The organism is Mastigocoleus testarum BC008 (genome assembly GCF_001456025.1).
GTDB classification, from domain to species: domain Bacteria; phylum Cyanobacteriota; class Cyanobacteriia; order Cyanobacteriales; family Nostocaceae; genus Mastigocoleus; species Mastigocoleus testarum.
This window is the reverse complement of sequence record NZ_LMTZ01000159.1, coordinates 1-57,055: the sequence shown is the minus strand read 5'-3', so window position 1 is coordinate 57,055 and position 57,055 is coordinate 1. Positions and strand designations below refer to the sequence as shown.

Genomic DNA, 57,055 nt, shown 5'->3' with positions numbered 1-57,055 from the left:
AATTAGATCGAGAACAGAGTATTGATAGATGCACCCTGATAATCCATTCCCCTTGCTGGCTCAAACTAGCGTGGGGATTTTTTTTTGCTTGAAACTTACCCAATAATTGTTTTTACTAAAATTGACCGGATTTTATTAATTAGATCGAGAACAAAGTATTGATAGATGCACCCTGATAATCCATTCCCCTTGCTGGCTCAAACTGGCTCGGGGATTTTTTTTATGAATATCCTTCCAATAACGGTTTCTACTCAAATTACCCGGATTTTGTTAATTAGATTAAGAACAAAGTATTGGTAGATGCACCCTGATAATCCACTCCCCTTGCTAACTCAAAATGGCACGGGGATTTTTTTTACTGACATTGGGTATCTCTGAATTTTACTCAAATTACCCGGATTTTATCAACTAAATCGAGAATAAATTAGTGGTAGATGCACCCTGATAATCCATTCCCTAGTTGGCTGCCACCTGCTAGGGTTTTCTATTACTTTTTTATCGCTTTTAAGCCTTAATTTGAAAAAAAACTGATGAGAACTTGGGCTTAACAAGCATCATAATAAATGCATAACAAGGAATTAGGTATAACCTAATACTCTATTAATGTAATAGACTAAATCTCCATAATAATTTCCGAGACACACAATTTTTTAGTGCTGTAAATTAGACTAGCATTAAACTAACAATATTTTAAACCATTGCCAACTTTTTTTTTTAATTATTCGGTGATTTTAAAAAATATGAAAAGTATGAAAAAATACGTTAATGGATTGATATTTTATGTCTTGCAATTAAAAAAAATCTATTATTAAAGCCTTCGAGACTGTTGTTCCTCAAGAGGGGGTTATTAAAGTGTATTAATTTCCACTCTTTAAGGGTTCAAAAAGACTAAAATATTATGCTTTATTTCAGAAAATCTTTATGATTTGAAAGCCAATTAATCTTAAAGATATAGGTTAAGTCTTCAAGAACTCTATCAATATATACTTGATGGAGTAAATAGAGATACCTGGCGATGAAATATAATTGATTACATTTTGTCTTTCAATCAAATTCTCTTTGCAGGTACAACATTATCCTAATGTGAAAAGGATACTCCCTTGTGAAATTGCATTGAAATAGCAAATCAAAATTCTAAGATTATGATTGGTTTATTAATTGCAATTAATTATCAAATAATTAAAATAGTTTTAATGGCATGCTATCAAAATATTTTTCCATCTATTAATTGATAATTTTTCTAATTAACCGGAAAATAAAAGAATAAATAAATTCTCAAATCAATTATTATTCCCATACGAACTGTATTGCTATCAATATTTTTTTACTCTTTTTGAAAGCTGGTTAATTATATCTATAAATATAACAAAATAAAGAATGTCAACATTGTTTTCATAGGGGATAATATCTAATATTTTATTTTTTACATTTATCAAATACGACTCAAGAAAAATAAAATATTAAGAGGATGATATGTGATAATATTTTACTCGCATGGGCGAAATAATTATGGGCGAAATAATTTATTTATTAAAGGTAAAACAATGGCTTTATCTGTGATTAAATTTTCTAGTGAAGACTGCGGTATTTGTCACAAGATGTCATTTTTTGACAAAAAAGTAGCTTCTGAACTAAATTTGGAATTCATCGACGTCAAGATGCAAGATACAGCTACATACAGGAAATATCGTCATATTTTGTTGGGCTTGTATCCTGATAAGTCACAAATGGGTTGGCCTACATATGTAATTTGTGATCATCTAGAAAATGAGTTAAAGATTTTTGGAGAAGTTAAAGGAGGTCATGCTAAAGGAGAATTTAGAAGTCGCTTACAAGCCCTTCTTAACGGTATAGAAGCGACTCAAAACTAATAAGATTAAATAAGATTAAAAGAATTCACCTCCAGCACAGGACCAATTGCAGCATTAGTCATAATATCTTCACGAATCTTGCCATTAACTTCTGCTTTTTGTCCCGACTGGAGTAATTTTTTGTCTGCGCCCCTCATGATTTGGTAGGTTGTACCTTCTTCAGTAACTAAAGCCCAAGCACCCATACCAATATCTCGACGCTCTATGGTGCCCTTCACAGTAATACTCATACTTTTTCTCAACTAGTGCCTTTCAAAATTGTCATGAAAAATTTGATAGAGTCCTCAAATAAAACTCTTTGAATTATGAGGTTCTTCTAATCCCCTCAATTTAAATCCCCTCCTAAACTCCCCTCAGGATAATTGTTGGGGGAATTTTTTTCGGAGAGGAAATTGTTTATACCCTTTGAACAACTATGTATCTTATGGGAAAAAATCTAGAAATACCATAGGAGGAGAGGGTATTTTAAGACTAATAACGCTTATATTGTGGCTTGTTCTCGATTATTGGCAGCTAAACGTGCCAGACCAAAGCAAAGTACAGCATTAACAATTAAAAATCCACGAGCGGCTATACCATTTCCAAATCCCCACACAGCCGGATCGAATATGGAGCTAACCGCCAAGCAAGAAGCTATCCCTAAAGATGTACCAATGGCAAACCACTTCCAACGAGTATTTCCTAGAAGTAACGCCATTAAAACTATAGGAACCAGTATGCTTGCAAAAAATGGATTTAAGGGATCGGTCCCTTGAAAAGTATTACCCAATTCAGGGATCGAACTACCCAGAAGCCGGAATGGCCATTGGGGAAGATCGAAAACATAAATTCCTTTCAGGAAGAATAGACCGGAACTACCGGCAATTAAACCACTAGATAAAGTCCAACTCCAAGCGAAGGGAAAGTAAACTCGTAAAAACCAAGCGAGTAGATAAGAACCTATAACCATCAAAATTTTGGGTAACAAAGCTACCACGCCGCCATCAATCCAGAAACGGGGGTTGATATAACCGTTATCCCGCAACCAACGGAAGAAATCTTGGAAACTGATTTGTCCTTGAGCCGCTAACTTAACTGCTGCTTCTGCATTCAATTTTCCGGCTCCATAGTAATTTAAGCCATCATCTTGAACTTTACGAGCAGATTGTTCCAGCACGCTCAAAACTTCACTTGGATCGTTAATACCTTTAGCTTTAATTAATGCAGCAACAGCAGATACGTGGGGTGCAGCCATGCTGGTGCCTTGTAAGCCCATGAATGTGTTCGTACCCTTATTATCGGGATCGATGGTTTCTTGGAGAATTTTTCCTGCATCGCTACCGCCAGGGGCAGAAATTTCCACTCCAGCACCGTAGTTAGAGTAGGGAGCTTTTTCACCATCTGGACCAAATGCCGAAACACCGATCGCGTGGGGATAACGGGCTGGATATTCTGCACCATTATCACTAGAATTACCAGCAGCAGCAACAATAACTACACCTTTCTTGTGGGCATATTCAATTGCTTCTTTCATTAATTGATTTTCGCCACCGCCACCTAAGCTCATATTAATTACGTCTGCACCATTATCGGCGGCAAACTTAATCGCTTCGGCAATATCAGCAACGGTTCCAGCTCCAGATTCATCCAACACCTTCAAGGGCATTATCTGAGCTTCATAGGCAATTCCGGAGACACCATAGCTGTTATGAGTTGCTTGAGCGATAGTACCGGCAACATGGGTACCGTGTCCGTTATCATCTCTAGCGTTCGTTGTATCGTTAACAAAATTGTATCCTTGAACAAATTTTGTTTCGTTCAAATCTCGTACTTGAGTTACACCAGTATCGATAACAGCAACTGTGACCCCATCACCTTTAGTTTCTTGCCAAGCCCCTTCCACATTGATATTGTGAAAATTCCATTGCTTGTCGTACATTGGGTCATTGGGGAAACCAAAAACAGTTTTCCTTTCAGCTGCTCCTTCAGATTGAAGAACTTCTCCTAGACGAGCTGTTTCGCCAAGGGGAGGAATTTCATATATATAATTTGGCTCAATAAATTCTGTAGCTTTAGCAAATTCCGATTTACGTAGTTGCTTGAGTAGTTGGGGGGTACCCTCAACAATATAAACATTATCCTTCTTGGAGAATTTGTTATCTAACTTTGGAGTAACATCGAATTGTTGCGCGATCGCATTTAAATTCTGCTTCAATGTCTCCTGAGAGATATCTTCACGAAAATCCAGCAGGATAGAATTATATTCGCCTTGGGTTGCTAATCCTTGAAAATTTAAAAAATTGAACAAAGCAAATCCCAGTCCAACCAAAAACAAGCAAAATAAGATAAACTTTCTCATTTTAAACCCATAATTGTTTTGCTAGTTTACTGACTACCTTAACTCATACCTAAACCTATACTCACTCCTAGTGCTTTGATTTTATAAAATGGTTACATAAGTCACCTAAAGAAATGATATTTTGAGCAATTCTTTTCAAGTAAATTGCGATCGAGGCAATACCAAACAATAATTCAAACAAAAACGAACAAATTCTTTTGATTGACAAATAGATTCGGATATTAAATATGGAACGCGGACTTTTATGGTTTCCTCTACTGATAGCTTTCTTCTGGTTAGCTTGGGAAGGTTGGAAGGAATTTCAGAAAATAGAAACCTATCGCAGTTGGGCTGAACAGTTTGAACAGGCAAAATACGATATATATTCAGTCTTAGGTCAAAAAGATAACAAAATTACTTGGGGCAAACCCACAACTAAAGGTCCAATACAATTAGAAACATTTTCTTTAGATAATGTAGAGAAGTTAAATATCTTGATAGATGAAAAATTAGTAGATATTGGGAGCCTACCAAGTAAAGGGAAAAAAATCGAATTAGAATTTGAGTTTAATAAAACAGAAAAATCAGTGCGGATTCCATTTACAGAAATACCTTTAGCAGCAGAATGGGGTAAGTTTTTACAGGAAAAATTGCAATCGGAGCCTAGTGATTAGTCATTACTAACACCTTGTTATTCCTTTGTTCCTGTTTCTATTTCTCAATTTCTACTTCTCAATTTCTACTTCTCCTCAATTTCTAAGTTGTTCAAATTATGAGTGTTGTAAAATCATCTTCTGTACCCACTGCTTTGACTATTGCTGGCTCTGATAGTGGTGGTGGTGCAGGGATTCAAGCCGACTTGCGCACTTTTGCTTTTCATTGCGTCCATGGAACAAGCGCAATTACCTGCGTTACTGCTCAAAATACTTTGGGAGTGCAACGGGTAGATGCAATGTCAACCGAAGGCGTAATTGCTCAAATACAGTCAGTTGCAGAAGATATTGGCGTAGGAGCAGCAAAAACTGGTATGTTACTAAATCGAGAAATTATTGCTGCTGTTTCCCAACAAGTAAAAGAATTACAAATTCATAATTTAGTTGTCGACCCAGTGATGGTATCGCGGGCTGGGGTGCAATTAATTGATAATGATGCTGTTAATACTTTGCGTGATACTTTAATCCCCCAAGCTAAGATTGTGACTCCAAATCGCTACGAGGCACAAATCTTAAGTGGATCGGAGGTTAATTCTGTGGATGATATGTGTTTAGTAGCTCAAATTATTTGTGAAAAAATAGGAGCAAAAGCTGTACTGGTCAAAGGTGGTGGAATGAAAGCTGAGGCTCGGGGAGTTGATGTTTTCTTTGACGGACAAAATTCAGAAATATTACAAACTATTATGGTAGATACCGATAACACCCATGGCACTGGTTGTACCCTTTCAGCAGCGATCGCTGCTAATCTTGCATCTGGCAAAGATCTACTAAGTGCAGTCAAACAAGGAAAAGAGTATGTAACTGCAGCCCTGAAATACGCCCTAAACATTGGTGCAGGTCAAGGACCTGTGGGGCATTTCTTTCCTTTGCTGAAATAAAGGTACACTATATTTACAACAAAAAAGTATTTACAACAAAAAAGCTGCACCTGGGTAAAATTTTCCTGTTTAATTCTGACTCTGTATTTTTTTATATTTATTTACAGAGTTATTGAGCAAGCAAATCATAAATATAAAAAGCTACTAAGAGTTACCTGAATTTATACTGATTTTAAATTATACTTAAAAATAATATGAATTCATTGAGAATTGTAAACCGAAAACTTTGCTTGCGAAGAAGTTTTCTATTATTCTAGGGCATAGTGCCTACTTTTTCGGAATTTTAAGGCGAATTCAGCTGTTATTTTCTACTTTTTGTCAAATTTAACTCTTTTTTTATCATAGTTTGCACATGAGAAGTATCTCCAATCCCGTTCCGGGAAATATCCCAACAGCAAACGCCCATCATCATTCACCTTCTGTACCCTTGTCTGTGTACCGTGAATTAGCAGTTGAATTACAGGCTGCGCAGGCAAAAATAGATAATTTAAACGATCAAAATCGAGAATTAACTCGGGAGAATCAAGAACTTCGGCAAGAAGTTAGCAAAGCTATCAGCACAGTTTTACGATTACAAAATTTTATTGATTCTCAACAACAAAGCCGAGAATATCAAAAACCTCACATAGAATATAATTCACCTTCCTACGAACGAGTTGAACAACCTTCCCACAAAAAAGTTGAACAGCGAAGTGAAAATCCTCGACGAGTGGCGAGAACTTCTCATAAAAAGAAAGTTGCTCGTCCTCGTCCCCCCGTTGTCCCACCACAAATCAAAATTCCTGATTCAAGATCCGAACAAGTATTAATAGAAGAACAAGAGGTACGTCACTATCGTCAACGTCAAACCCAATCTTCAGAGGTGAATGGCTGGTTTTTGGCTTTAGCTATTATCTTGATCGTCTTTACAGCCTTTGGTGCGGGCTATTTTATTGTCAGACCCCTATTAAAACGTTAATGAAATTTAATATTTAGTGAAAATGCATCTAAATCACCAAAACATATATGGTTATTTGCTGTAGTTTTGGGTTATAGGAGATACATGTTACAACAATAAGTTGATTGGGATAAATAATTGGTGTAAACCTTCGCAATCGTAATATTTATTGAATTAACCTCAAATTGGTAGAATTAGCATCTACTGCAAATTAATGCTGCAAATAGTACGTATCAATTTTGATGTGAAATATTAACTTGATGTGAAGCATCAATATTAAACTACTTGCTCAGCATCATTAAAATTAGCGCAAGCTAAATCAATGTTAATTCAATAAAAAATAAATAAAACTGTGGAAGTAAGGAGATAAACAATGAAAAAAGTAGAAGCTATCATTCGCCCATTCAAACTTGATGAGGTCAAAATTGCCTTAGTGAATGCAGGTGTAGTCGGGATGACAGTTTCTGAAGTGCGGGGTTTCGGACGACAAAAAGGGCAAACCGAACGCTATCGCGGTTCTGAGTACACTGTGGAGTTTTTACAAAAATTAAAAATCGAACTCGTAATTGAAGATGATTTGGTAGATCTTGTTGTAGATAAAATTATTTCCGCAGCTCGTACCGGTGAAATTGGCGACGGTAAGATTTTCATTTCCCCAGTAGAACAAGTCGTACGAATTCGTACCGGGGAAAAGAATACTGAAGCTGTTTAAAGAAGAGAACAGGGAACAGGGAACAGTTAACTGATGACTGATAACTGATTCATCAAAGCAGTAAAAGCCTTACCTCGATGACTAATTGAGCGCTTCAACTCTGGTGTCATCTCAGCGTATGTTAATTGATGTTCGGGAACGAAAAATACTGGATCGTAACCAAATCCACCACAACCGCGAGGTTCATGGAGAATTTCACCCGGACACAAACCTTCAGTTTCTAGGGCGATAGTACCATCAGGACGGGCTATTGCAATCGCGCAAACAAATTGGGCTTGTCGATTATCTTGGTTTGCTAGTTCCTTTAATAGCCGAGTGATGCGATCGGTATCTGTTTTGCCATAGCGAGCAGAATATATACCTGGTGCACCATCTAGAGCGTCGACTTGTAAACCAGAGTCATCGGCGATCGCCCATTTTTTTGTTGTGATCGCTACTTGGGATGCTTTTAAACAAGCATTAGCAGCAAATGTATCGCCTGTCTCTTCTATTTCAATTTCTGGTGGTTTTAGGGCTAATTCCCATTTGGAATCGGCAAGATAAGCTTGCATTTCCTTTAATTTACCCGGGTTACCGGTAGCTACAACAAGTTTCATCGGTTGGTGATTGGGGATTGGGGATTAGGGATTGGGAAATAATTATAAACAAATAATTTGTTTTAATAAAATTCTTGTAGAGACACGACATATCGCGTCTCTATATATACCGGAATTACAGGAAATATAGCGCTATGCACAAGTAAAAAGCTTACAAGTCATAGCTTTCATAATTTACCAATTTTATAACCTTATTGTGTAGCGCTATATTTAGGCTTCGAGTTGAACTACTAAACTACTCCGCCCAACTTTTTGCCCAAGCTAATGTTTTATGAACTGTTTCTAGGTCTGCAGCTTCACAGTAAAGTCGTAAAACTGGTTCTGTTCCACTAAAACGAATCATTAACCAGCTATTATCTTCAAGCCGGAATTTATAGCCATCGATGGTTTTGCAATCAACTACTTTCTTATCCAAGATTTCCGTTAAGGGTTGGCTCTCTAATTGCTTGAGCAAACGTGATCGCACTTCCATATTTGCAAGTGGTAAATCGATGCGATCATATGCGGAGAAAAATCCAACTTGTTGTTGTAGGTAGCGGTAATAGTCGCTCAAATCTTTACCTGACTCAACCACTGCTTCCAAAACATACAACGATGAAAGCAAAGCATCTCTTTCAGGAATATGGCTTCCATAACCAATACCACCAGACTCTTCACCACCAAGTAATACAGCAGAATCTAACATCCGGTCGGCAATGTATTTGTAACCCACAGGTGTTTCATAAATCGATAATTTATGAAGTTCTGCAACTTTCGGGATTAAATCCGAACCACTGACAGTTTTGACGATTTCGCCACCAAAATTACGTCTAACCGTTAAATGATCGATTAATATCGGGATCAAGATTTGGGAACTAAGAAAATTCCCTTCACCATCCACAGCAGCAATGCGATCACTATCCCCATCAAAAACTAATCCTACAGTCAAACTTGTGGGATTGGCTGCTCGGTGGGAGCCCATTACCTTAAACAAGTGGGAAAGATATTTCGGTAAAGGTTCCGGTGCACCACCTTCAAACAATGGATCGCGATTGCTGTTAATTTCTTTTACTCCATCACCTAACAGCATACCCAGACCACCAGCAGCAGAACCGTGCATGACATCGCCAAATACGGTCAGTTTACCTTCTCTGATGGCACCGCGAATTTTTTCAATATTGACTTTCGTTTGTAATCCCTGACAATAACTTTCCCAAGGATTAAATGTTTCTTCAGTCCCTGCTGTGTTAGCAGGTTTTACTCCTTCAGGTAATAATGCTTCTATTTTCTTGGTAACTTCTGGAGGTACGGAACCACCAAAAGCACTTTTGACCTTCAACCCCAAATATTCTCCAGGATTATGAGAAGCTGTAATTACTAATGCTCCCAAAGCATTTTGTTGTTTCGCCGCCCAGCTAAAAGCAGGTGTAGGTGCAAAGGTTTCGCTAAATACAACATCAAAACCTGCAGCCTTAACAACATCAGCTACTTTACGAGCAAAATTTTCTGCCATAAATCGTCTGTCATAACCGACAATAATTTTTCGGTTACCGACATTTTTACCATATGTATCAAATAAAACTTTAGCAGCGATAGGCGCGACCCAAGCTACACGCTCAAAAGTGAACTCATCACCAATCACTCCTCGCCATCCGTCCGTACCAAACTTGATTGATTTAACTGCAACTGGCATTGAGTAATCCTACTATCTGTATATGCAATTTCTCTTGGGATGGATTTTAACACCTTTATTAGTCAACAGTTAACAGTCAAAAGTTATCGCTATATAGATAATCAATTAACCATCAATAGGGAATAATTACGCAGATCAGATTGAACTAAAAATAAAGATTTTCTTTGAAGGTTACAAATCAAAACAAATTTTCTAATTATCAATTACCAATTAACTGTTCTCACCGTTCAATATGAACTATTGCTAAAAACATCCGTATTTTCTCTCAAACAGTCAATAAAAATGCTATAATAAATGCAGTGATAATACGTAAAACATAAAAATCCAGCGCGATTTAGACTCGATTTTGTCAATATTGGTTTTGTCAATATTGGTAAACAGATAAAGAAAAAAGTACAACTGTCAAACATCTATGCCAGTTGTTCGGAGAAAAAATTACCTCGAATAACACAATTGGCACTGTGACTAAGCCCCACATCAGATGTTTGACAGCGGTACAAAACTTCACACCCTAGGATTTTGCCTTTAAAAGTCTTCCACAAATTGGCTTATGCGGCTAATTACAGGGTCATCCTCTTGAGGAGGAGTTTTAGGAGTAGGAGGAGCAGGTTTGACTGCTTCAGCTACCACCTTTGATTCGTTTGGACTTGGAATGGTACCGCCTTGATGAACTGATACTGCTAACTGTGCGATTTGTTGGCTGAGTTGCATCATGTGGCGTTCCATCATCTCCAATCGATTAGATTCTTTGGCAAAGAAACGTTCCTCAAGATCTGCCATTTGACGTCTCAATTCAGCAATCTGCTGTTCTATGCTCCCAACGGGAGCATTTTCTACAACTTTAGAACCAGGCTTGACAGAATCTGGGACGCATAAAGCTTGCCACAAAGCTTCTTTACAAAGGTCGCTGAATGTCTTATCTGGATCTTCTTCCAGATACCTTTCTACAAGGTCTAACAAACTCTCATCAGCAACACCAGGGTTGAAAGTAACTGATTTAACTACTTTTTTTGACCATTGGAACATTAGCGTTAAGCCCTAGAAGAGCGGGAGGAAGAGAATTGAGCCTCTCCATAAATGAATTGTCCTAAAGCATTTGCTTGTCTGGAGGGCGCAGCTAAGTGAGCATTAATTTGTGCTTCTTTGAGCAGACGCTGTACGTCTTCCCAAAAGAACTCGCCGCCACCACCAGTTAAAATTACATCTGTAACACGTTCTGGCAGCCATGCTAACACACGGCTACAAATTTCACGAGAAAACATTTCTCTCAAATTCGGTAGGAAATCATCCAGGTTTGTAGGTTTGCTAGCACCTCTAGGACGATATAAACGTTCGCCTTTAGGCTTATTTACGGCTGAGATTAAAGATAAGGACTGACTGTCAGCTCCTTCTATTTCTTTGGCAACTAGTTCGTAAAATTTATTCATTCCGAAGTCTTCGCTCTTGGAAGCACCTCTTGCAAAGCGGAAATTATCTATCATTAAACAGTCGGTTGTTTGATGCCCGATATCTACAATTGCGACAGAAACTTTAGTAAAGTCAGGAGTAGCTGCTCCTTTCTTGGGTTGGGCTTCACACCACAAAAGGCTACCGTAGCCCTCCGGCATAATCCAAACCTTATTGACATTTAACTTGACTTCTTCCCCACGAAAGTTCATCACATGAGGTCCGCTAACTTGGGATATCAACTGTGATTTTTCTTTTTCAAACTGCTCTTGGGAATGATAAGGAATACTTAAAACAATTGAGATGTCGTCTTTAAGTTTAAAATAACCAGCACATGCTAATACTTTGATCAACGCATCTTCAACTTTGGATTGACCTACTCCTAAATTCGCTCCAAAGTCAGCTGCTAGTTGACCGACGGCGTATCCATCTCCTTGATACTCCAACCATAAATCCATTAGCGGATCGGTCGCACGGGCTTCGAATACTCCACCTCGGACCTGCTCCATAGTCATTCGTTTGACGTTAGCCGAAACGAATATAACATTACCAGGATCCCGGCTTATACAACTTTTGGTAGAAGTTCTTCCCAAATCTACACTCAGGATACCTTTTGCCAATACGGTGCCATTTGGTTTGGGTGTTGTTGTGGTTGTGTTTATGGGGGTGGAAGCCGATACTCTATTCATAGGTATGGCTGCGGCGTTCATTGGGGTAGCTGCTGAAGGTTGGTCTGTCATGAAAATTCCTAGTTTCTACTAAAGCTCTAACAAGTTATCATGCTCATCTTACAAAATGCGGGCATCTGAAATAATTGGCAGCGTTAAATATTGCTACAAATTAAGACAAAATTACGGAGTTTATGAACATCATCAAACCCGCTAGATGCCTGAATTACTGTTATGTTGCCACCAAACGACTAATTCCATACTTGATAATGGTATTTTTTTAGACAAATTTATGAATGTCTATTTTTATTTGGCAGCGGTATTGGCTATGTTTCTGTTCTTTTGGTAGATTTAATCACCCTGGAGATGATACAAGTGTTCTTAGTCCCAAGTCCTAAATTCTAAAAAAATTTGACCTTGGAGCTTAAAATTTATCAATAAGTTACCAGCTTATTGTTAAACAATTGATGAGTATATTAGCAAATCTACTCATCAATTGTCATAATTTCTTGTATCAAATATTAATAAAAATACGTATTATTCCTAATACTAAAGAAAATCAGACCGTAGATCGTACAATCTAATCAATAGTATTCTTTTATCGTTAATTGTCATATTTGTCAGCCCTAGTTAGTAACAATTATTTGCTTAAACAAACAAAAGGAGGAATTGACAAAGCCTCCTCCCTTTGATATGTAGTCGAGAAATAGTTTGAAACTTTTATACTGTAGGTGTCAAAGACTGTGCGGTCGTCTCAGACTGCCAATCTAATGGGTTCAAAACTTTATCTTCTAATGCCATTTGTTCGATTAAGCTTGCTAGCCGCAGGGCTTTAAGTGCTTGTTTACCACCAACTGATGGTTGATTACCACCACGTACGCAGTTAACAAAATGTTCTAATTCAGCTCGTAACGGTTCAATGTTGCTGGTGTAGACTTTTTCGATCACACCATCTTGCTTGTATAACATTTGCCGAGAATCATTTGTCCTATTACCGCTAATATGCCGATGAATCAGAATTTCGTTTTGCAGGAAATCAGCTTCGGTAAATGAGTTCTTGCAATGGGCAACAATGCGTCTAATCTTACGGTGAGTTATTTTACTGGCGGTTAATGTTGCTACAATACCATTGGCAAATCCCAAGGTGGCAGTAACATAATCGAGAAAACGATTCTCAGGAGAACGATTACCGCTAGCTGTAAGTTTGACAACTTGGGAACCAGCTACTTCTAATAAAAGATCGATGTCATGGATCATTAAATCCAGAACCACAGAGACATCGTTTGCTCGATGAGAATAAGGACTCATCCGGTGAGCTTCAAGGGCTAATATTCTTTCTGTTTTGAGTACTTTGCTTAATTCTTGAAATGCAGGGTTAAAACGTTCAATATGACCTACTTGTAATATGCATTGTGATTCCGCAGCAGCATTAACCAATGACTCTGCTTCAGAAATGCTAGCAGCAATTGGTTTTTCTAACAAAACATGAACTCCTGATAAAAGGCAGTTCATGCCTACAGCGTAGTGTAAACGTGTCGGAACAGCAATACAAACTGCATCAACTAAAGGTAAGAGTTCTGTGTAATCCTCAAAAAAACGTACCTTATATTTACTAGCCGTTTCCAATCCTCGCTCAACATCAATGTCTGCTACACCTACGAGTTCAACATCTTTCATTAAACTCATAACACGAGCATGATTTTGTCCCATGTTACCCACCCCGATCGTGCCGATACGGATCGGTCGTGGCTGTTGGCGCTGTGTATGGGAATTCTGTTCTGACACACAGTTGCTCTCTTGCACTATTGTTAATCTCCTCAACCACCAAATTTAGAGACGCTACAGTCTTTGGCGTTCAGATTTAAACACCAGTTTTGACCCGTCTAAAACCATCCAGATGGTAACATGGAGGTTCTATTTATGAAGAATTTCAAAGTTTACTGTGAGTTCCCGGCACTTGAGATTGTTTTGTTTGTTTGATGAATATGAGGTAATTCTTGTATGGGATAGAACAAAATAACGTACTTGCTCTACTCAAATTTTTCACTCAAATTTTTATGCAATCAGTAAAACAAGTCCTTTGAACATCTAAAATTAATGGGGTTTAGGGATCGATTACCAACTGAAATTGAGACAAGTAAATAAAAAGTAAATAAAAATTATTGTTATGGTTTTTTTATGGTGTATTGCTGAAACCATAACGATCCCAAAAGTAGCAACTAAAATTCTATTACACAAATAAAAACATAAATAAAAATATAAATAATAAACAATAATTTCCGTTGAACATGAAATTAATTCTGTAAACTACTTAACTTAATTTTGTTGATTTTTAGGATCGTTTTTTCATCAAGACTCCCTGACATAACACTTGGCATAAAATTTTGAATGAATTTAAATGACTTAAATTAGCTACTGCAAAAATATTCTGATATCTAACTGCTTCGCTGCAAGTTTTTTGGAAAAGCATAACGTTTGTTTTGGTTAGTTCTTGATGGAAAATTTAAATGAAAGCTGTAATTTTGTTATCTGGCGGATTAGATTCGTCTACGGTTTTATATCAAGCACACTCTGATGGTTATGAATGCTATGCAATTTCATTTGATTATCAGCAACGCCATCGTCGGGAGCTAAAATCGGCGCGGTTGGTTGCGCAATCAGCAGGTGTGGTACAACATCAAGTTGTTAATTTCGACCTGAGACAATGGGGTGGTTCGGCGCTGACAGATAATTCATTAGAATTACCCCGCGATCGCGACATTATCCAAATGTCCCAGAATATTCCAATTACCTACGTTCCCGCTCGCAATACAATTTTTCTCAGTTTTGCTTTGGCGTACGCAGAAACTATTGACGCCAAGCGGGTTTATATTGGCGTTAATGCCTTGGATTATTCTGGATATCCTGATTGTCGCCCTGATTATATTCAAGGGATGCAAGAGGTGTTTCGCTTGGGAACAAAGCAAGGAAGGGAAGGACAACCAATTAAGATTGTCACACCCCTGATTGATTTGAAAAAAACTGAAATTATCCAGTTAGGTAATAAATTAGGAGTACCTTGGGAGCTTACTTGGTCTTGCTATGCGGGGGAAGAGATATCCTGTGGTGTTTGCGATTCTTGTCTCCTAAGACTTAAAGCTTTTACCGAATTAGGGCTTAGAGACCCGATACCTTACAGGGGTAATGGGAGGTAATTGGTAATGGGTAATGGGTAATGGGTCACTACAATTGGTAAATCCCAATCCCCAATCCCCAGTCCCCAATCCCCAATCCCCAGTTCTAAGCATCAGATGTTTGTTTCTGGACAACTTTCGCTCCGTTTAAACGGCGTAATTGGATTTGATGGAGGCGCGGTCCCACAACCGAAACAACGGTAAATTCCAAATTGTAGTAGGTAAATACTTCTCCAAAAGAAGGAATTTTTTGCAAATTGTACAGAATGAAGCCACCCAAGGTTTGATATTCCTTGGTCAGAGGTAAATTGATATCCAAAACTTCGTTCAAGTCTTCCAAGTTGATTTGAGCTTGAACTAAAAATGTTTGTTCATCTAAAATCTGGATCAGCAATTTGTCGTTCTCTTCTGCATCTTCTGTATCGCCAATAATCTGAGCGATCACATCTTCGATTGTTACTAGTCCTACAGTTCCACCAAATTCGTCCACCACCATTACCATTGTTGGCTTATCTTGCTGCATCATTGGTAACAGTTCGTTCAAAGGAGTTCGCTCTGGAACAAATCTCACCTGACGCATCCAAGACTGAATTGGCGCATTCAAGTCAATATTTTCCGAAGCTAGAGCTTTGGTTAAGTCTTTAAAGTAAATAATGCCCCGAATATCATCCAAAGATTCGCCAATAACTGGATAGCACGAATAATCTGTAGCAGCCATTTCTTTGAGACAGGTTTGAATCGTAGCATTTTTGGGTATGGTAGTGATTCTGTTGCGGGGAACCATAATCGCTTCAGCTGTCACTTCCCCAAATTCAAATACTTTTTTGAGTAATTCCCGTTCCTTTGCTTCTAACCCTGTCGATTCCCGTTCGGTGGAGATAATTAACTGTAATTCTTCTGGGGTTACAGGAGTTCTCCAACTCAAACCGGTGTATTCTACGCCAAATAAGCGTAGCAACCAACGAGTGGAATGGTTCAAAATCCAAATAAAAGGACTAAAAAACCGAACAATAGCTCTAACTAATGGACCTAAAAATCGTGCTAATTTTTCTGAATAAAGTATTGCTACTGACTTAGGACATAATTCTCCCAAGACAATTTGTAAATAAGCAATTAAAAAAAATGCAATGGGTATTGATACTGAATGAGCCACTACAGGACTCATAATCTGCGGTAAAGGTAAAGATTGAAGCCACGTATTAATCAAAATCGCAATAGTACCTTCCCCAATCCATCCTAGGGCAAGACTAGATAAGGTAATACCCAACTGGGTCGTAGATAGTAATCTGTCAATGCTACGTTGTAATACTTCAACAGCGATTGCTTGAATGTCACCAGCTTTAACTAACTGATGAATGCGCGATCGCCTTACTGTTACGATGGAAAACTCTGCTGTTACAAAAAAAGCGTTGATAATAATCAGTAGGATTACTGATAATAATCTCAGCCCGATATCCGTCCAATAAAATGTAGGAGAAGCACTCACTGCACTCGAACTCGCATAAAAATGACACCCCGGTGGGGAAAATAGTGTTTGGATCTGGAATGAAGGTCTATTTGATTGATTATTGCGAGAAAAGTGTTAGTTTTCCTACTCATTCACATACCCCCTTAATTCCCTATCCCCAATTTAGATTGCTTTAGTTATTTTTCTACCGGAATATTAGAAACTTCCAAACGCAATTTTTGTGCTGGATAATCTGTAAGAGCAAGGGAAATCTTTTTCACATTGTCTAACAAGGGGGTAGGAATATTAATGCTTCCATCATGAGCTGGTCCGTTGGCTGTTAACTCCGAAGGTAGACCTTGGGTGCTCGCACTCAATGTTCTGCCTCTGTCATCAGTTACATCTAAAAAACTATACAAAAATCGTACTGAATCATCCCCTTTATTTTGCATTCTGACTTTCAAGATTAAGTCGCCTCCAGAATAGCGACTCGACAGTACGGATAATGTAACGTCTTCACTTTCTGCTGCGATTGGAAAGCCCTTCTGGGGCTTTTCTGGGGTTGCTTGCTCTGTCTTTTGCGTCTCTGCTTCTTTGTTGCTTTCGATATCTTCCTCATCTAATAATTTTCTAGCTTTAGTGGTTTTAGCTTTGCCTTGAACTCGCGCTTTAACAATTTTTAATATTTCTTCTTCCTTTAAAAAGTTTACCCCACCGTCTTGGGGATATCCGGTTTTTGGACTCGGAAATTTGCTGCTTGGACGCCCGTCAGGCGCTGATACACCCTTAAGTGCAGAACTTCCGATAGTGAATCCCCAAAAAGCACTTACAGAACCTGCTCCCAACATCATGGATAACAAAATTAATGTTAGAAGTACAGTCGAATTTATTCTCATTTTTGACAAGCTACTTTAAAATACTCTATCTGCTGATTAAATTTTGAAGTTGTTACTTCAAACAAATGCGAAAAATGTTTATTTTTACGGAATTTTACGGGAAGTCGGAGGGCTATAGGCTTTCCCTGGTGCTTATTTGACTAGTTTTTTATTATTCTCTAGCCAAAAAAAGATTAAAGTCGAGTACTAATAGTTTGCACTATTTCCTCAAAGATTTATGTAAAATAGACCAGACTTAAGCCAAATAAATTGATCGTATTTGATTTATTGAATTTCTTCGTTCTCCGGGCTTCCCTTGCTAGGTAAGAAATTTCTTCCAGTTTTAGAAGTTTTTGTCAAGCATTAATTTTCTGAAACATCAACTTTGTGCAACATCAAATTGAGAAATAATCTGCTATCCTAATTTTAGGATTCCCAAAATTGTAAATATACGCTATAATTATTTTCTGAAACCAGGGTTGGCCGAGCGGATGAGGCAGCGAACTCATAATTCGCCTTAGGCAGGTTCAACTCCTGCACCCTGGATTAATAAGTTTTACGTCTCAATATCTTTTTTCAAGCTCCAGCCTAAGTTCCAAATTTTTAGCTTGAGTCAAATCTTTAGCTTGAGTGTGGTATTTCAAATTCAAGTTTAAGTTTGAAATCGAAACTGAAAGTTAGTAATACCTCTATAGGTGGTGAATTTCAGGTTGTGAATTTCAGGTTGTGAATTTAGGGGAGAGTCATTCTTAGGAATTATGCTGGCAATTTCAAGTTTTTACCAAGCTTAATATTTGTCTTAATTTATTCAGATATCAAAAATACTTAATACTCAATTCCTATTTATCAAGCAATTGTTTGCATTCAATAGCAAATGCTGTTATCAAGTTCAGCACTTTTAAATAATTCATTATTGTTCCTAAGTGCTGAAAATTCACGTACTGAAATTTTAAATATTATTTACAAGTAAGCAGCTTTTTTGCACAACTCGAAACAAGGATTTGATTTACAAAAGTTAACTGAACTTGATATTACAGAAAAACGAATTTTCAGCAACAGCAAAATATTTTAAGGAGATGGTATTTCCTCAAAGCGGAATTCAGTACCTGTTTCTAACTCACTGCGCCTAAACTTCGGAGATGACAATAAAGAAGAATTATATGGATTTGGTAGGTCGGGGGTGCGGATATAGGGATCGCTACCAATTTGCTGTTGGAGCATATCTTGATAAACTTCGTTGACTAGTTCGGCGTCACGGGCGATTTCACTCTCTGGGAAGGAATTGCGGAATAGAGAACCTGGTCCTAACAAAAAGTCAACTTGGCGTTTGAGAGAATTGTCTTGATAAAAATTAGGGTCATTTTCGAAAAAGGCCCTTTCAATGATGTCGTTGGGTGTTTCGTAGTTACTTGTTTGTGTTTGAGCTACTACTGGACTGGATAAAACTATAGATGTAGCTAGAAGTGCGATAGGCGTAGCTGCTTGCTTGTAAACCGTACTTCTAAAAGCTTTAATTTTTAAATTCCCGTTCAAATTCAAGTTCAAATTCAAGTTCAAATTCATATTTAAATTCAAATTCACAATTTTAGTCCTTTACGTTTGGGTTTACTTTTGGGTTTGTTGTGTATTTGAGTGAGTATTAACTTATCCTTAATTAGAGAACTTAGATTAGTTCAATCTTTGGTTTAGCATAATTTTTTATACATCTGTAATGACAAATAAGCCCCAATCCCTAGCACAATCGGACTCACAGCGATATAATACTGAGTTAAATATTTTACGTGGAGAATTGCTGGATTTATTTTCCCGATTAGCATATCAAGAAGGAGACTTTGTTCTTTCTTCTGGGTTGCGTAGTTCTTACTACGTGAATAAAACTCAAGTGACCTTGCACCCTCAAGGTGCTTTACTCATCGGTCAAATCATTTTCTCTATGTTACCTACCGATACTGAAGGGGTAGCAGGATTGACGTTGGGAGCAGATCCAATAGTAACAGCAGTCAGCATCATATCAGCGCAAGAAAAACGACCCATACCAGCACTTATTATTCGCAAAGAAGCCAAGGGACATGGAACCAAAGCTTATATTGAAGGACCAAGCTTACCAGCAGGGGCAAAAATAGTAGTATTGGAGGATGTGGTCACCACCGGACAATCAGCAATGAAGGCTGTTACCAGACTTAGAGATGCAGGTTATACCGTAGAGCAAGTCATCTCGTTGGTAGACAGGTTACAAGGTGGTGCGGAGCTTTATCAGTCAGCAGGATTAAAATTTGCAGCAATATTTTCAATTACTGAAATTCAACAGCGCTTTCGGGAGTTGGGGGTATAGGGGATTGGTGATATGCCGTAGGCATCTGCTTTGCAATCGGGTATAGGGATTAGAGATTTGGAACTAGCTTTTGATGTGAATTATATAAATTCAGCCTTGTAATATCGAGAATTTTAAGAACCGTTAGAAATCACTTCTTATTTGATTCCACCAAATTAAGTGATTCCAGTTTTAATTCACATAAGTTGTAACTAGTAATTCAGATATCATTCAAGTCTTCCCAGTCGCCAGAGGCTAGAGGCTATAAATACGTTACCTTCGGCCACCGACGCCGTGAGACGCGCCAGAGGCGTTAGTACGCATCCTGCGGATGTTAGCGTTGCTAGCGTAGCGTACCGTAGGTATTGCGTGACGTAGTCATACAGCTTGCTGCATCCAAACACCGCAGGTGACCCTCAGGCTCTGACTATAGCTGCGCTACCTACGGATCCGGAGCCGTCACCCAACGCTGCAGGCAGTACGACGACGCAGTGCTATCCCCACCCAGTCGCAAATACCCAGTCCCCAATCCCCTTTAACCAGTCGTAACTTCTTTATCTTTTGCTAAAAATTTCTCCAACTCTGTCAAAGCATCAGCATCCACTTTAGTTTGCATGGGACAGAATTTTGGTCCGCACATCGAACAGAATTCTGCTGTCTTGTAAATATCTGCTGGTAGAGTTTCGTCGTGATATTCTTTAGCTCTTTCGGGATCGAGGGCTAATTCAAATTGACGATTCCAATCAAAGTTATAACGAGCGCGAGAAAGTTCGTCGTCTCTGTCTCTTGCTCCCGGACGTCTTCTGCCGATATCTGCTGCATGAGCAGCAATTTTATAAGCAATTAAACCATTACGAACATCTTCAGCATTGGGTAAACCAAGGTGTTCTTTAGGTGTGACATAACACAACATTGCGGTACCATACCATCCTGCCATTGCAGCTCCTATGGCAGAAGTAATATGGTCATATCCAGGAGCAATATCAGTTACCAAAGGACCAAGAACATAGAATGGTGCTTCACTGCACTCTTCCATTTGTTTTTTGACATTAAATTCAATTTGATCCATTGGTACGTGACCGGGACCTTCTACCATGACCTGAACATCATGTTCCCAAGCTTTGCGAGTTAACTGTCCAAGGGTTTTAAGTTCAGCTAATTGAGCTTCGTCGGAAGCATCATGGGTACAACCAGGACGTAGAGAATCACCCAAACTAAAGGAAACATCATATTTCTTAAAGATTTCAATGATATCTCGGTAATGGGTATATAGTGGATTTTGTTTGTGGTGATGTAACATCCACCTGGCAATAATACCGCCACCGCGAGATACGATACCTGTAATTCGGGTCTTAACCAAAGGCAGATGTTCAATCAAAATACCTGCATGTATGGTCATGTAGTCTACGCCTTGCTGGGCATGTTTCTCAATGATATGGAGAAAATCATTTGCGGTGAGATTTTCAATCCGACCGTGAACACTTTCCAATGCTTGATAAATTGGTACAGTCCCAATTGGAACGGGTGAGGCTTGAATAATCGCAGTCCGAATTCGATCTAAGTCACCTCCACCGGTCGATAAATCCATGACTGTATCTGCACCGTACTTAACTGCTAAGTTAAGTTTTTCCACCTCTTCAGACAAATTAGAGGAGTTGGGAGAAGCACCAATGTTAGCATTGACTTTGCACTTGGAAGCAATACCAATACACATTGGTTCTAGGTTGGTATGATTGATGTTGGCAGGGATAATTAACCGTCCCCGTGCAACTTCCTCTCGAATTAACTCAACGGGAAGATTTTCGCGCTGAGCGACGTAGTACATCTCTTCGGTGATGGTACCCTGACGAGCGTAATGCATTTGCGTTACATTACCTTGACCGCGCCGCTTTGCAACCCATTCTGTCCGCATATTAAATTTCCTGTAGTAACAGCTTCCCTCCGCCGGTATTACCCGGACTCAGGTGTTAAGGGTTTAATCTCAGCCTCTTATACAGGCACCCCTAGCATGGTTATAAATTGTACCACTTTCAATCGGTATAAGTTAATCGTTATTTAAGAATAATTATTGAAAATAATGGGCATAAGTTAATAGTTATTCAAAAATAATTATTGAAAATTAACGTATTAGGGATTGGGATTGGTCAATTGGTCACTTGTCATTTATTACTAATACTTGGTGAATTGAACAAAAAAATGACAGCAGGAAAACAACACAAAAGAAATCAGAATCGGACTATCTTGTTTTATAAGCCCTATGGGGTCCTCAGTCAGTTTACGAAAGACAATCCGGATCGGAGGACGCTTAAGGATTATATCCAAATCCCCGATGTCTATCCTGTAGGACGTTTGGACTGGGATAGTGAAGGTTTGATGTTGTTGACGAATAATGGTCGCCTACAACATCTTATTTCCCATCCTCGGTTTGGACACCAACGTACTTACTGGGCGCAAGTTGAAAGAATTCCTGATGAACAGGCTTTAGAAAAATTACGAACTGGAGTCTCAATCAAAAACTATTTCACTAAACCTGCACTAGTTAAATTGCTACCACAAGCACCCGATCTACCCGAACGCAATCCACCGATTAGATTTCGCCTCAATGTCCCCACTGCTTGGTTAGAAATGACTCTGATAGAAGGTAAAAACCGTCAAGTACGCCGCATGACTGCATCTGTTGGTTTTCCTACCTTAAGACTGGTAAGAGTCAGTATTGCTCATTTATCTTTAGAAGATCTTCAGCCCGGTCAATGGCGTTATCTTAGCTCTGCAGAATCCAAGAAGGTTTTGTCAGTTAACCGTTCTTTATCCTACAAATAAATAACCACAAAAATCGTTAAGTTAAGCTACATCTATATAACTTTTATTAAAATTCTAGATTGGCAAATTTCAAAATATTTGAGTTTCAGAATTCCAGCTATTCATGAAATTTAGCTATTCATGAAATCCAGCTATTCATAAAAATTAGAGTCACAAGCTATAAAAATAAAGACACGTAATGTAGTGTAAGACACCTTTTCAGGCCAGTCGTATTTTACCAAAAGTTGGATTGAAATCTGCACAATACCGATTTTAAAATCTTTTTAAATTTGAGATTATTTTTAAAGTTGAGATGAATTGTTGGGTGCAATAATGGACTCTAGGCAGCTACCTACCAGGCATTCTATTTGCCATCAAAAAATACCAATGAATGAACCTCCTTGCTGGAAATTTTTACCTGAAGGAAATAATTATGTGGATAATTCTTTGTTTGAAGTTTTGTTTCCAGTAAGGAATGATTCCTTATGTGAATCTTGTCTCTACAAGAATTCTCCTCCTGTATATCTGTGCGTAGACCTAAGTGGCAAAATTTTATCTATTAACCTAATAGGTGCTTTATCCCTGGGCTATCGACCTGAGGATTTACTTAGAAAATCTGTATCTCAGTTGTTCGCTACTTCTGAAAAACCGTTATTATCCGAAGCTTTTACCAGATTATCACATCAAACTATAGGGAATAAGAATCACTATTGGTATTTTCAGCTGGAATGTCCGGGCTGGGATCGTGCTTGGGTGAAAATTAATGCTAGAACCTCAGCAAGTAAAGACCACAAGCCCGTAATTCTGATGGTATTTGAAAAAATTACCGCCTGCAAGCACACAAAATATGCAATGAAAGAGAGCGAGCAAGATTTTGTGTTCCTTGGGGCTGGCGTGGATGATATTCCAGCGATGTTGTGGATGAGTAGCTCCGATGGGTGCTATTCATTGTTCAACAAGCAGTTACTCACATTCATTGGTTATGATACGTGGACTTGCGAACGGCAAAGTCCAGAAAAAATCATGTATCATCGAAAACCATCCGATCTAGATTGGTTGAAACTTATTCATCCAGATGATAAAAATTTGTACTTAGATCGTTTTGAAAAAGCATTCGGCACTAAAGAACAGTTCCAAATCGAATATCGTTGTAAAAGAGCTGATGGCGAATATCGTTGGCTTCTAGATCGGGGTTCGCCTAGATTTGAAAAAAATGGTAATTTCTTAGGTTATATTGGTTCCTGTGTTGATATAACTGAAAGTAATCTCGCAAAAACAGCATTAGAAAAAAGCAAACAAGCTTTACAAATAGAATTAGAAGACAAAATAGCACTGAACCACCTAAGGAATGAATTTCTCGGTAAAATATCCCATGAATTGCGCGCGCCATTGAGTAATATGAAAATGGCTATTCAGATGCTAGGGATAGTCTTAGAACAGAGGGGTAAATCCCTCCCAACACAATCAGAAGCCAGATACGAGTTCCCACCTAAGGCAGATATTTATTTACAAATATTAAATAATGAGTGCGAACGAGAAATTAGCTTGATCGACAACTTCTTAGACTTACAACGCTTAGACAGCAATCCTCGGGGATGGGTTCTTGAAAGTATTTCCGTCCCACAATGGCTACCACAGGTGGTGAGAGTATTTCAATCCCGAAGATGTAATTCCTGCAAGCACGACCTGCAATTAGATATTGCAAGCGATATTCCTTTAATAACTTGCGATCCATTTAGCTTGGAACGTATCATCATCGAATTATTGACTAACGCTTGCAAATTTAGCCCTTCCGGTGAAAAAATTATTATGAGCGTCCAAGCTAAATCTCAAAATATTCAGTTCCAGATCACAAATACTGGAGTAGAAATTCCGGAAGCTGAATTAGCTCGTATTTTTGATAATTTTTACCAAATTCCCAGTAATGACCCTTGTAAACAAGGTGGAACCGGCTTAGGCTTAGCATTAGTGAAAAAAATTACTGAGTCTTTAGGAGGAAATATTACAGTCAAAAGTGATTCAAATTATACTTGTTTTACAGTTCAATTACCTGCTGAATAGATCGAATCCACGCCATGCAACTAAACTAGGGTAAAACTCTGGAATAAAACTCTGGAAAACTTATATATACTCTGTAAAGCCTACGGATATCTTATCCAGGATCTTATTTCTAAGTTTAACTAATTTCTAAGTTTAACCAATCGCTAAGTTTAACTGCTTTCTAAGTTCATCCAAATGTGATCAAGGATATCTGTTCAAATGATGTCATACACAGATATCTTTACTTTGGATTATTTACATCAATAAAGTTGTCCTAATAAACTAAGTTTATCTAGGAGCTAGTCTTTAAAGTTCATTTACCCATGCTTTGTTTATATTGTTTATGAAGTCAATCAAATTGTTAAGATATATGTTGATGTGTGCCTACTATTTCAATTTGATGACAACTTAATTTGTAGTAATTCACTTGCCGATAATTTAAAACTAAGCGTTAATATACATAATACTTAATAATGTTATATAAATTGTCTACTAAGAATGCAATTTTTTACCAATAAATATACTTAAAGTATGTGAAAAAATGGTAATTGCAATTGTAGTTGATAGGAGCACCTTGGAACGGGAATGAAGGAACTTCCGAAATGCTGATTTGCCCTCAGTGTAAATTTGAGAATCCGAATAGCAATAAATTTTGTCAAAACTGCGGTACTTCCCTGACCCAAAAGATCTGTCCCGAATGTGGCACTGGCGTAGCGATTAATGCCAAGCAGTGTCAGAACTGTGGTGCTGAATGTGGAATGGTATGGTTAGCAACCATTGTCAAAACACCAACGGAGCAAATTACGGTTAGTACCAGAGAATCTAGTGGGGATAGTTTAAAAGAAACTGAGACAACAAATAGTAATGAACTAATTAGTTCCGAACAAGTTGTTTCTTGGCCACTGGAAGTAGGTTATCATTTAGACTCACAACAACGCTACCAATTATTAGAAAATCTACCCATTTGGGAAGAGATTGAAGCAAAAAGTGAGATTTGTGTCAAAGTATTGGACTCCCAACCATATCAGATATCACCGCTAACGGCAGTTTTGGAGAATATTTCTACAAAGACCAATAATGCAGTATTAGAATCAGAAAGAATACCACATATTGCTAAAACTTATATCGCTTTATATCCTCAAGTGCATTACGGAATACCCCTAATTCATGATGCATGGCAACAAGGAGATATGCAAGTAATTTTGCTTGAAGATAGGTCTAATTGGAAACAACTGTTAGATTTATGGAGTGCAGATACGACTACATCATTCCAAATTTTACATTTTTGTCACCAAATGACCGTACTTTGGCAAATTCTCGAACCGTTTAATTGTTGCCGAAGTCTTTTGCAATTATCTAATCTTAAGTTGGATGAAGACCAAGCGGTAGCGTTACAAAAGTTATACTTTGAGCCTGTCAGCCAGTATATAAATAATGTTGGAGTTTCATCTTCTGTTACAGAAAGAACAAACACCACGCCCGTACAAAACTCACCATTGAAGGTTCAAGCTTTAGGAAGGGTTTGGCAAGCTTTGTTTCGTCAATCTCAACGAACTCAGGTTGGTGCTTTCGTTGAGTTATTAGGGGATTTAGAATTTGGTAAAATCCAAACCCTGAAGCAATTACAATTACGCCTAGAGGATATAGGAACTCAATTACAATGCTCTAACAACATTGCTTCACCAACACTTTTGCAAGTAAATGATGATATGGAAGAAGGGGAAAAAATGAATGAAGATTCACCGACAGTAACACTACCTCTCCATCTTATTAGTTTGGAAGATGCAGGAGTAACCGATGTGGGGTCCCAACGCGACCACAATGAGGATTACTTTGGGATTGAAACTAAAATTAGTAAGTTGGAACTACCCAGAAGTGGAAATGTCGGAGCGCGTGGCTTGTATATTCTTTGTGACGGAATGGGCGGACATGCGGGGGGAGAAGTTGCTAGTAAATTAGCAGTTGATACTCTACGAGAATATTTTCAAACACACTGGACAGATAGCTTACCAAGTGAAGAAACTATTTTGGAAGCAGTTAGCTCGGCAAATAAAGCAATTTATGATGTCAACCAACAAGAAGCTCGTTCTGGTATCGGACGGATGGGGACAACCCTGGTAATGCTTTTAATACAGGATACTGACGTAGCAGTTGTTCATGTCGGTGATAGCCGTCTTTACCGTTTAACTCGTAAACGCGGATTTGAACAAATTACTGTAGATCATGAGGTCGGTCAGCGAGAAATTATTAGAGGCGTGGATCCTTCCATTGCTTACTCTCGTCCTGATGCGTATCAACTGACACAAGCATTAGGACCGCGGGACGATAGTTTTATTTCTCCAGAAGTACAATTTTTTGAGATCGAAGAAGACAGCTTATTTCTTCTAGTGTCAGATGGTCTGTCAGATAACAATTTATTAGAGAATCACTGGCAAGAAAGTTTGCAACCTTTGCTTAAAAGTGATGCCAGTTTACACTTTGGACTTAGAGAGTTAATAGAACTAGCTAACAAATACAACGGCCATGACAATATTACAGCAGTACTTATTCGTTCAAAAGTTGGAACAAATGTTCGTTGTTAACCAATATTAAAAGATTAAAAATTAGTTCTACTATGTTCACTCAAGAACTGAACTCAAGTACTAAATTAAGAAACTAAGTCAAACGTATTCAAGCCGTGTATTTGATACGTATTACTAAGGTATAATAATTTTTTTCTTGTAGTGTTTGATGGCCTTTCTATTAGAAAGAGTATTTATTTGCAAATGTTAGCAAAGACTCATTAAACTGTTTAATTTTGCAGATATTTGCTCAGCTTTCTAAATTCTATTCAATCTTTAGCTTCTATTCAATCTTCAAATTCTAAATTAAAGGTGTGATCGCGCTGACTTTGTTAGAACTGCAACAAAAAACGCCAATTCGGGAATGGCATTTTGAAGGCGAGTCAATCATTCGCATTGGTCGCGCTGTGGACAATCACATTGTTTTAACTGATAATCTTGTTTCTCGACATCATTTAGAAATCCGTCAAACCCAAAATCCTGATGGAAGTATTTGTTGGCAAATTATTAGTCAAGGTATTAACGGTACTTTTCTCAATGGGGTTCTAGTAACTCGTAACAAACTGCAAAATATCGAAAATAACTCAGAACTACAACTAGCCCAGGGAGGTCCCTTATTAAAATTCGAAATCGATCCAGTTAATCCCGACAAGCCATTTATTAGTTCATCTCCAGCATCTAATAAATCTATTAATACTTGTACCCATGAAGGGAATAAAGCTAGTAATTTATTTTGTATTCACTGCGGACAGCCGTTAAATATACGACATAGAATTTGCCATTATCAAGTGTTGCGTACCTTGGGACAGGGCGGGATGGGAACTACTTACCTTGCTTGGAACGAACGAGGTCAATTTGCCAATCAATCCCAACTATTGGTATTAAAAGAGATGAATACTGATATGGCAAAAATTTCTAAGGCACAAGAATTATTCGAACGCGAGGCGAATACCCTTCGCAGTCTCAATCATTCTGGCATCCCCAAATATTATGATTTTTTTGTGGAGGCAGGCAAAAAGTATTTGGCAATGGAACTCGTCCACGGTAAGGACTTAGAAAAATTAATCTATACAAACGGTCCTGTATTGCCAAGTCAGGCAATTACTTGGATGATTCAAACCTGTGACATTCTTGAGTACCTGCACAGTCATCAACCACCTTTAATTCATAGGGATATCAAACCTGCTAACTTGATGGTAAGAAATGCTGATAATCACATTATGGTTCTAGATTTCGGTGCAGTCAAAGAAATCGGTACGACACCAGGAACTCGTATAGGTGCTGAAGGTTATTGTGCTCCAGAGCAAGAAAGGGGACAGCCTTTGACCCAGTCTGACTTGTATGCGATTGGACCAACTATGATTTTTCTACTTTCTGGAGAAAACCCATTTAAGTTTTATCGTCGTCACGGTAATCGTTTCCGATTCGACCTGAGTAGTATTCCTACATTTACTGACAAACTGAAAAAGGTTATAGATCGTACCACAGAACCTCTGCCACGCGATCGTTATCAAACAGCAAGAGAGCTAGCTAATGCTTTGGGTGATTGCTGCTGAAACTTTTTTAGTTTGCTTGAAATATACCTCATCATGTAACACTTAAATCAAACTAGACCACTACCCTGGCGGAAATATTAAGAGCGGCAGGCTTTTAAAGATATCAGCGCGACATTCTGCAGACAACCACAGGTTTTTCTAATAGGAAGTAACAGCAATACTAAAATGTGACCTGTTGTCACCCATGCAAGAGTTGACTATCCTGTCGGCATAAGTCCCTAACTGCGTCACATAGTATTCATTTCTAGGTGCATAAAATCTACTAACAAAATTTTAATGCCCATACACTTTAAGTCCGAACAACGACATCCTGACTAACCTAACAAATTAGTGTGATATGTCTAAGAGAAGTGAAATAGGTCTTAATTATTACTCAGGATTCCTAAACAAAAACAATGCGAACGCTACATTTATTCTGTACGGGCACTGGGATAATACAGGGAACAAAAATTCTTACAGCTAATTTCTAGACTGTAAACTTATACAAAATCATCTCTGCTAGAAACTACTAAAAAATGCTGGAGGCACACAAATATAACCCCGTCAAAAAATATCAAGAAATCTATCCCAATAAATTTATATCAAGATATGTACGGGGGATATTATCTTGTATGCTCTTTTCAAACTATTTTGTACTAGTTTCTTGGAATTGATATCCACACTGCAAGTACTTATTTTCCTGAATACACTATGGATACGATCAAGACCCTAGAACTTCACTTACGGTAAACGATGAAAATTGCTATTTACAAGCAATTTGAATCTTTAAAAGGTGTAAAAGCTATTGCAAAACTTGTCAAGGATGTTACATCTACTGATGATCACACCCATATGAAAACCAGAAATAAATGTCAGTTGGTTTTGCTACCTGAGTACTCAAAAAATAAGTATTTCTTAGCGATAGCGAATATGCTATTTGCAAGCTATTACTCTCTAAGAGTCAGTCGCTACCGTGTTTTCACTTCACATTCACAGCCAAAAATTTGATCGTTTCAAGCACAATAGTGCAAACATTTTTTAGTCTTGGGTCGCAGATGGATGCATCGCCGATGTCAATTATTCCAGTCAAGTACTAAGTGCGATCGTCACTAATTGGAGTGAAATATCTAGTAAATCCAGAATCACAATCGCAGTACTTTAACTATTTCGCAAAAATGGTAACTTGTCTTAGTAAATTTGTTACCAAATCATGAACTTATATCTCACACTTGGCAAGACTATAAAAAATCTTCTAAGTTTCTATAATCTATCGTAATTTGAAAAGTTCAAAACAATACGCACGTAACACTAACTACGGTGGGAGTCTCTGCAAAAGATTAATTAAAATAGCTTCTTACTCCTCATCCCAAGCTTCTACTGCTAACAACTCACTAACCGGATCTTGGGTACTGAAACCAAAGTCCAGTAGTTCGCGCTTCCAATATTGCCATTCTTCACCAAAAAGCAGAGCGATTTTTAAAATACTATCGCTAGGCTTGATAATTTTTGAATCTACCAGTGATTGCACGTTCCGTTGCAACTTCACCATGGGGTGAATTACTTGTTGAGCCATAACCTCAATTGAACTCTGATTTGTTTTAGTAAATACTTGAAATCAAAACCGCTTTACAAGCAAACTTCAGACCATTACTTATATGTAGAGTTTTGTACTTTGGCAAAGCAAGTCTTGCATTTTTAACTATACCACACTTAACCCAATAAAGTAACAGTAAAACTCATTTGTACGGTAATCACTACCCCAGTTAATAAAACTCAGTAGGGTAATGACCTCGATGAATGATTGGCATCAGCATTCACATCGCTAATTGCAAACATCCTAACACTTCTGCCTGTTTGCCTGTTTTTACTCTTCATAAGAATCTAAAAACCGTCTGTTTACTGGCAAATCCTTTGAATTAAGGACTGATAGTAATTAATCGATTTTTTGGAATTAATCATTGACGACTAGCTAGAGTATGGATCCAAAGATATTTGCTGTATGCAGTGAGACTTCATATAGAGTATCGCAAACATCGGCCTCCTAACATAAAATAAAAAAAAGCTTTATAAAATTTTAATCTTTCAGATAGAGTTCCCTGTCTTTAGTTAACGTCCGGAAATGGGAAAAACAGCAAAAACCATGCATAACCACTTAACCAAATAGAGATTATGCTATGGACTTGTTTTTCCATAATTATGCTTTCATCACCCAACAATCTATATTTTTGGGCAAAAATCAATATTATATCCGTCCTTTAACATAAAAATCAAAATTAATTTTGCATTTTGCCACACAGCATACTTGAATGATAACAAAAGTGATTTAAACTACATTTGATTGGTGAACTAGAATATTTTTAAGTCTGAGCACACTATTTTCCGCAAAATTGATAAATTTAAGTGACAGTTAAGAAAAATTTTCTACCCGTTGCTGTGACAAGAATTCCTCTTAATACAGCTAATAAGTACAGCTAATAAGTAAAATCTGGGAAAAATATTTTCAAATGACAGTGACAGTCTAATAAATAATAATTGCTAGGCAATAAACATATTATTTAATTTTAACTATAGTATAAAAAAAATAAAAATAAATTATTTTATCGCAATCCTATTTGACTCGCGAACAGATAAATTGTGGAGAAAGGTGATGGTGCGGCATTAAGCCTTACATCAGAGTCTACGGTGATGATAAAGCCTCTGGCTGTGCTTACACCGCAGGTGCAGTTCAATCTCTGTGGCTTATCTGTGATATTGATTTTATTAATGATTTAGGATTGTTATATATAATCATTAATATAATAAGAAAAAGTGGATAATAATAAATAAAAGTGGATAGAAAATCTATCCACTCCAAACAGAGAATTATTTTGAGTAAATAAAAGTTACTATAATTCTCAATTATTAGCTAGATAAACTCTTATAGTCTGCTGGACATTTAACTTCGTTTGCAGTAGCAGTAACATCCTGTTTCCCATCTTTACCGCCAGCACTTCCAGGTTTTAAGCCTTCACACAATGTAGCTATAGTTGTTGCTTCGTTTGTATCTTTAACAGTTCCTACAGTAACTCCACCAATGTAAGCTTTTAATGCACTTTTTGCAGCTTTTAATTGTGCTTGATTGGTGACTAATGTTTTACCACTACCACCACCTGATATTACATACTTATAATTATCAGTTTCTGTCTTAACACCAAGACCTAATCCACCAAAACTATCTTTATCTGCAAATGCATTATTTTCTAAGTAGTATGTTTGTTGGGCTCTATTCATAGAACCAACAATTGTTTTCGCTTCAGATTGTTTAGCTTTATTTGCTTGATTCAAAAAGGATGGTAATGCAATAGCAGAAAGAATTCCAATAATGATAATTACAACTAATAATTCAATCAGAGTAAAACCTTCATCACCTTTCTTTTTACTCGATAAGTTTTGAATAAGTTTAGCTTTTAAATTGGTTTTCACGTCTGAATTTCCTTTTATGCTAAATACTGTTTTATTGCTTTCTAGAAATAACTTACCCACCTCGAAATATTTTCATATCACTTCTGAAAAAATTTTTTGGAGCTATTTTCAAATTAAAGGCTGAATTCTTGGCCCTCATAATATTTAGAAGCTTTTGAGAACTAATATTTTTGAGCAAATATGGGTTTAGGCTGATGACTGCAGGGGTCGCTGCAACTAGAACGAAATATTAAAGACCAGAAACATTTGCATTTATGTGTTCGGGGTGTAGCACAATGCAACAAGGCTCTCACTTCTCCTAAGCTCTAGTACTTGGATAAAGGTCCGATAAGTTGTGATTGTGTTATATTAATCGTAGTCGTTATGATTATGAATAAAATGTCCAATCAAGCGGTAGAAAATATAGTCATAATTGGTTCTGGTCCTGCTGGGTATACAGCAGCGATTTATGCAGCCAGAGCAAATCTCAAGCCTGTGGTATTCGAGGGTTTCCAAGCAGGGGGATTACCTGGTGGTCAATTGATGACAACAACGGAGGTTGAAAATTTTCCAGGTTTTCCTGAAGGGATTACAGGACCTAACTTAATGGATAATATGAAGGCTCAAGCTGAACGTTGGGGAGCAGAGTTGTATACCGAAGATGTGACAGAAGTAGATCTGTCTCAACGCCCTTTCACGATACGTTCACAAGAGCGCGAATTTAAAGCTAATACCATTATTGTTGCGACAGGAGCAACGGCAAAACGCTTGGGCTTACCAAGTGAGAAAGAGTATTGGAGTCGAGGAATTTCAGCTTGTGCAATCTGTGATGGTGCGACACCAACCTTTAACAGTCAAGAATTAGCAGTGATTGGTGGTGGTGATTCAGCTGCAGAAGAAGCTGCATATCTGACTAAATATGGTTCCAAGGTGAATTTATTGGTGCGTTCTGAGCAGATGCGAGCATCTAAAGCGATGCAAGACCGAGTTTTAAATAATCCCAAAATCGAAGTGCACTGGAATACAGAAGCCGTGGATGTATTTGGAAATGGCTGGATGGAAGGGGTTAAAGTTCGTAACCGGAAAACTGGCGAAGAAAAAGAACTGCAAGCAAAAGGTTTGTTTTACGCCATAGGTCACAACCCGAATACGTCTTTATTTCAAGGACAATTGGAATTAGATGCAGGAGGATACATTGTTACTAAGCCTGATTCAGTAGAAACCAGCGTAGAAGGAGTATTTGCTGCTGGTGACGTACAAGACCATGAATATCGTCAAGCTGTAACCGCTGCTGGTACGGGCTGTATGGCAGCATTACTTGCAGAACGTTGGTTGTCTATGAATAATTTGGTGCAAGAATTTCATCAAACAGCAGAAGCAATAGAGCAGAAACGAGAAAAACATTCAACTACAAGTACAACACCAGAAGAATTTGATATCGATCAAGTGCACCATGTCGGTAGTTATGCTTTGAGAAAACTATTTCACGATAGCGATCGCCTGTTGATAGTCAAATATGTCGCTCCCGGTTGTGGACCCTGTCATACACTCAAGCCCATATTAAATAAAGTAATAGATGAGTTTGATGGGAAAATTCACTTTGTAGAAATTGATATCGACGAAGAGCGAGAAATTGCTGAACAAGCAGGTGTTACTGGAACTCCAACAATCCAATTTTTCAAAAATAAAGAATTGTTACGTGAAGTCAAAGGTGTGAAGCAAAAAAGTCAGTACCGCGAACTAATTTCCAGTAATTTGTGATTTTCAGTAATTTAAGTAATTTATCATTTTTCATATCCCACGGACGCTCTGCGCTAATACTGCAAATTCTTGTGATTCCCCATCTATTACGCGTGGGGATTCTCCATTTGTAGTTTTATAGCAGATACCAAATAATTGAGATAAAGGTCACAGATATTTCATTTCTGGCTCCTGTCTTCTGCTGTGCTTACACTCTAAAATGCCTGCAACAGTACGCAGTGTGAGTGCAACGGCAACGAACGGGACGTGCTGGCTGAAGTGAATATGTAAGTATATCCAGCCACAATTCTGCTATAAATTGCTAATCTTGTCCTACTATCTAGTAAAAATGACTAAATTGCCTATTAACAATTACTTGTCATCTATATAACTGGTAGTGTAAACGATTGAGTTTTTGATATTGAGTTGAGAAAATTAACTGAAAAATTTAAACTGTCCTCTGTTATCAGATACCCGTAGACAGCTTACGTCTAAATATATACGTCTTAATAAGAGGCCAAGCCAAAACGTTAGCACAAACTAACCGCAAACGGTGAGCGTTAACATAACTTACAACTCATAATCCGTAAATTACATATAATATGACAGCTGTCAAAACTTCTCTGCCTAGATTATTTCGTTTGACTAAAAATCCTAATCTTTCCCAAAAGTTAACATTTATAGGATTAATTATCACTCTGGGATTCGTTTTTCTAGCTTTATTTGCACCTCTGTTCCAGGTTGCGGGGTTATTACAAGATCCAACTGAATTCCTTGACAATCCAATTCACACCTTACCTTCATTGCAACATTGGTTTGGTACTAGTCGTCTGGGATATGATATTTTTTCTCGGACAATTTTTGGCATACAAGCTGCGCTGCAAGTAGTAATTTTAGCAACAGCGCTGAGTATGGCTATTGGGGTACCCTTAGGAATGGTAAGTGGCTATTTAGGCGGCTGGCTAGATCGGGTATTACTGTTTATGATGGACAGTATTTACACATTACCAGGGTTGCTATTATCAGTGACTTTAGCTTTTGTTGTTGGCAGGGGAATATTAAACGCCGCGATCGCAATTAGTATCGCTTATATACCTCAATATTACAGAGTCGTCCGCAATCATACAGTCAGCGTAAAAACAGAGGTATTTATTGAAGCAGCCCAAGCAATGGGAGCAAATACTTGGCAGGTGCTTTCCAGGTATTTGTTTTTAAATGTAATTCAAAGCGTACCTGTGCTTTTCACCCTGAATGCTGCAGATGCAATTCTGGTTTTGGGAGGTTTGGGGTTTTTAGGTTTGGGATTACCAGCAGAAGTACCAGAATGGGGTCATGACTTGCGCCAAGCCTTAGAAGCTTTACCCACTGGGATTTGGTGGACAACACTATTTCCTGGTTTAGCAATGACTTTAATGGTTGTGGGGCTATCTTTACTTGGTGAGGGGTTGAATGAGTTTATCAATCCCCGTACCGGGAAAGAATAATTTGCTTATAGATTGCTTGTTGTTGGAAATTCGTATTTGTGAAGCAGTAGTTTGTAATTGGTGTTTGGTTTGGGACTTGGTATTTAGAACTTAGTATTTAGAACTTAGTCTTTAGAACTTAGTCTTTAGAACTTAGTCTTTAGGAGTTGGTATTTGATAATCATAATCAGTGATTTGTCGCGAGTATTTTGTTGTGAGTCATTTGTTTGATTTAAAACAAAAAATGCACAAGTATCTCACGACAGGGTACGAATACCACTAACACATTACTTCATGGTCTAACATGATTGATTATCTGTTGTACTTTTATGCGAGATTTTGGTGTGAAAGATAACTTATCTTTAATTGCTGCGGCTGCGGGCGGTTTTATGCTTTTTGTTGCCCTGACTGGTGTACTGCGAGGAACTCCCTTGGTTTCTTGGCAAAGTAATTCAAGTTTTTCTCGCCCGGCTAGTGAGCCAGAACAAGCATATGCTATTCCCACTCAAGTAGAAGAATTATGGCAAACTTCAAATATTTTCAATACAAATACTTTCAATAATTAGTTTATAATCTTTGCCCTGGCGAATTTTACTCGCTGCAATTGCTATAAATAAATATAAAAACAGGAGTTATCAGTCAGACATTTGACACAAAACCATTTGAAAAAATCTTCAGGGGACGATTTTCAGGTAGTCGGTATTGACTTGGGAGGAACAGCAATTAAGTTAGGACCAGTTAGGTTACTGCTGACGGTGGCTGTTTGTAGTTCCTAACTGTACCTACTCCCCAACCGGCTATTCCAAAAGCAGCGATCGCAGCAATGGTAGATACGATCGCCAAAATAGATTCAGAAAATAAAACTCGGGCAATTGGTATAGGAACTCCCGGACCTGCCGATGCAAATGGGAAAATAGCCAAAGTTGCAATTAATTTACCTCAATGGTATGATATTCCTCTTGCTTCAGAGATAGAAGCAAGGGCAGTTATAGCAAATCATGCAAACTGTGCTGGTTTAGGTGAAACTTGGTTAGTAGCTGATCGTCGTTTTCAGAATTTTATTTTTCTGACTTCAGGTACTGGAGTTTGAGGTGCAATCATTCTAAACGGCAATTTATTTTTTGGTCACCAAGGGGCTGCAGGAGAATTAGGTTTAATTACTTTCAATCCCCAAGAGCCAAAATGTAAAAGTGGTAATCAAGATTCATTAGAATAATTTACCTCTGCGACCGCTATTTATCAGCGCACGGGTAAAAAACCCATGAATTAGCTGAAGCTGCGAGAAGCAGTAATATCAATGTCTTGAAATTTTGGTAAGAATATGATCACGACTTGGGCATCGGCTTAACAAGTTTAATTTATATCCTTACGCCAGAAGCAATTGTAATTGGAGGTGGTGTTAGCGCCAGTGCACATTTTTTTAACCAGCTGCGATCGCAGAAGTGGAAAGACGAGTGATGTCAACTTCTCGCATTGGCTGAGAAATATTAACTTCTAAGTTAGGCAACTCAGTAGGAATGCTTGGCGCTGCAAAATTAGCACTTCACTTACTTTGATTGTGTTTGATAACGGGTAATTGGTATACGCCCGCATCGCTTACGTGGTGTTAGCAAAGCGTGGCGTTAGCTGTAGGTAACTGGTAACTCTGATTTACAAAAAAATGTAGGGTAAATAATCAAATGTCTGATATGACTTTACTTTTGACTTTCTGCAAAGTGATATCCTGTCTCCTTGTGAATATACTCTAAGACTTTTTTGTAAGAATCTGAGTTACTTACAGGATTAATTATGATAGGTATGGTGCTATCTGGCAACCAGAATGTTATCCTGCCATTTGGCTCGTGACAAAAAGAGCTAATGCAGTTGAGGTTGATAATGTATTCATTTCTGTCGTAGAAAATTTTTACCCAATAAGTATTCTCAAATTCCAACTCTGTAAATCGCTTGATGTACTCCAGAACTTTTTTATAGTCTTGGGGATTACTTAAGGGATTAATGACGATGGGTATTGCACAATCTGGCAGCCAAAAGGTTACTCTGCCATTTGCTTCACAGCAAAAAGCAGTTACTCGCTCAAAATTCACTACATATTCATTTTTCTCGTGAACTATTTTTGCCCAGTACGCCACCCTCATCTCCTCAAGTTTATTTGTCTTGATGTCGTCAGCATACTTCAGTACAACATCTCCTATGGAAAGTATAAGGGGTTAAGTACTGTAACGTTCTGCGTATATACTCGGACAAAATATCAAAAAATTGGCGAAATTTAAGATACTTGTACGGGAGTTTGCGGAACAGAAGAAGTCTGAGAGCAAATAATCGCAGCCTCCATTAAGCCTTTGAATAAAGGATGAGGGGCATTAGGACGAGAAATAAATTCAGGATGAAATTGACTGGCGATAAAGAATGGATGCTCCGGCAGTTCAACCATTTCTACTAAGCGTCCATCGGGTGAGGTTCCGCTGATTACATAGCCGGAGTCTAAGAATAAATTACGGTAAGCATTATTAAATTCATAGCGATGGCGGTGTCGCTCATTAATTTCTTTTTGTTGATATAGCCGGGCAGCCAAACTGTTAGCATTAAGGCGACAAGGATAAATTCCTAAGCGCATGGTCCCACCCAAGTCAACCACATCTTGCTGCTCTGGCAGAAGATTAATAACTGGGTTTGTAGTAAGTGGCTCAAATTCGGCACTGTGAGCATCTTTTAATCCGACAATATTTCGCGCCCATTCAATTACTGCACATTGCATTCCCAGACATAATCCTAAGAAAGGAATTTTTTGTTCCCTGGCATATTTGATTGCAGCAACTTTACCATCAACGCCCCGAATTCCAAAACCACCAGGAACAACTACAGCATCAACTCCTTTCAGGTGTATCTGTGCTGGCTCCACTTCCAAGTCTTCTGAATTCACCCAACGGATATGTATTTCGCTATGGGTCGCGATCGCTGCATGACGTAGAGATTCAACTACAGAGAGGTAAGCATCACTCAAGCTAACATACTTACCAACAATCGCAATTTCAACCCGGTGTTTGGGACTGTATAATTTTTTTACTAAATTCCGCCACTCACTGATATCAGCTTGACGTTGCTTCATATTTAATAACGAAAGTGCCTGGAAAGCTAATCCTTCCTGCTCTAAGATTAGCGGGACTTCATAAATACTTTTGGCGTCAATTGCTGGGATTACGCACTCAACTGGAACATCACAAAATGAGGAAAGTTTTTCTTTAATACCTTGGGGTAAAGAGCGATCGCACCGACAAATCAAAATATCTGGTTGAATACCAATTGACCGCAGTTCTTTGACAGAGTGTTGGGTTGGTTTTGTTTTCATTTCACCAGCCGAAGCAATCCAAGGTATCAAGGTAACATGCATATACAGCACATTTTCCCTACCTACTTGTTTGCGAAACTGACGAATTGCTTCTAAAAACGGTAGAGACTCAATATCTCCCACAGTACCGCCAATCTCAGTAATCAATACATCAGCCTGAGTATAATCAGCAACCCCTAATATTCTTTCTTTAATTTCATTGGTAATATGGGGTATTACCTGAACTGTACCTCCGTTGTAATCACCTCGGCGCTCTTTGTTAATAACAGCTTGGTAGATTGAACCGGTAGTAACACTATTGAGGCGAGACATGGAAGTATCGGTAAAGCGTTCGTAATGCCCCAAATCTAAATCGGTTTCTGCCCCATCCTGAGTGACAAACACTTCACCATGCTGAAAAGGACTCATGGTGCCCGGATCGACATTAATATAAGGGTCAAGTTTAAGAATCGACACAGAATAGTTGCGCGATTTTAGCAATCGACCTAAGCTAGCTGCTACAATTCCTTTGCCGATACTGGAAACAACACCACCAGTGACAAATACAAACTTAGTCATAGTATTTCGAATTTCTAGCAACCTCTAAAAAAATACATCCCGTCATTGTGCCACAGTAAATGTTGAGAAATTTGTTTTCTGTTAGCGTCAAACCTCTTATTGGATTAGCTCTGTTAACGCCTATCATCGTTAATCACTCCCCTGCTGTAGCACAAGAACAGTCTCTGAAGGTGGTTTATCCCCGGACGAACCATAAAACATCTTCGGATAAAATTTTCTTCATTGGTACAGCACCGCGAACCGGACAGGTTTTCATAAATGGTCAGTCAATAACACGTTCCCAAGCTGGTCATTTTGCTCCCAGTTTTCCCCTGAAATTAGGAGAGAATAAGTTTACAGTCCGCCACGGGAATCAAAAAATTGAAATAGTGGTGACCAGAGTAGCCACTGAACCAAAAATTCCCCAAGGATTAGCATTTGCCGTAAATTCTCTAACTCCAGCAGTAGACATAGACAGAATGCCAGATGATAGGATCTGTTTTAGCGCTATTGCTCCCCCAGATGCGAAGGTATCTGTTAGATTAGGCTATCGAAATATTCGTCTTTATCCCCAACCACAACAAGCTAAATTACCAAGCAATTTAGCTGCCCTAACTGGGACTAATCAGCCTTCTCACAAACAAATGACTGGCAAATATGCAGGCTGTACTGTTATAGAAAAATCTGGCAATTTTGGACGACCCATTTATAAGCTGGATCTTCAGGGCAAGAAATTTACTCAAAGAGCGCCAGGTAAAGTATCTATTTTATCACCTGCTAGCCTACAAGTGGTTGAGGTCACAGCGGATGCAGGAGTAGCACGTACCGGACCAAGTACTAATTATTCTAGACTGACGCCATTACCAAAGGGAACAAGAGCGGCAATTACTGGCTCGGAAGGTGAGTGGTTACGCTTAGACTACGGTGCTTGGATCAAGGGTAAAGAAACCCAGATTTTAAATGGTGCTATCCCGCCAGCAACTGTAATTCGTAGTGTTGGATCGCGAAAATTTTCTGATGCTACTCAGATAACTTTCCCACTACAAGTTCCGGTACCTATTAGCGTCCACCAAAGCGATCAAACTTTTTCTCTTACCCTACACAACACGACGGCACAAACTGACATTATTCGTTTGGATGATAACCCGTTCATTTCACGACTGGACTGGCAGCAAATAACCCCAAGTCAGGTACGATACACTTTTAATCTTAAATCAGAACAGCAATGGGGACACACACTGAGCTATGAAGGCACAAGTTTAGTGTTAAAGCTACGTCATGCTCCGAGAATTTCGCGTCGCCGACGTAAACCACTGTCTGGTATTAAAATTTTACTCGATCCTGGACATGGTGGTAAAGAGAGTGGTGCGGTTGGTCCTACAGGTTACCCAGAAAAAGATGTGAATCTAAGTGTTTCTAAATTACTACGGGATGCTTTGGTGAAGAGGGGTGCAACGGTTGTCATGACCAGGGAAGACGATCGAGATGTTTCTTTGAGAGAACGTCAAAAAATTATTGCCCGAGAAGAACCAGCACTTGCACTTTCAGTTCATTACAATGCCCTTCCAGACTATGGAGATGCAGAGAACACTAGAGGTGTAGGTATTTTTTGGTATCATCCCCAAGCTCATAGTTCGGCAATATTTTTGCACAATTACTTAGTCAAAAAACTTAATCGACCATCCTATGGTGTATTTTGGAATAATTTAGCGTTAACCCGTCCAGCAGAAGCTCCTTCACTTTTATTGGAGCTGGGTTTTATGAGTAACCCTTCAGAATTTGAGTGGGTAGTTAATCCCAAATCTCAACAAAAATTAGCTAACACCCTTGCAGATGGGATTGCGGAGTGGTTTAAGACTGTGCGTTAAACAAAATTTGCGATTTCCAAAATTTCTAGCCAGCCTTTATAAACACCATACCGTACAGATACAAATATACTAACAGTATAATTCTGGCTCAAGGGACTAAAAGATTCCTACATAGTCTGATAAAGAATTTTACTGTTAGGTAATAAATTGAAAATAGGTGTAAAATAATTTACTCATTGATATGTCATTAACTCAAAATGCTACAAGTTCTGATTTGCTAACTTGATACTTGTATCCAAATTTATTGGAATTAATTCTAACTATATGCCATCAAAAAACATCGACTTAGATGATATCGTACTGATACAAGAGCATTAATATGCACGTGAAATATCATTGTAAAATTTGGTTTATTCACTTACAACTTAACTTCTTGCTGAGCTTCAACTAAATAAATATTTTCTACATCCTATTGAAGTTTCACTATTGAACTTTATATATTCCAGTTTGACGTGAATTATTCAGTACATACCTATGTTTTCCAGAAGATACACTCTAACTTATATCTTCTTAATTAATTACTATTTATCAATGGTATGTAATTTAACTCAAATCTAGTATATCTGATTATTAGGGTATCAAATATAAACTCAGTGCAATGTATTTAAATTTCACAGAATGTAAGTTTTATGAGTGCAGATAAAGCTTAATATGGATGTATATTAATTATCATTTAAGTAAGTATCAATACAGAAAATAAATAGATTGTTTTGGGTTTAAAATATCAGAATGTTCCCACAAAATACTTTTGAATTAGTTTGATTTTTGAGATATATATTTGGAGTATATTTGGAGTACATATTCGGTGTACGTAGTTGGAAATTGTATGCACAATCGCTAGAACCAGTTATTATTGGAATAAAATTCATTAAAAATACACATATTCCTATGGTAAAAAGTTCTTTGCTTCACAATCCAATGTAGAGCTTTAGACAAAATAAACAATATAATTTACTAGATTGAATTTCGTGTATAAAGATGTTTCACACTATAAGGATAAATAATTACTGAAAACTAGCAATTCTTTTAGCTGAAAAACTTCTGCTATAAAAAAATAGTGTACACCCCTATTGAGATGGGTGTGATCAATTAAAGAAATGTCAAAAATAAACAATATTAAAATTGAATTGATATGAATAGCTCGTAGTTTTACGTATTCATACCTTCAACATGATTCAAAAAGATAGGACTCTGAGGTTTGTACTTAGTATAATATTTACCTAGAGTATCTTTAGACAACTTTCAAAATAGATTTAAGAAACCTAAAATATTTTTTGGAATTTGTTAGTATTCTAATTACTGTTGGAGGAAGTAATTATTCTACTTCCTTTATTCATATATCCTAGTTAATTGTACCTGGTGAATAATTAATATTTAGTATATTTATTCATTTTGTTTTGAAAATAATGATGAGACGGGTGACGCTATTAAATACAACCATTCACAATATCAAGATGGTTGATTTGCTGGAAAATTTACGCGGTGGTGGAGTGGTATTTACACCTAATGTGAACCACATAGTATGCTTACAGAAAAATAAGGAATTTTATTCCATCTACCAAGAAGCTGATTACAGAGTTTGCGATAGCAAGATACTGATGTACGCATCTAATTTTTTAGGATCTCCGATTTTAGAAAAAATATCCGGTTCTGACTTATTTCCAGCTTTTTACAAATACTACCAGAACGATGAAAATATCAAGATATTTTTACTAGGCTCCAAAGAGAAAACTGTTCAAACTGCGAAAAAGAAAATCAACACTAGGGTTGGAAGAAATATTATTATCGCGGCACATTCACCATCATTTGGTTTTGAAAAAAAAGAAGATGAATGTAAAAAAATAGTAGAATTAATTAATAATTCTGGGGCTACTGTTTTGGCTATAGGTGTAGGTTCACCCAAACAAGAAATGTGGATAGCCAAATACAAAAAGCAACTGAAAAATATTAATATATTTTTGGCTATTGGAGCAACAATCGATTTTGAAGCTGGCAACGTCAAGCGTTCACCAAAATGGATGAGTGAAATTGGTTTTGAGTGGTTATATAGACTCTTGAATGAACCAAGGCGACTATGGAAAAGGTATCTGTTAGATGCTCTGCCATTTTTATGGCTCATTTTAAAGCAACGGCTACTACTGTATAGAAATCCTTGGTCTTCAAATATAAGAAGAAAAGAGTTATAAGACTAAAATCCTTAGCCAAAACTTATAGGAGAATGTACAAAGAATAATTGAGCTACATGAAAAACTGAGTTCGATATAATCAATATCTCCATAACTCAATAGTTTTGTAGTTTTTTTCAGTGAGTGTCCTCATCAAAAGGTCAATGCAATGGAAAATAAAGGCTATCCCGAAGAGATAGATCTTCAGAAATACTTGCTAGTCCTCAAACGTCGCTGGCTTATAGCATCGGGAGTATTTGCTGTATGCTCAGGGCTAGCCGGACTCAGTTTACTGTTACAGAAACCGGCTTATGAAGCCAGTGGAAAGCTATTATTTCAATCGAGTAAGGCTTCTTCTCTGACGGGGGTTGGAGAAAAAATTGGGCATCTCGATTCTATCCGTAAGGAAGCAAATCCACTCAACACTCAAGCTCTGTTAATCAATTCAGAATCAGTTTTAAAAGAAGTAGTTGATACCCTTAAACTTAAGGATAAAGATGGTGCTCCTCTTGATGCTGGAGCTCTTGCTCTTGATATAGAAACGGTTAGTGGTACAGATGTTTTAAAAGTTTCTTTTTCATCAGAAGATCCTGTATTGGCAAAAGCAGTTGTCAATCAGGCAATGAACGCTTATATAGATGATAACACTCAAAGAAATCGCTTAGAAGCTTCAGGAGCTGCTGAGTCCATTCAAGAACAAGTACGTACGGCGAAACGCGAACTAAATGAAGCCGCAGAAGCCCTGAGAAGATTTAAGGCAAAAAACAAGATTATCAACCTGCAAGAAGAGACCAGCGGCACCGTTAAAAATATCACAAAGATTGACGAAGAAATTAATACAGTTAGGTCAGAATTAGCAGATTTGACTGCTCGAGAGCAACAAATTCGTCGTCAATTAAAGGTTGCTGATAGCTCTGTTGACATTGCTTCTTTAAGTGAAAATGAAGGGGTACAAGGTGTCCTCAAACAACTGCAAGAAGTCCAAGCTCAAATAGCTACTAATAGCAGTCTTCTACAACCAAATCATCCAACACTGGTTGACCTAAGAAATAAAGAAGCTAATTTACAAGCTTTATTGGATCAAAGAACTAATCAGTCTTTGGGCTATGATGCACAGATTGCTCCCGAAAAATTACAAATGGGAGATATCAAACAAGGATTAGCAACCGAGTTAGCAAGAATAGAATCTACTCGATCTGGTTTACAGAATAAAATTAATTCTTTAATCTTGATCCGAGAAAAATATAGACAAAGAGCTGATACTCTTCCTAACTTGGAGAAAAGACAAGGAGATATACAAAGAAGATTATCTGTAGCACAAGGAAGCTATGAAGACTTACTGACAAAAGAACGAGAAATTAATATTGCCCAAAAGCAAATTGTCGGTAATGCCAGCATATTAGAGTATGCCAAAATTCAAAGTAGCATTAAAGCTTTGAAAAAAAATATCCTGATTGCTGGTGGTGGGGTATTCATTGGACTGCTGTTAGGCGTTGCTGCAGCTTATTTTGTTGACCTGATTGATCGAAGATTGAAGACACCCCAAGAAGCAGAAGCATTATTTGGACATACCCTACTGGGACTAATACCTAAATATGAGATGAATCATCCATCCTTTGTAGAAAGCGAAGGCTTGGAAGGAATTTCTCCTAGGGTAATTGTTGCCACATCACCCCGTTCAATGCTTCATGAGGCTTACCAGATGCTTCAGGCTAATTTAAAATTCGTCAGCTTGGATAAGAAAGTTAGCAAAATAGTTGTTACTAGTTCTATTCCTGGAGAAGGTCGAACTGAAGTAGCTGCTAATCTAGCAGCAGTTATTGCACAATCTGGTAAAAGAGTTCTACTAGTAGATGCAGATATGCGTCAACCAGCCCAACATCACCTTTGGGGTTTAATTAACTCGGTAGGTTTGAGTAACGTGATGGTAGGACAGCAGTTGTTTTCAAAGGCCGTTCAAAAAATAACTCCAAGCTTATCCGTACTAACCTCTGGCGTAGTTCCCCCTAATCCCTTAGCTCTTATAGACTCTGAGCGTATGACATCTTTTATTGATATGCTCAACGAGAATTACGACTACATTATATTTGACACTCCATCCTTAGCTGGAACAGCAGATGCTGCAGTTTTAGGTAAAATGGTCGATGGAGTGCTAGTTGTATCTAGACCTGGGCTTGTTGATTCTAAGAGTGCATTAGCAGCGAAATCCTTGCTAACTCGTGCAGAAGTAAATGTTATGGGTTTGATTGTTAATGCAGTAGATGTAAGGCAGTACGGTGAGAATAATTTCTACTATAATCATTCCCGTTCAGACTCCTATTCTAGAGAAACTGAAAGTACAAATGTATTTTCAGAATCAAAGTTTACGGGCTAGAACGTCATAGTTTAGAACTTTACAGCATAGTTCAAGCTTAAAAAAAGGAATTGAAAAAACTGCTTCAAAAAAACTACTTCAGAAAAACTAGTTCAAAAAAACTATTTCAGTCCGGCTTGCGCGTTCACAAAATAAGTAAATAGTTGCAAGTATTTATTCGTATTTGCAATATCTTTACTCAAACTTTTTGTATTTTCGCGTAAGTCTCATTACAAAATATATTTACCCCATGACAGCTTTTGGGATTGTGAATGGGGGTAAAATCTTATTTTTGCCATATGCATATTTACCTTACTGTGCCTCATTAGTACAGCGGGGGGTTAGCATAAAGTGCATGCGCAAAGCTAACACGCTGATTCCAAGCCACTACTATAATAATGGACACACAATTAAAATCCAAAATTAATACAGAAAGTAAAATAAATGCAAATTTGAGCATTTGGCAGCAAATTCATGAGGACTGGGTTGCTCACGGACGCGATTGGACTAAGCCGGGATTTCGTGCTGTAGCGGTACATCGCTTTGGAGTTTGGCGAATGAAGGTTCAACCAAAGTTACTTCGAGCGCCTCTGAGCATTTTATATAGAATGCTGTTTCGTAAAATTCGCAATACCTACGGAATTGAATTACCTTACTCCGTGAAATTAGGTCGCCGTGTTATTTTTGAACACCAAGGGGCAATTGTAATTCATGGTAACTGTGAAATTGGAGATGATTCTATCATCCGTCAGGGCGTAACTTTAGGTAATCGGTATTTAGAACATCCCTTTGATGCGCCAAAATTAGGTCGCCATGTCAATGTTGGGGCCGGTGCTAAAATTTTTGGTAGTGTCACCATTAACGATGGAGCGAACATCGGTGCCAATGCTGTAGTATTAATCGATGTTCCAGGTAAAGCAACTGCTGTAGGCATACCTGCAAAAATTATTACAACTGAATCCAAATCTCATAAATAAATTGGTTGACAAATTGCATTTTGCCCTGGAACTCAATCAATAATCTAATCATTAGTAATTAAACAAACAATTAGGGGTGCGATAGATACCTGTGATTTCCGTAAATAATATGATTATTTTTGCTACCGAGAGTCTGTTAATAGCTGGAGCAATAATTGTATTGATCCCATGCTTAATGCTTTTCATTGAGTGCTTCTTAGCCCTATTCCCAGTTAATACACAACCTGGTGGTAAAAATAGGCCAGAGGGAACCAAGGTTACAATTTTAATTCCCGCCCATGATGAAGAAAGTGTTATTTGTGCTACTCTTAAACAACTGTCTCAGGCCCTACAACCTGAAGATCGGGTGGTTGTAATTGCTGATAACTGTCAAGATAGAACAGCAGAAATAGCTCGTGTTGCAGGCGCAACAGTCATCGAACGTCACAATTCCGACCTCAAGGGTAAAGGTTATGCCTTAGACTATGGATTGAATTTTTTAGAAAACGATCCACCTGATGTGGTTATATTCGTAGATGCTGACTGCTACGTCGAAACTAATGCGATCGACATACTCGTTGCTCAAGTCATATCTACAGGAAAACCAGTACAAGCAAGTTATTTGATGGAAACTCCTCCCAACCCTAGATATAAGGATTTAATTTCTACCTTTGCTTTCAAAGTTAAAAATTTAGTCCGTTTTGAGGGATTAAAACGTTTGGGATTACCTTGTTTGTTAACTGGGACAGGAATGGCTTTTCCTTGGAAGGTTATCCGGAGCATTGACCTTGCTAGCGGTCATATCACTGAAGATATGAAGCTTGGTATGGATCTAACCCTTGCTGGATACGAACCAGTTTTTTGTTCTCGAGCTATTGTTAAAGGATATTTACCTTCAAACGATGAAACTGCGACAAAACAAAGAACTCGTTGGGAGCACGGTCACTTACAAACTTTGTTTACTTATGTCCCCCAGATGCTTTTAGAAGCATTGCAGCAAAAAAGATTGCGATTGTTTTTGAGTGCGCTAGATTTATCCGTACCACCCCTATCTTTGTTAGTAGTTATATGGTCTGGTGTTTTAGGGATTTCTTTATTGGTGGGAGTTTTAGGAATTTCTTGGATCCCAGCGATAATTTTAACAGTTGCTGGTTGTTGTTTGTTATTAGCAATTGGTATAGCTTGGGCAAAATTTGGACGAACCGATATTCCGTTACATAAGCTTTTGATAATCCCTATTTACGTGCTTTGGAAACTTCCTATCTACTTGAAGTTTTTAGTTAAACCTCAAAAAGTATGGGAACGGACAAACAGAGAATCAATTCAAAATAATGCAACAGGCTAGGCTATTTGTATGATGTCATTAAGCAACCTAAGCTATTGTGTTTAAATTTATTGAAAATCACAGAGGTACTGGAATAATGCCCAAACAGCTTCGGATTCTGTATGCGTCTGGTCCTGAAGATGTAATTGAGGCTTATAATTTCTGGATTCAGAATCAAGATGTACCTTCTCAGGTTTCGGTACCTTATTGCAGACAATTTTATGAAGTTTGTCGCGCTCTTGATGCTCACGCGTATATCATCGCTCCAACAAAAAAATCGGAATATTTGCACGAAGAGCAATTTATTGTTGAAAGTTGCCCTCTACCGATAAGAAACGCTTCTGGAATCGTATATCACTTGCAACAACTTTGGTGTGCGTTACGGTTGCTTGTGAGAGCAATTCGCTTTAAAGCAAATGTGGCAGTTATTTCTAGTGGGAATACCCACTGGTTTTTATTACCAATTTTTTCTTGGTTCGGAATTAATGTGGTACCTTCCCTACATTGTGTCCTATGGCGAAAGTATGCGGCTAAACGTTTAGCCGATAAACTGAGCTTGCAACTGGGGAGTTATTTTTTCAGAAAGAAATGTCGAGGAATACTAACAGTTTCCCATGATATTGCCAAACAAGTGGATGAACTAACACAAGGGGAACATCCGCCAATTTTTGAGTTTTTCCCAACCTTTCGTCAAGCTGATTTTATAAATATTCCAGAACCACCAAAAAATGGTCAAACCTTTAGGGTATTATTTGCCGGACGAGTCGAAGAAAATAAAGGTGTATTCGACTTATTGGAAATTGCCAAACGATTTTCGGAGCAGGGAATCAAAGAAATAGCATTTGATATTTGTGGTGCTGGTTCAGCTTTAGATCCTTTACGTTTAGCAGCTTCCGAGGCTAAAGTAGAAGAAAATTTTATATGTCACGGTTATTGCAATAAATCGCAAATGCGAGAGATGTTTGGTCGTTCGCATGTTGTTATAGTTCCGACTCGAACTGATTTTGTTGAAGGTTTCAACCGCGTAGTAGGGGAAAGTATTCTTGCTCATCGTCCAGTCGTCACTTCTGCCGTTTGTCCAGCTTTATGTTATGTCCAAGATGCGGTTATGGAAGTACCACCTAATGACATTAAAGCCTATGGCGATGCATTACTGGAACTGTATCAAAAACCTGAGCTTTACGAAACAAAAAGACAAGCTTGTTTTAGGGTAAAAGAACAATTTTATGATTTGGAGAAAAGTTGGGGAACTGCTCTCAAAAATATACTATTAGCAATACAGGAAGGTAAAGAAGTAAGAAAATTAAAGACTACCGGTATCTAGTGACTTTAGTATTCGTTATTGGTTACATATCAGGGATTAATAGTTTTTATTCCAGTTTTGATTTTAAGTACTATATAGCGCTACCCTTCGGAAGAATACTCCAGGGGCGCTGATAGTAATAACCACCGATTTTAATTTTTGCAAGCAAAGCAAGTATAAAATGCAAATTGGAGCGAAAGCGCAGGACAAAAATCAATATACTTCCTCAGAGCAATCTTCTCACATGCCACAACCAACTCTGGACAAAGTGGAAAAAATAATCGCCGTTTTAGGGTTGTTATTTTTTTCTGGTATGTTTGCTCAAATCGCACCAACGAGTGTGGTCTCAATCGTCAGATACATTGTATGGTTAGGACCAACGGTATTGATGATTTTCCGTCACAGAAGTACCCGAAAAATAGCATGTCGCAGTAAACTCCTTTGGGTCCTCATTGGGATACTCCTATTGTCATTTCTGTGGTCTGATTATTTGCCATCAACTTTGGCTGATAATCGAGAGGTTCTGCAAATGAGTACCTTTGGTTTATATTTTGCTGCCAGATTTGACCTGAGGCAACAGCTCAAACTTATAGCTTTATCTTTTGCTATTGGTGCTGTGATGAGCTTTATTGTTGCTCTTGCTGTACCTGAAATTGGTATTCACGGAGCAGACCACCCCGGTGCTTGGAAAGGAGTATATGGCTATAAAAACAACTTAGGAAGTATGATGATTTTGGCTACATTGGCATTTGTATTTGTGCCTGTGCGGCCAATTCACCGCTTTTTGAAATGGATATGTTTGTTTATGTCGATTGCTTTGATTTTGCTTTCGACTTCCAAAACTTCCTTGACCATGGTGTTTTTACTCTTCCTAACTTTGTTTTTCTACCGTAAATATCGCTGGCGTGGCAAAGTCACGGTATTATTTTTGGATATAGGTATTTTGTTATTAGGATGTGTCGGAACAATAGTTTTTGCTTACTGGGTAGATATCTTGGCTGGTCTTGGAAAAGACCCAACTTTAACCGGACGCACCTTGATGTGGGGGGTAACTCTCACTAGATTAATGGATAGACCGTTGTTGGGTTACGGACGTACAGCATTTTGGGCCCCAGGAAGTCCATATGCAGTAGAAGCAGGTCGTGCTGTGACTGAGAATTTCGTTCCACCTCATGCCCATAACGGTTTTATTGATTTAGCCCTTGATGTTGGCTTGATAGGCTTCGCGTTATTTACAATCATTTTTTTCAAAACATATTTCAAAAGTCTTCAAAGGGCTTACGCCGCAGTGCGTCCAGAAAATTTATGGTACATAGCTTTTCTTTTGTTCCTATTTATGAACAATATAATGGAAAGCTATTTGCTCTATAAAAGTAACATATACTGGGTACTTTTTGTTACGACTGTACTTTCTGTTTGAATCACAAAATCCTATAAATTAAATTATTGGAGCGATAAAATACTATCAGCATAAAATTGCGAAAATGTATAATATGTATATTTTGCAGCAATTATATGTCTCTACAAATTTTTGATTAAACTTGAATTTAGCACTAACAAGCTAAGTTAGGACATATATTAACCCTAAAAGCCATACGTATTAGGCTTATGTCCTACGGACACGCTATCCTAATGACTTTTCACTTGCACATAGCGCTACATAAAGGTTTTAGACTTATTTAGTAAATCCCATGTAGAGACCTCCCATGTAAAGTCTCTACATAATTTATTCTCATAAAATCGTTTAGGATTGCTATATAGGGATTACATCAACCATAGAGTATCTTTGGCTCCAGTTAAGGAAAGTACCTTCTCAGGCTGACTGCAATTTTGTACTTAACCGCTAGGTCAAAGCTTTTAACCTCTTCCTTGATTCAGCTAAACTAAGCTCATCTGTCTAGAATTTTCGTGCTAAAAAACCCATCTACAAAACCCTACATGCTTTGGTGTAATTATTTAATTGCCGCGATCGCACTTCTTTAAGCAATTTACTTGTAGCACGCCACTGTATGGGTGCTTCGTTTTTTAATGGACCAAGAGGTTTTAACCATTGAGCAACCGGTGGATGAGCCTGATCCAAACAATCAACAAAGGTTTCCCAAAACCAGGGCCACATAGCATCATGGTAATGGACTATTTTAGTAGCTTTGAACTGTTCTTCACTGTACCATTGGCTGTGAGTCTTACTACCCATGCCATAGTTATAGGAGTAAGGTAAAGCACGCCACTTCAGATCTCTTTTGAGCATGGCTAAAACTAAAGCCACTTGCTCGTGAAAGAAAATACTGGATTCATGGTTTGCAATTTCAGCATTAAGAATGTCAAAACATACTTGGAGATAATCTTTTGCCAATCCTAAGGATCGGCGATATGCAAAAACTCCACTATTCCAGTAAATACGAATATTTTTCTTTTCTCTTTCTGTTACTATCCAGGGAATATTTTCAATATTTAAATCGAATATTGTGTAGAGTTCTTTCCAAAATTTATCTTGGGGGTCTTCTAATCCCGCACTTCCAATATTTTTGTCAGAAGCACAAGCTACAAAATCTTCCCCTTCCTTGAAGATTAGCTCCTCTGGTTCGCCTAAAATCAAAACATCGCTATCCAGCCAGCAAACTGACTCGGATGTTATGCATTCTTCTGCAGCAACTAGAGCCAAAGGTTTATTCAAAAAACCAAGCCATGAATAATTGGTTCGAGGATTACAGCGAATATGATTGACGTTCAAACGAGCAAAGGTATTCTTTGTATGTTGCGATAAAGGAGGTCCAAAGCGAGGAGTCACAGCATATATTGGCGCATCCGCAAACTTTCCTCCCCATTTTCGCAGACTCTCTATCATTCGCAACGTATAATTCTCAAGCGCACCAGACTCAACGCAGCAGACAAAAGAAGTCTGACATTTATCGGACATAATACTCCTTTAGAGATTCAACACCCATATACAATTTAATTTTATTGCTGCTTTCAGGATTACTTTAGCCTTCAAGCTTCAAAATTTTAGCCTTATTTTGGCAAAGTAATAATCGGGAAACTAATAAATTTGTAGTTTAAAAAAGCATAACTCAAAGAAACTATAGCTCAAAAAAAAACTATAGTTCAAAAAACTATAAATCTAAAACAAATACTAAAACTCTTTACCAGATAAAAACATCAAACACAACCACCCTTACTGGCTTTTATTCTTTTTGCTGGTACTCCAACAGCTACAGAATAAGGAGGGATATCCTTAGTTACTACAGCTCCCGCCCCAACTACACTACCACGACCTATAGTTACTCCGTCCAAAATTCTAACCCCTGTACCCAACCAACAGTTATCTTCAATGGTAATTCCTTCTCTGCTCAGTCCATATTCTCTGTGATTGTTAGCATATATGCCCGTTTGCGAAGCGATTAGGCATTGCTGACCGATTTTGATATGACCAGGTCCGCTCATACAAACATACGGTCCTAAATAAGAACTATCGCCAATTTCGATCGAACAATCTTCTCCAGCAACATTGATATCAACACCTCGATCCAGACAAACTCTGTTGCCCAAGCGAATAAAACTATTGGTTGTCTTCACATTCAAGCGAACGTCTCGCATAATCTTGACGTCATTGCCAATCTCAATGGCATTAGCACCTAAAAACTCTGAACCTGCTTGAATGTAAACATTTCGTCCCATACGTGCAAATATTATTTTGTACAAAAACTGTCTCATGATAGTCCCTAAAGGACGGGGAATACCTCCTAACAAACTGGTTACTATGTGTGCCGTGATTTTTTGACGTTGGATAACATGATTAGTGTTTTCCAAAGCAAGTGCTGTTTTCATGGAGTTACGAACTATTTACTAAACTGGGAGACTAAATTTAAGTTGCGACTAATTTTTTGGCTTTAATTAATCGAGCGATACAACACTAATTTTGATGAGTTTTAAAAAGGTGTATCAAAGGGTATCAATAATAACTATACAATTATTTTGTTATCTCTAAAAGCTATGTTTCTCGTTATTTATGAGTGCTAATAATAACTTTATGACTAAGATTTATAGAAAAAATAAATTTTGAATAAGCACTGTGTGCTAAGATGCCTAACATATTATTCTGAAATAGAAAAAAGCTGAAGTCTTCCATCCTGAGTATAGTTAAAGAATGGACTATTGGACGATTAAAACAGAAAAATGTAAAAAGAAAAAGCAATTCTATTTGATCTGATAATTGTCATCCAGAAACATTAGAAGTAATTTTAGTTTTCAATAAATTAAAATTGTGGGTAACAATTTAAGCTCACAAATAAAAAAATCATAAATTTAAGAATATTTATTTTTTTATTACATCTCTTGACTTACTAAAAATGCTGTACTGTCAAAATTAAAATTTTTTGACTTTTAAAGATATTAAGGTAAAAAAATAACACGTAAATTAACCAGCGAGGAAAATTATGACGTCAGTTGGTGTAGTTGTCATTGGTAGAAATGAAGGTAACCGTCTTAAGGAAAGTCTGCTATCTGCAATTGGAGAAAATAGAACTGTTGTATATATTGATTCTGGTTCTACCGACGGTAGTGTACAATTAGCCCAATCTTTGGGTGTCGGGGTTGTAGAATTAGATTTATCAATTCCATTCACCGCTGCTCGTGCAAGAAATACAGGTTTTGAACATCTGCTGCAGATGGATCCGCAAATCGATTTTGTGCAATTTGTGGATGGAGATTGTCGGATTGTGCAACAATGGTGGGATGTTGCTCTGAAAAAATTACAGCAAAACCCAGAAATTGTAGTGGTCTGTGGTAGAAGGAAAGAAGAATTTCCCAACAGCTCAATTTACAACCGTCTTTGCGATATTGAATGGGATACTCCTATCGGAGAAGCCAAAGCCTGTGGTGGTGATGCGATGATGCGCGTCAGTGCTTTTAAATCCGTCGGTGGATTTAATCCTAAATTAATTGCAGGTGAAGAACCAGAATTGTGCGTACGTTTGCGACAAGCTGGAGGCAAAATTTTCCGGATCGATGCTCCTATGACTGTACACGATGCGAAAATTAGTCAGTTTGGACAATGGTGGAAGCGATCGCTCAGAGCGGGTCATGCATATGCTGAAGGTTCTTGGCTGCATGGTCGCTCTCCCGAGCGACATTGGTTGAAGGAAAGTCGTAGCATCTGGTTTTGGGGACTGATACTACCTGTAGTTGCTTTGCTGGCGGCATGGTTTACCTTTGGGGTGAGTTTATTATTACTTTTGCTTGCTTATACTTTGTTGACTTACCGAATATACCAGTCGGGACACAAAAGAGGACTGACAGCATCAGATGCACGTTTGTACGCGATATGGTGTATGTTAAGTAAGTTTCCTCAACTTCAAGGTCAATTGCAGTTTCATTTTTCCCGAATACTACGGCGGCAACAACAGTTAGTGGAATACAAGAATACAAGCGTAGTATCATAAGAGTAAGTAAATAATGAACCAATAATTCCCTGACTATTCGGCGCAGCGACCACGCAAAATAAAACTTTGATAGGTGTAGGTTTTTAAGAAAGGAGTGATTAAGGTAAGGTGATTAAGCGCTTGAATTGAGTACTAAAATTTTGTAGAAAAGTTTTTTATCCCAAATACTATGAGAGTATTTCCCTTGTTTCCGTATTTTCATGTTTTCTCATCAATAAAAATCACTAACGGAACTCAGACAAAAACAAACAGCGAAAAGCCTCAAAGCCAGTTATGATAATGGATTAGCTTCAAAGGTCTAAGAATTCCTCTTAGGAAAGCACGGCGTTAGTCATAATCCAGATATGTCAAGAAAAAATCAATTTAAGTAAAATCATTGATTTGTAAAGCTTTGAGCTTTTTTTGAATTAAAAAATGTCTGAGTCCCATTAAAAACAAAAACCTACACTCGGGAGAAGCTCAAACCAGGGTTTTCTCCACGCCCTTTGTAAAAGATTCAATATCCTGAATCCGTAAGTGTCACAGTTTATAAAATTGCATATTTTTTTCATATACANCCTTTTATGCAATTACTTTAATTATGGAATTATTGACAATAGTCTGAAACAACGTATTTTCGTTCATTTAGAGTAGTAAATTTGTACGATGCGTAAGTCCTAATACATTTAATTTTTATATGTCGCAGAAAGTTGTGAAACAATCAATTACTCCACTGCCTTATCCTGTAACATTTATATGTCGTTATCCTGAGCGCTGGGCTGAACTTTTCTCATCAGAGGTATCAATATCTGATCCTGAGCATATTAATCATCGATTTGTTAATGCTGAGGACTGCTGGATTATTCAAACTTACTTACGCTTAAAGCAGAATAACTATAACGTATTTTTGTCAGACAGGTTTATTCCGGGTGAAATTTGCATTGTCAGTTCTCTTGATTTGAAAATTAAGGACCTCAGTTTTTCTTCATTTGTTGTCGGTTGTCGTGCAGATGGACCAAAACCTACTCTGTGTAATTTTGCTATTGTTCAAAACGAAACTTGTGTCGAATCTCAAACAGATGCCTTCGTTCCTCATTGGCCTCAACCCGGTCTGATACGACGAAATCAGACTCGTGGTACTCGAATTGAGAATATAGTTTTTAAGGGCTCGGAACTTAACTTGTACGAGCCTTTTAAGTCTTCTGAATTTCTGCAAAAGCTTGAGAATTTGGGGGTCAGATTACAGGTCAGTGGCAAAACCAAGGAACTCGTTGTCTCTTGGAACGATTACAGTGATGCAGATCTGGTGCTAGCTGTACGCGATCTCACCGAAAAAGATGCTTTAGTCAAGCCGGCAAGTAAACTAGTAAACGCATGGATGGCTGGTGTCCCAGCTTTGTTAGGCCCAGAACCGGCATTTCGTCAACTCAGACAATCAGAACTCGACTACATCGAGATTAAAACTCCTAACGACGTCATAAACGCAATTCGACACCTTAAGGAAGAACCCGAACGCTACGAAAAAATGATAGCTAATGGTTTTAACAGAGCCAAAGACTTTACTGTGGAACGGATCGCTGAGCAATGGCAGGAAATTTTAACAGGGCCGGTCGCGCAACGATATCATGAGTGGCGTTTGAAACCAAAGATAAGCCATTTGACAGATTTTGTCTTTAAAGCAATTCAGCAGAAAAAGGCTCGTTCAGAAGCTGTGTATCATCGTAAACATGGATACAGAATAATTTCTGGTCAACATACTTAATGTACTTGAACTACGAATTGTTGAATTTAATCGAACTAAGAATAGTATTTATCCGAAACATATAGCGGTTTGCAACTTAATAAGGTAGATTTGATTGGACAAAAACGCTTCACCACAAGATATATCTGTACCTCACCGAGTAGAAATCCGCTATAATTTCAGAGTTCAGAAGAACTTTTGGCGTCACAGCGAAGAAAGAAGGAACAGGGAAGAGGGAAGAAGGTACAGAATGCACCCCCGCAGAGGCTTAACGTCGTCGCCGAAGGCTCTGCCGCCTGGAATTAAATTCCTCCAGGTGGATCGGGGGTTTTATGTTGCCGTTAGAGGCACCTGCAGTGAACGCGAAGCGCGTCCAAAGTTGCTTGGACTCCTCCCTTTGGACGCACCCACGGTGAACACGTTCGCTTGGAAAGCGCGTCCTCAGTGCATACAAAACATTCTGGGTCCTATAAGAACGAGGCTTGTATCCTTCTGTCTTTAGGAAGGAAGATTTTTGTGGGAAATGCGTTTCTTAACATCTTCCTTCTTCCTTCCGAAGGAGTCGGTCAAACTTTTGACTGAGAACGCGCTCAATAAGTAGCTAGTACAACGCAGTGTAATTTTTGTCAGGGTTAACCATCTATGGAGGCGAATATTTCCTGTCTAAATAATCCTACCCGGATTTACACCTTGGATTACTGGGCTGCTCGAAATTCAAATTGAAATAAAAAGTTAGGCTATAAAAGCATGAATGACTCAATTGAGTAATCTTCTGCTGTAATACCAACTCTATGTGAAGTTGCATATAACTGTAGAATAAAGAATGAAGAAATAAAAGAAGCAAAAGCGA

Annotated in this window: 40 protein-coding genes, 1 tRNA gene, 1 pseudogene and 1 riboswitch; of the genes and pseudogenes, 25 read left to right on the top strand and 17 right to left on the bottom strand. The window is 38.0% G+C overall.

Features of this window, described 5'->3' with window-relative positions; genetic code table 11:
• Window positions 1-1,544 precede the first annotated feature (1,544 nt).
• Window positions 1,545-1,871, top strand: coding sequence for a hypothetical protein (locus tag BC008_RS42775; RefSeq protein ID WP_027840910.1), 327 nt, complete (start codon window positions 1,545-1,547; stop codon window positions 1,869-1,871).
• Window positions 1,872-1,876: 5 nt separating this feature from the next.
• Here BC008_RS42775 and BC008_RS42770 read toward each other — a convergent pair whose 3' ends face one another.
• A complete protein-coding gene (locus BC008_RS42770; RefSeq protein WP_027840909.1) occupies window positions 1,877-2,101 on the bottom strand; it encodes a hypothetical protein in 225 nt (74 codons plus the stop codon).
• Between the two features lie 251 nt (window positions 2,102-2,352).
• Window positions 2,353-4,209: a DUF5942 domain-containing protein gene (locus tag BC008_RS42765; RefSeq protein WP_027840908.1), complete on the bottom strand. Its 1,857-nt coding sequence runs from the start codon at window positions 4,207-4,209 to the stop codon at window positions 2,353-2,355.
• Between the two features lie 227 nt (window positions 4,210-4,436).
• Here BC008_RS42765 and BC008_RS42760 point away from each other — a divergent pair, with 227 nt between their 5' ends.
• The 4 genes from BC008_RS42760 to BC008_RS42745 all read left to right on the top strand — a co-directional run bounded on the left by BC008_RS42760 (window position 4,437) and on the right by BC008_RS42745 (window position 7,428).
• Window positions 4,437-4,862 (top strand): hypothetical protein, encoded by a 426-nt coding sequence (locus BC008_RS42760; RefSeq protein ID WP_027840907.1) that lies wholly within the window; start codon window positions 4,437-4,439, stop codon window positions 4,860-4,862.
• Window positions 4,863-4,960: 98 nt separating this feature from the next.
• Window positions 4,961-5,779: a bifunctional hydroxymethylpyrimidine kinase/phosphomethylpyrimidine kinase gene (gene thiD / locus BC008_RS42755; RefSeq protein WP_027840906.1), complete on the top strand. Its 819-nt coding sequence runs from the start codon at window positions 4,961-4,963 to the stop codon at window positions 5,777-5,779.
• 352 nt (window positions 5,780-6,131) lie between these two features.
• Entirely contained in the window at window positions 6,132-6,737 is a 606-nt protein-coding gene (locus tag BC008_RS42750) for a hypothetical protein (RefSeq protein WP_058182988.1), read from the top strand.
• A gap of 352 nt (window positions 6,738-7,089) precedes the next feature.
• Window positions 7,090-7,428 carry a P-II family nitrogen regulator gene (locus BC008_RS42745; RefSeq protein WP_027840904.1) on the top strand — a complete coding sequence of 113 codons (339 nt, stop codon included), beginning with the start codon at window positions 7,090-7,092 and terminating at the stop codon, window positions 7,426-7,428.
• Window positions 7,429-7,454: 26 nt separating this feature from the next.
• On the opposite strand, the gene rdgB is transcribed toward BC008_RS42745, so the two are convergent.
• The 5 genes from rdgB to BC008_RS42720 form a co-directional block, all read right to left on the bottom strand.
• A complete protein-coding gene (gene rdgB, locus BC008_RS42740) occupies window positions 7,455-8,024 on the bottom strand; it encodes an RdgB/HAM1 family non-canonical purine NTP pyrophosphatase (protein ID WP_027840903.1) in 570 nt (189 codons plus the stop codon).
• Window positions 8,025-8,259: 235 nt separating this feature from the next.
• Window positions 8,260-9,696: a phosphoglucomutase/phosphomannomutase family protein gene (locus BC008_RS42735; protein WP_027840902.1), complete on the bottom strand. Its 1,437-nt coding sequence runs from the start codon at window positions 9,694-9,696 to the stop codon at window positions 8,260-8,262.
• Between the two features lie 525 nt (window positions 9,697-10,221).
• Window positions 10,222-10,722, bottom strand: coding sequence for a hypothetical protein (locus tag BC008_RS42730; RefSeq protein WP_027840901.1), 501 nt, complete (start codon window positions 10,720-10,722; stop codon window positions 10,222-10,224).
• Window positions 10,723-10,727: 5 nt separating this feature from the next.
• A complete protein-coding gene (locus tag BC008_RS42725; RefSeq protein ID WP_027840900.1) occupies window positions 10,728-11,882 on the bottom strand; it encodes a ParM/StbA family protein in 1,155 nt (384 codons plus the stop codon).
• Window positions 11,883-12,530: 648 nt separating this feature from the next.
• Window positions 12,531-13,613 carry a Gfo/Idh/MocA family protein gene (locus BC008_RS42720; protein WP_027840899.1) on the bottom strand — a complete coding sequence of 361 codons (1,083 nt, stop codon included), beginning with the start codon at window positions 13,611-13,613 and terminating at the stop codon, window positions 12,531-12,533.
• Window positions 13,614-14,317: 704 nt separating this feature from the next.
• Between BC008_RS42720 and queC the strand changes: the two genes are divergently transcribed.
• Window positions 14,318-15,004, top strand: coding sequence for a 7-cyano-7-deazaguanine synthase QueC (queC, locus tag BC008_RS42715; RefSeq protein WP_027840898.1), 687 nt, complete (start codon window positions 14,318-14,320; stop codon window positions 15,002-15,004).
• An 85-nt stretch (window positions 15,005-15,089) separates the two neighbouring features.
• Here the strand turns inward: queC and BC008_RS42710 are convergent, their stop codons facing one another.
• Complete coding sequence (locus tag BC008_RS42710; protein ID WP_036264462.1) at window positions 15,090-16,469, bottom strand: hemolysin family protein; 1,380 nt, start codon at window positions 16,467-16,469, stop codon at window positions 15,090-15,092.
• Window positions 16,470-16,627: 158 nt separating this feature from the next.
• The gene (locus BC008_RS42705; RefSeq protein WP_027840897.1) at window positions 16,628-17,326 is read right to left on the bottom strand and encodes a hypothetical protein; all 699 of its coding nucleotides are present in this window, start codon (window positions 17,324-17,326) and stop codon (window positions 16,628-16,630) included.
• 452 nt (window positions 17,327-17,778) lie between these two features.
• Here BC008_RS42705 and BC008_RS42700 point away from each other — a divergent pair.
• Window positions 17,779-17,851 (top strand) — tRNA-Ile (locus BC008_RS42700).
• 522 nt (window positions 17,852-18,373) lie between these two features.
• On the opposite strand, the gene BC008_RS42695 is transcribed toward BC008_RS42700, so the two are convergent.
• Complete coding sequence (locus BC008_RS42695; RefSeq protein ID WP_235595770.1) at window positions 18,374-18,886, bottom strand: hypothetical protein; 513 nt, start codon at window positions 18,884-18,886, stop codon at window positions 18,374-18,376.
• Between the two features lie 130 nt (window positions 18,887-19,016).
• Between BC008_RS42695 and pyrE the strand changes: the two genes are divergently transcribed.
• Window positions 19,017-19,637: an orotate phosphoribosyltransferase gene (gene pyrE, locus BC008_RS42690; RefSeq protein ID WP_027840895.1), complete on the top strand. Its 621-nt coding sequence runs from the start codon at window positions 19,017-19,019 to the stop codon at window positions 19,635-19,637.
• 514 nt (window positions 19,638-20,151) lie between these two features.
• On the opposite strand, the gene thiC is transcribed toward pyrE, so the two are convergent.
• On the bottom strand, window positions 20,152-21,528 hold the full coding sequence (thiC, locus tag BC008_RS42685) for a phosphomethylpyrimidine synthase (protein WP_027840894.1): 1,377 nt from the start codon (window positions 21,526-21,528) through the stop codon (window positions 20,152-20,154).
• Between the two features lie 7 nt (window positions 21,529-21,535).
• Window positions 21,536-21,631, bottom strand: a riboswitch (TPP riboswitch).
• Between the two features lie 181 nt (window positions 21,632-21,812).
• Between thiC and BC008_RS42680 the strand changes: the two genes are divergently transcribed.
• The 4 genes from BC008_RS42680 (at window position 21,813) to BC008_RS42665 (ending at window position 28,572) form a co-directional block, all read left to right on the top strand.
• Window positions 21,813-22,436, top strand: coding sequence for an rRNA large subunit pseudouridine synthase E (locus BC008_RS42680; RefSeq protein ID WP_058182994.1), 624 nt, complete (start codon window positions 21,813-21,815; stop codon window positions 22,434-22,436).
• Between the two features lie 366 nt (window positions 22,437-22,802).
• Window positions 22,803-24,476 (top strand): sensor histidine kinase, encoded by a 1,674-nt coding sequence (locus BC008_RS42675; protein WP_036264459.1) that lies wholly within the window; start codon window positions 22,803-22,805, stop codon window positions 24,474-24,476.
• Window positions 24,477-25,057: 581 nt separating this feature from the next.
• Entirely contained in the window at window positions 25,058-27,037 is a 1,980-nt protein-coding gene (locus BC008_RS42670; protein WP_027840892.1) for a serine/threonine phosphatase, read from the top strand.
• A gap of 293 nt (window positions 27,038-27,330) precedes the next feature.
• Complete coding sequence (locus BC008_RS42665; RefSeq protein WP_027840891.1) at window positions 27,331-28,572, top strand: FHA domain-containing serine/threonine-protein kinase; 1,242 nt, start codon at window positions 27,331-27,333, stop codon at window positions 28,570-28,572.
• A gap of 1,333 nt (window positions 28,573-29,905) precedes the next feature.
• On the opposite strand, the gene BC008_RS42655 is transcribed toward BC008_RS42665, so the two are convergent.
• The gene (locus BC008_RS42655) at window positions 29,906-30,124 is read right to left on the bottom strand and encodes a DUF4327 family protein (RefSeq protein WP_027840889.1); all 219 of its coding nucleotides are present in this window, start codon (window positions 30,122-30,124) and stop codon (window positions 29,906-29,908) included.
• A 1,328-nt stretch (window positions 30,125-31,452) separates the two neighbouring features.
• On the bottom strand, window positions 31,453-32,013 hold the full coding sequence (locus BC008_RS42650; protein WP_027840888.1) for a type IV pilin-like G/H family protein: 561 nt from the start codon (window positions 32,011-32,013) through the stop codon (window positions 31,453-31,455).
• Window positions 32,014-32,391: 378 nt separating this feature from the next.
• On the opposite strand from BC008_RS42650, the gene trxB reads away from it, so the two are divergent.
• The 4 genes and pseudogenes from trxB (at window position 32,392) to BC008_RS42630 (ending at window position 36,751) form a co-directional block, all read left to right on the top strand.
• Window positions 32,392-33,753 carry a thioredoxin-disulfide reductase gene (gene trxB, locus BC008_RS42645; protein ID WP_027840887.1) on the top strand — a complete coding sequence of 454 codons (1,362 nt, stop codon included), beginning with the start codon at window positions 32,392-32,394 and terminating at the stop codon, window positions 33,751-33,753.
• 581 nt (window positions 33,754-34,334) lie between these two features.
• A complete protein-coding gene (locus tag BC008_RS42640; protein ID WP_027840886.1) occupies window positions 34,335-35,216 on the top strand; it encodes an ABC transporter permease in 882 nt (293 codons plus the stop codon).
• Window positions 35,217-35,539: 323 nt separating this feature from the next.
• A complete protein-coding gene (locus BC008_RS50970; RefSeq protein WP_153009506.1) occupies window positions 35,540-35,761 on the top strand; it encodes a hypothetical protein in 222 nt (73 codons plus the stop codon).
• Between the two features lie 96 nt (window positions 35,762-35,857).
• Window positions 35,858-36,751 (top strand): annotated as a pseudogene (locus BC008_RS42630) (ROK family protein).
• A gap of 138 nt (window positions 36,752-36,889) precedes the next feature.
• On the opposite strand, the gene BC008_RS42625 reads toward BC008_RS42630, so the two are convergent.
• Window positions 36,890-37,324 (bottom strand): hypothetical protein, encoded by a 435-nt coding sequence (locus BC008_RS42625; RefSeq protein ID WP_027840884.1) that lies wholly within the window; start codon window positions 37,322-37,324, stop codon window positions 36,890-36,892.
• 137 nt (window positions 37,325-37,461) lie between these two features.
• Window positions 37,462-39,099, bottom strand: a complete 1,638-nt coding sequence (locus tag BC008_RS42620; RefSeq protein WP_027840883.1) for a CTP synthase — start codon at window positions 39,097-39,099, stop codon at window positions 37,462-37,464.
• A 59-nt stretch (window positions 39,100-39,158) separates the two neighbouring features.
• On the opposite strand from BC008_RS42620, the gene BC008_RS42615 reads away from it, so the two are divergent.
• The 7 genes from BC008_RS42615 (at window position 39,159) to BC008_RS42585 (ending at window position 50,467) form a co-directional block, all read left to right on the top strand.
• A complete protein-coding gene (locus BC008_RS42615) occupies window positions 39,159-40,946 on the top strand; it encodes an N-acetylmuramoyl-L-alanine amidase (protein ID WP_036264456.1) in 1,788 nt (595 codons plus the stop codon).
• 1,409 nt (window positions 40,947-42,355) lie between these two features.
• The gene (locus tag BC008_RS42610; protein WP_036264466.1) at window positions 42,356-43,132 is read left to right on the top strand and encodes a WecB/TagA/CpsF family glycosyltransferase; all 777 of its coding nucleotides are present in this window, start codon (window positions 42,356-42,358) and stop codon (window positions 43,130-43,132) included.
• 148 nt (window positions 43,133-43,280) lie between these two features.
• On the top strand, window positions 43,281-45,485 hold the full coding sequence (locus tag BC008_RS42605) for a GumC family protein (RefSeq protein WP_027840881.1): 2,205 nt from the start codon (window positions 43,281-43,283) through the stop codon (window positions 45,483-45,485).
• A gap of 377 nt (window positions 45,486-45,862) precedes the next feature.
• Entirely contained in the window at window positions 45,863-46,441 is a 579-nt protein-coding gene (locus tag BC008_RS42600) for a serine O-acetyltransferase (RefSeq protein WP_027840880.1), read from the top strand.
• A 175-nt stretch (window positions 46,442-46,616) separates the two neighbouring features.
• Entirely contained in the window at window positions 46,617-47,765 is a 1,149-nt protein-coding gene (locus BC008_RS42595) for a glycosyltransferase family 2 protein (protein ID WP_235595771.1), read from the top strand.
• A gap of 76 nt (window positions 47,766-47,841) precedes the next feature.
• Complete coding sequence (locus tag BC008_RS42590; protein WP_027840878.1) at window positions 47,842-49,068, top strand: glycosyltransferase family 4 protein; 1,227 nt, start codon at window positions 47,842-47,844, stop codon at window positions 49,066-49,068.
• 160 nt (window positions 49,069-49,228) lie between these two features.
• Window positions 49,229-50,467 (top strand): O-antigen ligase family protein, encoded by a 1,239-nt coding sequence (locus BC008_RS42585; protein ID WP_235595772.1) that lies wholly within the window; start codon window positions 49,229-49,231, stop codon window positions 50,465-50,467.
• Between the two features lie 504 nt (window positions 50,468-50,971).
• On the opposite strand, the gene BC008_RS42580 is transcribed toward BC008_RS42585, so the two are convergent.
• Window positions 50,972-51,964, bottom strand: a complete 993-nt coding sequence (locus BC008_RS42580; RefSeq protein WP_027840876.1) for a glycosyltransferase — start codon at window positions 51,962-51,964, stop codon at window positions 50,972-50,974.
• A gap of 239 nt (window positions 51,965-52,203) precedes the next feature.
• Window positions 52,204-52,872, bottom strand: a complete 669-nt coding sequence (locus tag BC008_RS42575) for an acyltransferase (protein ID WP_027840875.1) — start codon at window positions 52,870-52,872, stop codon at window positions 52,204-52,206.
• 608 nt (window positions 52,873-53,480) lie between these two features.
• Here BC008_RS42575 and BC008_RS42570 point away from each other — a divergent pair.
• The gene (locus tag BC008_RS42570) at window positions 53,481-54,485 is read left to right on the top strand and encodes a glycosyltransferase family 2 protein (RefSeq protein WP_027840874.1); all 1,005 of its coding nucleotides are present in this window, start codon (window positions 53,481-53,483) and stop codon (window positions 54,483-54,485) included.
• A gap of 676 nt (window positions 54,486-55,161) precedes the next feature.
• Window positions 55,162-56,226 carry a glycosyltransferase gene (locus BC008_RS42565; protein WP_036269169.1) on the top strand — a complete coding sequence of 355 codons (1,065 nt, stop codon included), beginning with the start codon at window positions 55,162-55,164 and terminating at the stop codon, window positions 56,224-56,226.
• Window positions 56,227-57,055: the final 829 nt, after the last annotated feature.

Bases quoted from the DNA above. Each gene is read 5' to 3' on its own strand.
- BC008_RS42775 (WP_027840910.1), top strand. From the start codon at position 1,545: ATGGCTTTATCTGTGATTAAATTTTCTAGTGAAGACTGCGGTATTTGT.
- BC008_RS42770 (WP_027840909.1), bottom strand. From the start codon at position 2,101: ATGAGTATTACTGTGAAGGGCACCATAGAGCGTCGAGATATTGGTATG.
- BC008_RS42765 (WP_027840908.1), bottom strand. From the start codon at position 4,209: ATGAGAAAGTTTATCTTATTTTGCTTGTTTTTGGTTGGACTGGGATTT.
- BC008_RS42760 (WP_027840907.1), top strand. From the start codon at position 4,437: ATGGAACGCGGACTTTTATGGTTTCCTCTACTGATAGCTTTCTTCTGG.
- thiD (WP_027840906.1), top strand. From the start codon at position 4,961: ATGAGTGTTGTAAAATCATCTTCTGTACCCACTGCTTTGACTATTGCT.
- BC008_RS42750 (WP_058182988.1), top strand. From the start codon at position 6,132: ATGAGAAGTATCTCCAATCCCGTTCCGGGAAATATCCCAACAGCAAAC.
- BC008_RS42745 (WP_027840904.1), top strand. From the start codon at position 7,090: ATGAAAAAAGTAGAAGCTATCATTCGCCCATTCAAACTTGATGAGGTC.
- rdgB (WP_027840903.1), bottom strand. From the start codon at position 8,024: ATGAAACTTGTTGTAGCTACCGGTAACCCGGGTAAATTAAAGGAAATG.
- BC008_RS42735 (WP_027840902.1), bottom strand. From the start codon at position 9,696: ATGCCAGTTGCAGTTAAATCAATCAAGTTTGGTACGGACGGATGGCGA.
- BC008_RS42730 (WP_027840901.1), bottom strand. From the start codon at position 10,722: ATGTTCCAATGGTCAAAAAAAGTAGTTAAATCAGTTACTTTCAACCCT.
- BC008_RS42725 (WP_027840900.1), bottom strand. From the start codon at position 11,882: ATGACAGACCAACCTTCAGCAGCTACCCCAATGAACGCCGCAGCCATA.
- queC (WP_027840898.1), top strand. From the start codon at position 14,318: ATGAAAGCTGTAATTTTGTTATCTGGCGGATTAGATTCGTCTACGGTT.
- BC008_RS42705 (WP_027840897.1), bottom strand. From the start codon at position 17,326: ATGAGAATAAATTCGACTGTACTTCTAACATTAATTTTGTTATCCATG.
- pyrE (WP_027840895.1), top strand. From the start codon at position 19,017: ATGACAAATAAGCCCCAATCCCTAGCACAATCGGACTCACAGCGATAT.
- thiC (WP_027840894.1), bottom strand. From the start codon at position 21,528: ATGCGGACAGAATGGGTTGCAAAGCGGCGCGGTCAAGGTAATGTAACG.
- BC008_RS42680 (WP_058182994.1), top strand. From the start codon at position 21,813: ATGACAGCAGGAAAACAACACAAAAGAAATCAGAATCGGACTATCTTG.
- BC008_RS42675 (WP_036264459.1), top strand. From the start codon at position 22,803: ATGAATGAACCTCCTTGCTGGAAATTTTTACCTGAAGGAAATAATTAT.
- BC008_RS42670 (WP_027840892.1), top strand. From the start codon at position 25,058: ATGCTGATTTGCCCTCAGTGTAAATTTGAGAATCCGAATAGCAATAAA.
- BC008_RS42655 (WP_027840889.1), bottom strand. From the start codon at position 30,124: ATGGCTCAACAAGTAATTCACCCCATGGTGAAGTTGCAACGGAACGTG.
- trxB (WP_027840887.1), top strand. From the start codon at position 32,392: ATGTCCAATCAAGCGGTAGAAAATATAGTCATAATTGGTTCTGGTCCT.
- BC008_RS42640 (WP_027840886.1), top strand. From the start codon at position 34,335: ATGACAGCTGTCAAAACTTCTCTGCCTAGATTATTTCGTTTGACTAAA.
- BC008_RS42620 (WP_027840883.1), bottom strand. From the start codon at position 39,099: ATGACTAAGTTTGTATTTGTCACTGGTGGTGTTGTTTCCAGTATCGGC.
- BC008_RS42615 (WP_036264456.1), top strand. From the start codon at position 39,159: ATGTTGAGAAATTTGTTTTCTGTTAGCGTCAAACCTCTTATTGGATTA.
- BC008_RS42610 (WP_036264466.1), top strand. From the start codon at position 42,356: ATGAGACGGGTGACGCTATTAAATACAACCATTCACAATATCAAGATG.
- BC008_RS42605 (WP_027840881.1), top strand. From the start codon at position 43,281: ATGGAAAATAAAGGCTATCCCGAAGAGATAGATCTTCAGAAATACTTG.
- BC008_RS42600 (WP_027840880.1), top strand. From the start codon at position 45,863: ATGGACACACAATTAAAATCCAAAATTAATACAGAAAGTAAAATAAAT.
- BC008_RS42595 (WP_235595771.1), top strand. From the start codon at position 46,617: ATGCTTTTCATTGAGTGCTTCTTAGCCCTATTCCCAGTTAATACACAA.
- BC008_RS42590 (WP_027840878.1), top strand. From the start codon at position 47,842: ATGCCCAAACAGCTTCGGATTCTGTATGCGTCTGGTCCTGAAGATGTA.
- BC008_RS42585 (WP_235595772.1), top strand. From the start codon at position 49,229: ATGCAAATTGGAGCGAAAGCGCAGGACAAAAATCAATATACTTCCTCA.
- BC008_RS42580 (WP_027840876.1), bottom strand. From the start codon at position 51,964: ATGTCCGATAAATGTCAGACTTCTTTTGTCTGCTGCGTTGAGTCTGGT.
- BC008_RS42575 (WP_027840875.1), bottom strand. From the start codon at position 52,872: ATGAAAACAGCACTTGCTTTGGAAAACACTAATCATGTTATCCAACGT.
- BC008_RS42570 (WP_027840874.1), top strand. From the start codon at position 53,481: ATGACGTCAGTTGGTGTAGTTGTCATTGGTAGAAATGAAGGTAACCGT.
- BC008_RS42565 (WP_036269169.1), top strand. From the start codon at position 55,162: ATGTCGCAGAAAGTTGTGAAACAATCAATTACTCCACTGCCTTATCCT.